This is a genomic window from Bacillus sp. MC1252 (assembly GCF_056838025.1).
In genome coordinates, this window is sequence record NZ_CM166369.1 from 3,332,738 (window position 1) to 3,390,408 (window position 57,671).

The 57,671-nt window shown below is 42.7% G+C and carries 63 protein-coding genes and 2 pseudogenes (2 of these 65 running past the window's edge); 19 read left to right on the forward strand and 46 right to left on the reverse strand.

Going from position 1 to position 57,671, the window contains the following annotated elements:
• The 3 genes from ACYH0L_RS17195 to ACYH0L_RS17205 all read right to left on the reverse strand — a co-directional run.
• Positions 1-491: the 5' portion of a 3-hydroxybutyryl-CoA dehydrogenase gene (locus tag ACYH0L_RS17195; protein WP_249705365.1), read on the reverse strand. The gene continues 373 nt to the left of window position 1, outside the view; only the first 491 of its 864 coding nucleotides appear in the window; it begins with the start codon at positions 489-491; the stop codon falls past the left edge of the window.
• Between the two features lie 19 nt (positions 492-510).
• Entirely contained in the window at positions 511-1,686 is a 1,176-nt protein-coding gene (locus tag ACYH0L_RS17200; protein ID WP_249705366.1) for an acetyl-CoA C-acetyltransferase, read from the reverse strand.
• Positions 1,687-1,788: 102 nt separating this feature from the next.
• On the reverse strand, positions 1,789-3,900 hold the full coding sequence (locus tag ACYH0L_RS17205) for a heterodisulfide reductase-related iron-sulfur binding cluster (protein WP_249705367.1): 2,112 nt from the start codon (positions 3,898-3,900) through the stop codon (positions 1,789-1,791).
• 144 nt (positions 3,901-4,044) lie between these two features.
• Between ACYH0L_RS17205 and cls (ACYH0L_RS17210) the strand changes: the two genes are divergently transcribed.
• From cls (ACYH0L_RS17210) to ACYH0L_RS17220, 3 genes are all read left to right on the forward strand, one after another.
• The gene (gene cls / locus ACYH0L_RS17210; protein ID WP_249705368.1) at positions 4,045-5,241 is read left to right on the forward strand and encodes a cardiolipin synthase; all 1,197 of its coding nucleotides are present in this window, start codon (positions 4,045-4,047) and stop codon (positions 5,239-5,241) included.
• 12 nt (positions 5,242-5,253) lie between these two features.
• Entirely contained in the window at positions 5,254-6,216 is a 963-nt protein-coding gene (gene uvsE / locus ACYH0L_RS17215; RefSeq protein ID WP_249705369.1) for a UV DNA damage repair endonuclease UvsE, read from the forward strand.
• 73 nt (positions 6,217-6,289) lie between these two features.
• The gene (locus ACYH0L_RS17220) at positions 6,290-6,544 is read left to right on the forward strand and encodes a general stress protein (RefSeq protein ID WP_099726532.1); all 255 of its coding nucleotides are present in this window, start codon (positions 6,290-6,292) and stop codon (positions 6,542-6,544) included.
• 276 nt (positions 6,545-6,820) lie between these two features.
• Here the strand turns inward: ACYH0L_RS17220 and ACYH0L_RS17225 are convergent, their stop codons facing one another.
• From ACYH0L_RS17225 to cls (ACYH0L_RS17235), 3 genes are all read right to left on the reverse strand, one after another.
• Positions 6,821-7,063 carry a hypothetical protein gene (locus tag ACYH0L_RS17225; RefSeq protein WP_099726533.1) on the reverse strand — a complete coding sequence of 81 codons (243 nt, stop codon included), beginning with the start codon at positions 7,061-7,063 and terminating at the stop codon, positions 6,821-6,823.
• Between the two features lie 157 nt (positions 7,064-7,220).
• Positions 7,221-8,936: an ABC transporter ATP-binding protein gene (locus ACYH0L_RS17230; RefSeq protein WP_099726565.1), complete on the reverse strand. Its 1,716-nt coding sequence runs from the start codon at positions 8,934-8,936 to the stop codon at positions 7,221-7,223.
• A gap of 105 nt (positions 8,937-9,041) precedes the next feature.
• Complete coding sequence (gene cls / locus ACYH0L_RS17235) at positions 9,042-10,544, reverse strand: cardiolipin synthase (RefSeq protein WP_230030602.1); 1,503 nt, start codon at positions 10,542-10,544, stop codon at positions 9,042-9,044.
• A gap of 157 nt (positions 10,545-10,701) precedes the next feature.
• Here cls (ACYH0L_RS17235) and ACYH0L_RS17240 point away from each other — a divergent pair, with 157 nt between their 5' ends.
• On the forward strand, positions 10,702-11,670 hold the full coding sequence (locus ACYH0L_RS17240; protein ID WP_482354181.1) for a S66 family peptidase: 969 nt from the start codon (positions 10,702-10,704) through the stop codon (positions 11,668-11,670).
• 405 nt (positions 11,671-12,075) lie between these two features.
• Here the strand turns inward: ACYH0L_RS17240 and argS are convergent, their stop codons facing one another.
• From argS to speE, 5 genes are all read right to left on the reverse strand, one after another.
• The gene (gene argS, locus ACYH0L_RS17245) at positions 12,076-13,749 is read right to left on the reverse strand and encodes an arginine--tRNA ligase (protein WP_099726535.1); all 1,674 of its coding nucleotides are present in this window, start codon (positions 13,747-13,749) and stop codon (positions 12,076-12,078) included.
• A complete protein-coding gene (locus tag ACYH0L_RS17250; protein WP_099726536.1) occupies positions 13,746-14,168 on the reverse strand; it encodes a YwiB family protein in 423 nt (140 codons plus the stop codon). The genes argS and ACYH0L_RS17250 overlap by 4 nt, the downstream gene beginning before the upstream one ends.
• Before the next feature lie 119 nt (positions 14,169-14,287).
• Complete coding sequence (locus tag ACYH0L_RS17255) at positions 14,288-14,641, reverse strand: hypothetical protein (RefSeq protein ID WP_099726537.1); 354 nt, start codon at positions 14,639-14,641, stop codon at positions 14,288-14,290.
• Between the two features lie 79 nt (positions 14,642-14,720).
• Positions 14,721-15,593, reverse strand: a complete 873-nt coding sequence (gene speB, locus ACYH0L_RS17260) for an agmatinase (protein ID WP_230030600.1) — start codon at positions 15,591-15,593, stop codon at positions 14,721-14,723.
• Between the two features lie 69 nt (positions 15,594-15,662).
• Complete coding sequence (gene speE / locus ACYH0L_RS17265; RefSeq protein ID WP_099726539.1) at positions 15,663-16,493, reverse strand: spermidine synthase; 831 nt, start codon at positions 16,491-16,493, stop codon at positions 15,663-15,665.
• Between the two features lie 226 nt (positions 16,494-16,719).
• On the opposite strand from speE, the gene ACYH0L_RS17270 reads away from it, so the two are divergent.
• A complete protein-coding gene (locus tag ACYH0L_RS17270; protein ID WP_230030599.1) occupies positions 16,720-18,789 on the forward strand; it encodes a transglycosylase domain-containing protein in 2,070 nt (689 codons plus the stop codon).
• 133 nt (positions 18,790-18,922) lie between these two features.
• Here ACYH0L_RS17270 and ACYH0L_RS17275 read toward each other — a convergent pair whose 3' ends face one another.
• Both ACYH0L_RS17275 and ACYH0L_RS17280 read right to left on the reverse strand, forming a co-directional pair.
• Positions 18,923-19,441, reverse strand: coding sequence for a YwhD family protein (locus tag ACYH0L_RS17275; RefSeq protein WP_099726541.1), 519 nt, complete (start codon positions 19,439-19,441; stop codon positions 18,923-18,925).
• Positions 19,442-19,453: 12 nt separating this feature from the next.
• Positions 19,454-20,110: a site-2 protease family protein gene (locus tag ACYH0L_RS17280; protein ID WP_230030859.1), complete on the reverse strand. Its 657-nt coding sequence runs from the start codon at positions 20,108-20,110 to the stop codon at positions 19,454-19,456.
• 113 nt (positions 20,111-20,223) lie between these two features.
• Between ACYH0L_RS17280 and ACYH0L_RS17285 the strand changes: the two genes are divergently transcribed.
• A complete protein-coding gene (locus tag ACYH0L_RS17285) occupies positions 20,224-20,409 on the forward strand; it encodes a 2-hydroxymuconate tautomerase (protein ID WP_003214939.1) in 186 nt (61 codons plus the stop codon).
• Positions 20,410-20,458: 49 nt separating this feature from the next.
• On the opposite strand, the gene ACYH0L_RS17290 is transcribed toward ACYH0L_RS17285, so the two are convergent.
• The 4 genes from ACYH0L_RS17290 to ACYH0L_RS17305 all read right to left on the reverse strand — a co-directional run bounded on the left by ACYH0L_RS17290 (position 20,459) and on the right by ACYH0L_RS17305 (position 23,720).
• The gene (locus ACYH0L_RS17290) at positions 20,459-21,271 is read right to left on the reverse strand and encodes a zinc-dependent metalloprotease (protein WP_099726543.1); all 813 of its coding nucleotides are present in this window, start codon (positions 21,269-21,271) and stop codon (positions 20,459-20,461) included.
• Between the two features lie 224 nt (positions 21,272-21,495).
• Positions 21,496-21,996 carry a YwgA family protein gene (locus ACYH0L_RS17295; protein ID WP_099726544.1) on the reverse strand — a complete coding sequence of 167 codons (501 nt, stop codon included), beginning with the start codon at positions 21,994-21,996 and terminating at the stop codon, positions 21,496-21,498.
• Between the two features lie 30 nt (positions 21,997-22,026).
• A complete protein-coding gene (locus ACYH0L_RS17300) occupies positions 22,027-23,328 on the reverse strand; it encodes an HD domain-containing protein (RefSeq protein ID WP_099726545.1) in 1,302 nt (433 codons plus the stop codon).
• Positions 23,329-23,498: 170 nt separating this feature from the next.
• Positions 23,499-23,720 (reverse strand): YuzB family protein, encoded by a 222-nt coding sequence (locus tag ACYH0L_RS17305; RefSeq protein WP_230030598.1) that lies wholly within the window; start codon positions 23,718-23,720, stop codon positions 23,499-23,501.
• 242 nt (positions 23,721-23,962) lie between these two features.
• On the opposite strand from ACYH0L_RS17305, the gene ACYH0L_RS17310 reads away from it, so the two are divergent.
• A complete protein-coding gene (locus tag ACYH0L_RS17310; RefSeq protein ID WP_099726547.1) occupies positions 23,963-24,763 on the forward strand; it encodes an RsfA family transcriptional regulator in 801 nt (266 codons plus the stop codon).
• Between the two features lie 34 nt (positions 24,764-24,797).
• Here the strand turns inward: ACYH0L_RS17310 and ACYH0L_RS17315 are convergent, their stop codons facing one another.
• From ACYH0L_RS17315 to ACYH0L_RS17350, 8 genes and pseudogenes are all read right to left on the reverse strand, one after another.
• Positions 24,798-25,031, reverse strand: a complete 234-nt coding sequence (locus ACYH0L_RS17315; protein WP_099726548.1) for a DUF5970 family protein — start codon at positions 25,029-25,031, stop codon at positions 24,798-24,800.
• A gap of 19 nt (positions 25,032-25,050) precedes the next feature.
• Complete coding sequence (gene lipL / locus ACYH0L_RS17320; RefSeq protein WP_249704820.1) at positions 25,051-25,896, reverse strand: octanoyl-[GcvH]:protein N-octanoyltransferase; 846 nt, start codon at positions 25,894-25,896, stop codon at positions 25,051-25,053.
• 236 nt (positions 25,897-26,132) lie between these two features.
• Complete coding sequence (locus ACYH0L_RS17325; RefSeq protein ID WP_099726549.1) at positions 26,133-26,528, reverse strand: SMI1/KNR4 family protein; 396 nt, start codon at positions 26,526-26,528, stop codon at positions 26,133-26,135.
• A gap of 1 nt (position 26,529) precedes the next feature.
• Positions 26,530-26,811 carry a hypothetical protein gene (locus ACYH0L_RS17330; RefSeq protein WP_099726550.1) on the reverse strand — a complete coding sequence of 94 codons (282 nt, stop codon included), beginning with the start codon at positions 26,809-26,811 and terminating at the stop codon, positions 26,530-26,532.
• A 72-nt stretch (positions 26,812-26,883) separates the two neighbouring features.
• Positions 26,884-27,153, reverse strand: coding sequence for a hypothetical protein (locus tag ACYH0L_RS17335; protein WP_099726551.1), 270 nt, complete (start codon positions 27,151-27,153; stop codon positions 26,884-26,886).
• A 174-nt stretch (positions 27,154-27,327) separates the two neighbouring features.
• Positions 27,328-27,690, reverse strand: a complete 363-nt coding sequence (locus ACYH0L_RS17340) for a hypothetical protein (protein WP_099726552.1) — start codon at positions 27,688-27,690, stop codon at positions 27,328-27,330.
• Positions 27,691-27,706: 16 nt separating this feature from the next.
• Positions 27,707-28,831 carry a pre-toxin TG domain-containing protein gene (locus tag ACYH0L_RS17345; RefSeq protein ID WP_371930244.1) on the reverse strand — a complete coding sequence of 375 codons (1,125 nt, stop codon included), beginning with the start codon at positions 28,829-28,831 and terminating at the stop codon, positions 27,707-27,709.
• Positions 28,832-29,337 (reverse strand): annotated as a pseudogene (locus ACYH0L_RS17350) (LXG domain-containing protein); the annotation flags it as partial.
• 56 nt (positions 29,338-29,393) lie between these two features.
• Between ACYH0L_RS17350 and ACYH0L_RS17355 the strand changes: the two are divergent.
• Positions 29,394-29,965, forward strand: a pseudogene (locus ACYH0L_RS17355) (protein rep); the annotation flags it as partial.
• Between the two features lie 45 nt (positions 29,966-30,010).
• On the opposite strand, the gene ACYH0L_RS17360 reads toward ACYH0L_RS17355, so the two are convergent.
• The 4 genes from ACYH0L_RS17360 to pta all read right to left on the reverse strand — a co-directional run bounded on the left by ACYH0L_RS17360 (position 30,011) and on the right by pta (position 32,382).
• Complete coding sequence (locus ACYH0L_RS17360) at positions 30,011-30,643, reverse strand: hypothetical protein (RefSeq protein ID WP_099726553.1); 633 nt, start codon at positions 30,641-30,643, stop codon at positions 30,011-30,013.
• Between the two features lie 25 nt (positions 30,644-30,668).
• Entirely contained in the window at positions 30,669-30,911 is a 243-nt protein-coding gene (locus ACYH0L_RS17365) for a hypothetical protein (protein ID WP_099726554.1), read from the reverse strand.
• A gap of 223 nt (positions 30,912-31,134) precedes the next feature.
• Positions 31,135-31,278, reverse strand: a complete 144-nt coding sequence (locus tag ACYH0L_RS17370) for a hypothetical protein (RefSeq protein ID WP_230030593.1) — start codon at positions 31,276-31,278, stop codon at positions 31,135-31,137.
• Between the two features lie 132 nt (positions 31,279-31,410).
• Positions 31,411-32,382, reverse strand: coding sequence for a phosphate acetyltransferase (pta, locus tag ACYH0L_RS17375; protein ID WP_249704823.1), 972 nt, complete (start codon positions 32,380-32,382; stop codon positions 31,411-31,413).
• 240 nt (positions 32,383-32,622) lie between these two features.
• On the opposite strand from pta, the gene hemQ reads away from it, so the two are divergent.
• Complete coding sequence (hemQ, locus tag ACYH0L_RS17380) at positions 32,623-33,393, forward strand: hydrogen peroxide-dependent heme synthase (protein ID WP_249704824.1); 771 nt, start codon at positions 32,623-32,625, stop codon at positions 33,391-33,393.
• Between the two features lie 194 nt (positions 33,394-33,587).
• Here hemQ and ACYH0L_RS17385 read toward each other — a convergent pair whose 3' ends face one another.
• Both ACYH0L_RS17385 and ACYH0L_RS17390 read right to left on the reverse strand, forming a co-directional pair.
• Positions 33,588-34,556, reverse strand: coding sequence for an alpha/beta hydrolase family protein (locus ACYH0L_RS17385; protein ID WP_249704825.1), 969 nt, complete (start codon positions 34,554-34,556; stop codon positions 33,588-33,590).
• Between the two features lie 229 nt (positions 34,557-34,785).
• Positions 34,786-35,265, reverse strand: a complete 480-nt coding sequence (locus tag ACYH0L_RS17390) for an Lrp/AsnC family transcriptional regulator (RefSeq protein ID WP_256499092.1) — start codon at positions 35,263-35,265, stop codon at positions 34,786-34,788.
• 145 nt (positions 35,266-35,410) lie between these two features.
• On the opposite strand from ACYH0L_RS17390, the gene ACYH0L_RS17395 reads away from it, so the two are divergent.
• The 6 genes from ACYH0L_RS17395 to ACYH0L_RS17420 all read left to right on the forward strand — a co-directional run bounded on the left by ACYH0L_RS17395 (position 35,411) and on the right by ACYH0L_RS17420 (position 41,510).
• Entirely contained in the window at positions 35,411-36,643 is a 1,233-nt protein-coding gene (locus ACYH0L_RS17395; RefSeq protein WP_099727987.1) for an MFS transporter, read from the forward strand.
• 149 nt (positions 36,644-36,792) lie between these two features.
• Positions 36,793-37,395 carry a type 2 periplasmic-binding domain-containing protein gene (locus ACYH0L_RS17400; protein WP_230030588.1) on the forward strand — a complete coding sequence of 201 codons (603 nt, stop codon included), beginning with the start codon at positions 36,793-36,795 and terminating at the stop codon, positions 37,393-37,395.
• A 1-nt stretch (position 37,396) separates the two neighbouring features.
• Positions 37,397-38,104 (forward strand): 3-((4R)-4-hydroxycyclohexa-1,5-dien-1-yl)-2-oxopropanoate isomerase, encoded by a 708-nt coding sequence (gene bacB / locus ACYH0L_RS17405; protein WP_099727989.1) that lies wholly within the window; start codon positions 37,397-37,399, stop codon positions 38,102-38,104.
• On the forward strand, positions 38,101-38,862 hold the full coding sequence (locus tag ACYH0L_RS17410; protein ID WP_230030586.1) for a glucose 1-dehydrogenase: 762 nt from the start codon (positions 38,101-38,103) through the stop codon (positions 38,860-38,862). Before bacB ends, ACYH0L_RS17410 begins: the two co-directional genes overlap by 4 nt.
• Positions 38,863-38,877: 15 nt before the next feature.
• Positions 38,878-40,299: an alanine--anticapsin ligase gene (gene bacD, locus ACYH0L_RS17415; protein ID WP_256499093.1), complete on the forward strand. Its 1,422-nt coding sequence runs from the start codon at positions 38,878-38,880 to the stop codon at positions 40,297-40,299.
• Between the two features lie 17 nt (positions 40,300-40,316).
• Positions 40,317-41,510: an aminotransferase class I/II-fold pyridoxal phosphate-dependent enzyme gene (locus ACYH0L_RS17420; protein WP_180275537.1), complete on the forward strand. Its 1,194-nt coding sequence runs from the start codon at positions 40,317-40,319 to the stop codon at positions 41,508-41,510.
• A 211-nt stretch (positions 41,511-41,721) separates the two neighbouring features.
• Here ACYH0L_RS17420 and ACYH0L_RS17425 read toward each other — a convergent pair whose 3' ends face one another.
• The 12 genes from ACYH0L_RS17425 to ACYH0L_RS17480 form a co-directional block, all read right to left on the reverse strand.
• On the reverse strand, positions 41,722-42,513 hold the full coding sequence (locus ACYH0L_RS17425) for an SDR family oxidoreductase (protein WP_283775095.1): 792 nt from the start codon (positions 42,511-42,513) through the stop codon (positions 41,722-41,724).
• A 103-nt stretch (positions 42,514-42,616) separates the two neighbouring features.
• Entirely contained in the window at positions 42,617-43,072 is a 456-nt protein-coding gene (locus ACYH0L_RS17430) for a dTDP-4-dehydrorhamnose 3,5-epimerase family protein (RefSeq protein WP_230030584.1), read from the reverse strand.
• Positions 43,065-43,919: a dTDP-4-dehydrorhamnose reductase gene (rfbD, locus tag ACYH0L_RS17435; RefSeq protein ID WP_230030583.1), complete on the reverse strand. Its 855-nt coding sequence runs from the start codon at positions 43,917-43,919 to the stop codon at positions 43,065-43,067. Before rfbD ends, ACYH0L_RS17430 begins: the two co-directional genes overlap by 8 nt.
• Positions 43,920-43,922: 3 nt before the next feature.
• A complete protein-coding gene (gene rfbB / locus ACYH0L_RS17440) occupies positions 43,923-44,888 on the reverse strand; it encodes a dTDP-glucose 4,6-dehydratase (RefSeq protein WP_099727995.1) in 966 nt (321 codons plus the stop codon).
• Complete coding sequence (locus ACYH0L_RS17445; protein WP_230030581.1) at positions 44,885-45,625, reverse strand: sugar phosphate nucleotidyltransferase; 741 nt, start codon at positions 45,623-45,625, stop codon at positions 44,885-44,887. The genes rfbB and ACYH0L_RS17445 overlap by 4 nt, the downstream gene beginning before the upstream one ends.
• Before the next feature lie 2 nt (positions 45,626-45,627).
• On the reverse strand, positions 45,628-46,656 hold the full coding sequence (locus ACYH0L_RS17450) for a PseG/SpsG family protein (protein ID WP_249704830.1): 1,029 nt from the start codon (positions 46,654-46,656) through the stop codon (positions 45,628-45,630).
• Positions 46,653-47,393 (reverse strand): cytidylyltransferase domain-containing protein, encoded by a 741-nt coding sequence (locus ACYH0L_RS17455; protein WP_249704831.1) that lies wholly within the window; start codon positions 47,391-47,393, stop codon positions 46,653-46,655. The genes ACYH0L_RS17450 and ACYH0L_RS17455 overlap by 4 nt, the downstream gene beginning before the upstream one ends.
• The gene (locus ACYH0L_RS17460) at positions 47,383-48,507 is read right to left on the reverse strand and encodes an N-acetylneuraminate synthase family protein (protein WP_249704832.1); all 1,125 of its coding nucleotides are present in this window, start codon (positions 48,505-48,507) and stop codon (positions 47,383-47,385) included. Before ACYH0L_RS17460 ends, ACYH0L_RS17455 begins: the two co-directional genes overlap by 11 nt.
• A gap of 1 nt (position 48,508) precedes the next feature.
• Positions 48,509-49,384 carry a GNAT family N-acetyltransferase gene (locus ACYH0L_RS17465; protein WP_482354182.1) on the reverse strand — a complete coding sequence of 292 codons (876 nt, stop codon included), beginning with the start codon at positions 49,382-49,384 and terminating at the stop codon, positions 48,509-48,511.
• On the reverse strand, positions 49,381-50,559 hold the full coding sequence (locus ACYH0L_RS17470; protein WP_230030577.1) for a DegT/DnrJ/EryC1/StrS family aminotransferase: 1,179 nt from the start codon (positions 50,557-50,559) through the stop codon (positions 49,381-49,383). Before ACYH0L_RS17470 ends, ACYH0L_RS17465 begins: the two co-directional genes overlap by 4 nt.
• A 21-nt stretch (positions 50,560-50,580) precedes the next feature.
• Positions 50,581-51,993, reverse strand: coding sequence for a capsular polysaccharide export protein, LipB/KpsS family (locus tag ACYH0L_RS17475; protein WP_099728002.1), 1,413 nt, complete (start codon positions 51,991-51,993; stop codon positions 50,581-50,583).
• A 5-nt stretch (positions 51,994-51,998) separates the two neighbouring features.
• Positions 51,999-52,769, reverse strand: a complete 771-nt coding sequence (locus ACYH0L_RS17480; RefSeq protein WP_099728003.1) for a glycosyltransferase family 2 protein — start codon at positions 52,767-52,769, stop codon at positions 51,999-52,001.
• Positions 52,770-52,947: 178 nt separating this feature from the next.
• Between ACYH0L_RS17480 and ACYH0L_RS17485 the strand changes: the two genes are divergently transcribed.
• From ACYH0L_RS17485 to ACYH0L_RS17495, 3 genes are all read left to right on the forward strand, one after another.
• Positions 52,948-53,622, forward strand: a complete 675-nt coding sequence (locus tag ACYH0L_RS17485) for a YIP1 family protein (RefSeq protein WP_099728004.1) — start codon at positions 52,948-52,950, stop codon at positions 53,620-53,622.
• Between the two features lie 348 nt (positions 53,623-53,970).
• Positions 53,971-54,513, forward strand: coding sequence for a spore coat protein GerQ (gene gerQ / locus ACYH0L_RS17490; protein WP_482354183.1), 543 nt, complete (start codon positions 53,971-53,973; stop codon positions 54,511-54,513).
• A 126-nt stretch (positions 54,514-54,639) separates the two neighbouring features.
• Positions 54,640-55,257 carry a cupin domain-containing protein gene (locus ACYH0L_RS17495; protein ID WP_099728006.1) on the forward strand — a complete coding sequence of 206 codons (618 nt, stop codon included), beginning with the start codon at positions 54,640-54,642 and terminating at the stop codon, positions 55,255-55,257.
• 41 nt (positions 55,258-55,298) lie between these two features.
• Here ACYH0L_RS17495 and ACYH0L_RS17500 read toward each other — a convergent pair whose 3' ends face one another.
• The 3 genes from ACYH0L_RS17500 to ACYH0L_RS17510 all read right to left on the reverse strand — a co-directional run bounded on the left by ACYH0L_RS17500 (position 55,299) and on the right by ACYH0L_RS17510 (position 57,405).
• A complete protein-coding gene (locus ACYH0L_RS17500; protein ID WP_034621882.1) occupies positions 55,299-55,670 on the reverse strand; it encodes a DUF423 domain-containing protein in 372 nt (123 codons plus the stop codon).
• A gap of 70 nt (positions 55,671-55,740) precedes the next feature.
• The gene (locus ACYH0L_RS17505; protein ID WP_099728007.1) at positions 55,741-57,048 is read right to left on the reverse strand and encodes a purine/pyrimidine permease; all 1,308 of its coding nucleotides are present in this window, start codon (positions 57,046-57,048) and stop codon (positions 55,741-55,743) included.
• 33 nt (positions 57,049-57,081) lie between these two features.
• Complete coding sequence (locus tag ACYH0L_RS17510; protein WP_230030573.1) at positions 57,082-57,405, reverse strand: YwdI family protein; 324 nt, start codon at positions 57,403-57,405, stop codon at positions 57,082-57,084.
• 169 nt (positions 57,406-57,574) lie between these two features.
• Between ACYH0L_RS17510 and ACYH0L_RS17515 the strand changes: the two genes are divergently transcribed.
• On the forward strand, positions 57,575-57,671 hold the start of the coding sequence (locus tag ACYH0L_RS17515; protein ID WP_256499097.1) for an aldehyde dehydrogenase. 1,262 nt of this gene lie beyond the right edge of the window; the window shows 97 of its 1,359 coding nt (coding positions 1-97); its start codon is at positions 57,575-57,577; its stop codon lies off the right edge, out of view.

The following is a 57,671-nucleotide window of genomic DNA, read 5'->3' on the forward strand; positions in this document are numbered from 1 at the left end:
GTTTCGTCATTCGTTTGCAGGGCACGGATGACCTCAACCAGTTTCATGACAGGAACCGGATTCATAAAATGCATGCCAATGACCTGCTCTGGCCTTGTCGTAACGGCTGCTAATTCTGTGATCGACAAGGAAGACGTATTTGTCGCAAATATCGTCTTCACCTCTGCAAATTGATCGAGGGTTTTAAAGATTTGCTTCTTAACACTCATTTGTTCAGATGCCGCTTCAACTACCAAATGAGCCTGCTGTACGTCCTTTAAATCTGTTGAGATGGCAAGCCGCTGCGTAATATCACGGACTGCCTGATGTGCCAGCTTTCCTTTTTCCGCTCGTTTCGTCAGTTGTTTGGTCATGGAGGAAATCGCTCGATGAATCTGCTCTTCTTGTGCATCATGGAGCAGGACTGTGTAGCCTGACTGAGCAAATACTTGGGCAATGCCTGATCCCATTTGACCAGCCCCGACGACCATGACGGTCTCTTCTGTACGCATGACAATAAACGCCTCCCTTTTAATCCACCTTGATCATGATGGCATCTCCTTGACCGCCCCCACTGCAAATCGCCGCGATGCCAATGCCGCCGCCTCTTTGTCTGAGTGCATGAATCAAGGTCAGTATGATACGTGTTCCGCTTGCCCCAATCGGGTGACCGAGCGCGACTGCTCCTCCATTGATATTCATTTTCCGCCGATCCAGCCCGAGTATTTTTTCGCAAGCCAGAGCCACTGCTGAAAAAGCCTCATTGATTTCAAACAAATCGATATCCTCTACACGCATTCCTGTTTTCTGTAACATTTTTTCGATCGCAAAGGCTGGTGTTTTTGGAAAGTCCTTTGCCTCTACTGCTACCTGTGTATGTCCAAGCACGACAGCCATTGGCTTTTCGCCATGCTGCTTAGCATATGTGTCTTTCATTAGAAGAAGCGCACTTGCTCCGTCATTGACACCTGGTGCGTTCCCAGCAGTGATGGTACCGGTCTGATCAAAAACCGGCATGAGCTTTGATAACCTTTCATATGACGTATCACGCCGCGGGGATTCATCTTCTGTGATCAGCCGATCCCCTTTTTTCGTCTTGACGGTGACTGGGGTGATTTCATTTATAAAAAAGCCGTTTTTTTGAGCTTCAATGGCTCGTTCATGGCTTCTTAGCGCCCAAAGGTCCTGCTCTTCTCGCGTGATGCCGAGCTCCTTCGCTGCCATGCTTCCATACCCGCCCATATGAACACCTGTAAACGAACAGGTTAATCCATCTAAAATCATCGCATCTTGTACCGCTCCATCTCCCATTTTGTAGCCCCATCGCGCTTTTTTTAGAAGATAAGGGGCATGAGACATGGATTCCATACCGCCCGCCACGATGACCTCCGCATCACCTGCTCGAATGATTTGATCTGCTGTGCTGACACTGCGCATTCCAGAAGCACAGACTTTATTGATGGTTTGCGTCGGAACCGACCATGGAAGATCAGCATATCTAGCTGCTTGCCTAGAAGGGATCTGACCTTGTCCTCCTTGAAGAACACTTCCCATGATGACCTCATCCACCTCATGAGAACTTGAGGCTCTTTCCAGCGCAGCCTTGATCGCCATTCCACCTAATTCTGCGGCAGTTAAACCACTTAAAGATCCGCCCAGTTTTCCAAATGATGTTCTCGCTCCAGATACAATGACTGTCGTGCTCATGTATTTCCCCTCCTGTTTGTTACCGCTTACATATCGTCCAGGCAGCTGATGAACAGCGCCATGCTTAGGCCGATGAACATCATATTCATCGGCCTGCCACTCTTACGAAGCCTGCGTTTTAGCCTCGCCAAACACTGATTTTTCAAGAAGTTCTGCGACGTCAAATGTGCCAACCTGCTCCTCTACTTCTTTCGCTTTTGTTCCGTCTCCCAGCATGGTTAAACAATAAGGACATCCTGAGCTGATGATGGATGGCTGCACCTGTAAGGCCTGCTCCGTTCGTGCTGTGTTAATCCGAGTACCTGTCTCTTCTTCCATCCACATTAAGCCTCCGCCTGCACCGCAGCACATACCGGTTTCACGATTGCGCTCCATTTCTTTCAGCGTCACACCAGGAATGGCTTTTAAAATGTCTCTTGGCGGGTCATACACCTCGTTATATCTGCCCAGGTAGCAAGAATCGTGGAAGGTAATCACCTCGTTCACTTCATGTACAGGTGTTATTTTCCCTTCTTTCACTAGCTCTGCCAGTAATTCTGTATGATGGTATACGTCTGCCTCAAGCCCGAAGTCTGGGTATTCATTTTTAAATAAATTGTAGGCGTGTGGATCAATCGTGACGATCTTTGTCACGCCGTTTTTCTGAAATTCTTCGATGTTCTTTGTGGCAAGCTCTTGGAACAAAAATTCGTTCCCGAGTCTTCTTGGTGTATCGCCTGAGTTCTTCTCTTTATTGCCTAGGATGGCAAAGGAGATACCTGCTTCATTGAGCAGTTTTGCAAAGGCAAGCGCAATCTTTTGACTTCTATTGTCATATGCTCCCATTGAACCAACCCAGAATAAATAATCAAAGGTCTGATCTGCTTTTTTCAGCTCTTTCACTGTCGGCACATGCACATCTTCTCTAAGTTCACGCCAATTTTCTCTTTCTTTCCGGTTCAATCCCCATGGGTTTCCTTGACGCTCAATGCTTGTCATGGCACGCTGTGCATCTGCATCCATTTTTCCTTCTGTCAGTACAAGATATCTGCGCATATCAATAATTTTGTCGACGTGTTCATTCATGACAGGGCATTGATCTTCACAGTTTCGGCAAGTCGTACATGCCCAGATTTCTTCTTCTGTAATGACCTCACCAATGAGAGATGGATGATACATGGTGCTGGCAGCTGATTCTTCCGCTCCAGCTCCTCTCGCTTGCATCGCCAGCTGATTCGCAGTTGTCTGCTTGAAGGCAAGCTGCGGGACCCACGGTGTCTTTGATGTAATAGCAGCCCCTTTATTTGTTAAATGATCCCTTAACCTTAAAATCAAGTCCATTGGAGAAAGCATCTTCCCTGTCCCTGTTGCCGGGCACATATTTGTACAGCGCCCACATTCCACACAGGCGTAAAGATCGATCAGCTGAGACTGACGGAAATCTTCAATTTTCCCAACACCGAAGGTCTCTTGTGTCTCATCTTCAAAATCAATTTTTTGCAGCTTGCCTGGCGGGTCCAATCTGCTGACAAATACATTCACCGGTCCTGCAATCAGATGAGCATGCTTAGACTGTGGAACGTACACTAAGAACGTCAGTAAAATGAGAAGATGCATCCACCATGCGACATAAAAAACAATTGTTGCCGCAAGAGGCGAGAGCCCGCCAAGCAAGAAAGCAATGCCCGAAGCAATTGGCTCAGTTGGTGATAGGGCGTGTCCATGCCAGATGATGTTCATGCCGTTCCCTAATAATACTGTCAGCATCAAGCCGCCAATAAACAGCAGCACAAGACCTGATTTAAAGCCTCTTTTTAAACGGACAAGCTTCTCCACATATCTTCTATGGAAAGCCCAAACAACCGCCACTAAAATCAGAAGTGTGACGACTTCTTGGAAGAACGTAAAGACGCCGTACAGCGGACCTAACGGGAGCCCGCTATCTGGGACAAGTCCCTTCATAATAAAATCAAGGGCTCCGAACTGAACAAGAATAAATCCATAGAAAAACAGCACATGAATGATGCCGCTCTTCTTATCCTTTAACAGCTTCTTTTGCCCAAACACATTGACCCATACACGCTCTAAACGCTTCTTCATGTCCTGTTGAAACTCTTCTTTTTTACCAAGACGAATATACGCCGCTCGTGTTCGAATGAGATAAATAAACAAATACACAGCGTAAGCGGTCACCGCCGCAAATGCGATCAAGTTCATCATTAAAAGGCTATTCATCTTGCTCCCCCTTTCATTCCCCACAACCCACTTTGTTCCGTTTCCATGTTGTACCTCTATCATAAATAATGAATGAGTATTCAGTCAATATTTTTTACACGTTTGGGTACACTATTGAAATATGCAAAAAAAGGAGGAACCTTCATGATCGCATTGATCATCCTACTCGTACTCATCATAATCGTACTACTCGTGATTTTGGACCTTTATATGGCAAAGAAATATTTTTCTACCCATGCTTTCGAACGGACTTTTGACCAGACAAGTGGCGATGCAGTCTTTTATCATGATGGCGAACCAATTTTTGATCAGCTGCTCACTGATATTCAGCAGGCCTCTTCTTCTATTCATATGATGTTCTTTATTGTAAAGAACGACAAGATTGGGCAAAGGATCTTACAAGCACTAAAAGCCAAAGCGGAACAAGGGATTTCGGTCATTTTGCTCACCGATCGATTAGGCTCCTATCCATTTGATCAAAAGTCGATCGACATGCTCAAAAAAAGCGGCATTCAATTTTATTTTTTAAATAAACCTCGTTTTCCTTTTTTGATTTATCGTTTAAACATGAGAAATCACCGCAAGATTACGGTGATTGATGGGAGGATTGGCTATATTGGCGGGTTTAATATCGGCGATGAATATGTAGGGAAAAACGGCAAATTTGGCATTTGGAAGGACTATCACCTGCGAATGACAGGACAGGTTGTCGCAGACCTCCAGCATGTGTTCCTCAATGATTTGTACCGATCATCAGGCATACATCAGCTGCAATACGAGGTTTTCCCTGCATTGGAACCGGGAACATTACAATGCACTACACGTGCGACTGCTGGCTTTTCTTTAGAAGCTTTATTTCTCTATGATATTCAGCAGGCTAGACAGCAGATCACCATCTGTACGCCTTATTTTATTCCATCAGCCCCTCTTCTCAAGGCCTTGCTTGAGGCGCGGAAGCGAGGCGTCACTGTCGAAATCATCATCCCAATGAAGGCTGATCATCCTCTTGTGAAAGAAGCTGGATTTTATTATTTGAAGGATCTGATTGCCTCTGGCTGCCTTGTGTATCGTTTTTATAAAGGGTTTTATCATTCGAAAGCGATTCTCATTGATCACAGTCGGTGCATCATCAGTACGGCGAATTTTGATAAGCGGAGCTTGTTTTTAAACGAGGAAGTAGATGTCGCCATTGATGATGAAGTCTTTACTGCACACGTGGAGGAAAAGATTCGTGAACACATTGAAGTGTCTGAGCTCATGACAGAAGAGAAATTTAAACAGCGCCCACTTTTCACACGGCCGCTTGAGTGGGTAGGCGCCATGTTCTCGTATTTTTTATAAAGGAGATGACATATGCGTTATCGATTTGGTTATGTTTCCAATGCCGTCACCCTGTGGGAAGCTTCTCCTGCCAAGTCGCTGACTTTTGCAAGATACAGCAAGCTCTCAAAGGAAGAAAGAGAAGAGGCTTTACTGCGAACTACGAAGGCCAATCTCGTCAATACGTTAAGAACGCTTTATTTTGCGATTGCTCATGATATTCCGCTTTACCGTTTTTCCAGCTCGATTGTTCCGCTGGCAACCCATCCTGATGTTCGCTGGGATTTTGTGACACCCTTTCGTAAGGAGTTTCTTGAGATTGGCGAGTTGGTCAAACGGCACGGGTTACGCGTGAGCTTTCACCCCAATCAATTTACCTTGTTTACAAGCCCAAAGCCTTCGATCACAGAGAATGCCGTGATCGATATGTCGTATCATTATCAGATGCTTGAGGCGATGACGCTCGAAAAGGAAGGCTATATGAATATTCATGTAGGCGGTGCATATGGAGATAAGGCATCGGCTCTTCACCGCTTTGATGAAAATATAAAACAGCTCCCAGCTCATATTAAGGCGAGAACGACTCTTGAGAATGATGACAAAACGTATACGTCGTTAGAAACACTCGATGTATGCGAAAAGCACGACATTCCGTTTGTTTTTGATTACCATCATCATGTGGCCAACAAAGATGACGATGCCGCGCTTGATGACATCCTGCCAAGAATGTTCGACACTTGGACCAACACTGGCATTCCGCCTAAAATCCATTTGTCCTCACCAAAATCAGAAAAGGCGATACGCAGCCATGCGGATGGAGTGGATATGTCCTTTGTCTTACCGCTTTTTCAAGCATTAAAGCCTTATGGGCGCGATGCAGATTTTATGATTGAGGCGAAGCTAAAGGATCAAGCCCTGCTCCGCCTTGTCGAAGAGCTGTCTGCGATTAGAGGGAATCGGCGAACGGGCGGAGGAACCATCGAGTGGAAATCATAGAGAAAGGTTTATCCCTGTGCAAACAGGGGTAACAAAGCTATTGTGAGAAAGTAATTAACAGGAGGATATGAAGATGTCTCAAATCTATTCAATCCGAATCGCTGCGAAAGCATTGAATTTACATAAGCTTATGTCTCTATATGAAAAGTGCCATCAGGCTCAGCATCGTTTATATGTGTATTCTAAAAAGACAATGTGCAACATTAAAAACATCGTAGAGCTTGAAACCTTCAGGCTCACTCATTTAGAATCAGACTACTTAATTGTTGTAGAAGGAAAACAGGCACAAGACCTCCTTCAACCATTTGAAAAAGAGAAGGTTTCATGAAAAAGAGCAGCCTAGTCAGATTGTTGACAAATGGCTAAAATGATCTTTATTTTAGCCATTTGTCTTCTTTTCAGCGTGATAGAAAACCTTTGAAGTCTAGGAAGGACGAGCACTGGAGCGGAGCGAATTTGACATTCGTGAGCACTGGCACGCAGGACTGACAAAGAATGCGAGGGTTTGTCTACACGCTGAGCCCTTTTTCAAAAGGGCTACTGGATCGTTTATCACTGATGCTTCCTTCAAAGTAAAATATAAAGTGCGCTATAGTGAGAGTCTTCAAAAAAATAGCTTAAAAAATCCAAATGATATGAGAGCAAAACAAATAGTCAACGTCGTAGATATATTTTTTTTACTTAGAGAACTGCCTATTACGTTTACTCCAGTGTTTATGCCAAACAAAATAATACCAATATAAAAAAACACTGGATTGATTCCAGCTGGAATCATCAAAATAAATAAACCAATAAGAGTCACGTAGTGAACGCTTTTCATCATGACTGTTTTTGCCGTTTCACTCAAACAACCCTCTCCTTTTGAATCTAATTGCCTTAAAGTATAACAAAATTCCATTTAAATGGTGAATGAAATATCGATTAAAAATTCCTTAATATTCCTTTTGTATCTTACGTCAAAAATGAGTCCAACTCAATAGCTGGACTCATTAAGGACTTCCTTCTTAATGACCAAACTGCGCTTCATGCAGTCTGCTGTATACGCCGCCCATTTGGATTAAGTCTTGGTGGCGGCCTTGTTCTTGGATGCCTTCCTCCGTCACGACGATGATACGGTCTGCGTGTTTAATCGTCGCAAGCCGGTGAGCGATGACAAGTGTTGTCCGGCCGGCAGCCAGTTCGCTCAGAGCATCCTGTATCGCTTTTTCTGTTTCTGTATCAAGTGCTGACGTCGCTTCATCTAAAATAAGAATGGAAGGATTTTTTAGGAACATCCGTGCAATCGACAAGCGCTGCTTTTGACCGCCTGACAGTTTGACGCCACGTTCGCCAATGACGGTATTTAACCCTTCTGGGAAACGCTGAACGAGTTCCTCTAAATGTGCACGTCGTACGGCCTCCCAAATCTCTGCATCACTCGCTTCTAGATTGCCGTACGCAATGTTTTCACGAATGGTGCCTGAGAATAAAAAGACATCCTGCTGCACAATGCCGATCTGCTGTCTTAAAGAAGACAAGGTCATGGATTTCGTGCTCACTCCATCAATCGTGATCTCACCTTCATCCACATCATAAAAACGAGGCAGCAAACTGCAAATGGTCGATTTTCCTGCTCCTGAAGGCCCTACAAATGCAACGGTTTCTCCTTGCTTGATCTTCAAATTGATATCCTTCAACACTTGACTGTGCTCATCGTAGCCAAACGTCACGTTTCGATATTCAATTTCACCTTGCAGTCCGAACACATCACGTGCTCCTTCTGTATCCTTCACATCCGGCTCTGTTTCAAGTAAATCGACATAGCTTTTAAAACCGGCAATTCCTTTTGGATACATTTCAATCACCGTGTTGATTTTATCTATCGGTCTAAATAAAACGTTTGTGATCAGAACAAAGGCGATAAATCCACCTGCACTCAATTGACCTTGCAGGACAAACCATGTACCTGCCAGAAGGACAAACAGCGTCACAAGCCGAGTTAAAATATAACTAATCGATCCATTGACCGACATGATTTTATAAGAAAGAAGCTTCGCTTTTCGAAAACGGTTGTTGTTTTCAGCAAAGCGTTTTTTCTCAAAATGTTCATTCGCAAAGGCTTGAACAAGACGGATGCCGCCGATGTTGTTTTCAACCCTTGCATGAAAGTCTCCAATATCATTGTTCAGCTGTGTAATGGCCTTTGTCATCTTCTTATTAAAATAAAGCGCAAGCCAGATGATGACAGGCATGATCAGGAAGGTTAAAATGGCAAGCTGCCAGTTAATCATCAGCATGACAGCAAAGGCGCCAAGAATCGTTATAATCGCAATAAACAAATCTTCAGGCCCATGATGCGCCACCTCTCCAATGTACATGAGGTCGTTGGTCATCCGTGACATGAGCTTACCCGTTTTGTTGTTATCAAAGAATTTAAATGACAGACGCTGAAAGTGATCAAATAGCTTCTTCCTCATATCTGTTTCAATATTGATGCCCAGCATGTGCCCCCAGTACGACACAATAAATTGCATCACCGAGCTGAGTGCATAAATGACAAAAAGAGCAAGTGCGGTCCAGCCAATGACCGTCCAGTTCCCTGACGGCAATAATGTATCAATGAAGTAGTTCACGATGAGCGGAAACCCTAGTTCCATTAATCCAACTGCGACAGCACAAAAGAAATCTAAAAAGAACAGACCTCGATAGGGCCTGTAATAGGCGAAAAAGCGTTTTAGCATATGTAAAAGAACCTCATTTCCTCTATAATTGATAATCATTTTCAATTATAGAGGAATCCTCATGAAAATACTAGATGAGGAAATGATTTCTTCCATTGGTAAGCCTCACAGCACACCTGAAAACAACCGGGCAAACGATTCCTTCAAACGCTCTTTTAAGCCTCTTTTATAAAAATGAACGGGTCCCATTTGCTCACATTCCTTCATATCTTCCTCATAATGGGTCATCAATTGCTCGATTGGCTTCTTCGCGGCTGTAAAGACATTGACCTCAAAATTGAGCTGAAAGCTTCTCATATCCACATTGGCGGTACCGACAGAGGCAAGTTCTCCATCTGCGATCATGACCTTTTGATGCATGAAGCCTTTTTGATAATGATACACCTTGATACCCTCTTTCAGAAGCTCAGCAAAATAGGAGCGTGTGGCGTATTGTGTGAGAAAGCCGTCATTTGTCTCCGGTACCATCACACGCACATCCACCCCTCTAGTGGCAGCGATTTTTAACGCTGTGCGGATCGACTCATTTGGCACAAAATACGGTGTAGCAATCCAGACAAATTGTTTCGCATTTGAAATGAGTGCATCATATAAATCACTCATACTTTCCTTCATATCAGGTCCAGTTGGTACAACCTGAATGACATCCTCTCCTGTCACAGGGTGCGGCGTATGATACTTCGGATCATCAATTAACACTTCATCTGATACATACTCCCAGTCCAGCATGAAAACGGAGTGCAGGGTTTGAACAGCTTCACCCTTTAACATCGCATGCGTATCACGCCAAAAGCCGATGCTTTCATCCCGCCCTACATATTCTTTCCCGACATTTAACCCGCCGACAAATCCCGTTTCCCCATCAATAATCACGATTTTCCGGTGATTTCGGAAATTGAATTTTTGATTAAAGAATCCATATTTTAAAGGCAGAAAGGGAGCGATGTTTACACCTGCCTGCTTTAATCGTTTAATATCTTTTCGGGAGAAGCGAATGCTGCCCGCCGCATCATAGATAAAGCGAACCTCTACCCCTTCTTTCACTTTTTCAATGAGAATGTCCATCATTTGGTGACCAAGGAAATCAGATTTAAACATGTAATATTCAATATGAATGAACGTTTTTGCCTTTTTCAACTCTTCAAAAATCCGCGGAAAGGTTTCCTCTCCATTCTTTAAAATGTCCATATCACTATTTGTATTCACATGCATTCCTGTCGCTTTTTCTGTGTAATGAAAAAAAGTACGCTGATTCTCGGTTAAACGTGTTTCATCCGGCTTGCTCTCAAGCTCTGATATTCTGCGTAATTTTTCACGGTTATACATTCTCTTCGATTTGAACAAATGACCTTTTACGTAAAGCTGCCCCGAGAATAAATAAAACATATAGCCAATGATCGGGAAAAAGATCAGCACATATATCCATAACAATGTGTGCTGTGATGTCCGATTCTCTAGCATCAGCGAGACGATACTAAATAAAATAATGGCGACATAAATCGCTGCGTAAAGCTGGATGCTCCATGCTGGCACCGGCCACCAATACACCACATATGCCCCGAATATCATGAAATATAAAAATAAAAATTCCAGTCTCCTCTTTTTCACATTCTCCGCCCTCATTCGTTTCTGTCTTTTTCTCTTCCATACCCTTTGCACAGCTTGTATGAAACGCACGGTCCACTGCTTTCTTCTAGCTTTTACAGACTGGAGCCATTTGATCCGATATAATGGAGAAATATGTGAAGGAAAGGAAGATTTGTTTATGCATACACCATCTCCTTTAAAAAAAGGCGACCATATTCGGGTCATCGCCCCAAGCCGAAGTGCTGGCATCTTATCAGAAGAAGGAATGTCTCAAGCCAAAAAACGTTTAGAGACTTTAGGGTTTACTGTCTCTTTTGGAAAACACGTGTTTGAATGTGATCTTCATTCCTCATCATCCATTGAACACCGCGTATCTGATCTACATGAGGCGTTCTCAAATGATGAAGTCGACGGCATTTTGACTGCAATCGGCGGTTTCAACTGCAATGAGCTTTTGCCTTATATTGATTACGACTTGATCCGTCAGCATCCCAAAGTCCTTTGCGGCTACAGTGATATCACAGCAATCGCCAACGCCATTACCACAAAATGTGATATGGTGACATACTCAGGCCCTCATTTCTCCAGCTTTCAAATGGAGCAGGGACAAGAGGAGCAGACAGTCATGTTTCAAGCCTGCGTGATGAGCGGCGAGCCATTTGATCTTACTCCTTCTACAAAATGGAGTGATGATGCGTGGTATCTTGACCAAGCGAACAGGCAGTTTCATCCGACGAAATGGGGAATATATCACGAAGGAACAGCTGAAGGCACCTTGTATGGCGGAAACCTTTGTACACTGAACTTACTGCAAGGGACCTCGTATATGCCGAAAGTAAAGGATACGATCTTATTTGTTGAGGATGATGACTTGGTGTTTCCTGAAATGTTTGCCAGAGACCTCACCTCCATCTTACAGCATGCAGGATCAATCAAAGGGCTGATCATCGGACGCTTTCAAAAGAAATCTCAGATGACAGAGGAACATTTGAGGTTCATCCTAGACAAGCATCCAATGCTCAAACACATCCCGGTGATCTATGATGTAGATATAGGACATACACAGCCTGTATTCACCTTACCGATTGGCGGAAACGCCCAGCTATCGTGCAAAGACGGAGACGTGAAGCTGCGCATTCATTCATAAATAAAGCCAAAAAAGCACCCGAAAACGAGGTGCTTTTTCCTATTCCATGATCTATTTCAACATTTTTTTAGAAAAAGTGATCCAAACCTTCATCCCCCTCGTTAAGTAGATGTCACAACGAAAAGAGAGGAGGCAAAAACATGTTTTCAGATGTTCTCAGCCAGCTATTCGATTCTATTTCTAACATTATTAATACGCTTGGTTAATCCAATTTTGCACACAGACTAAATGCTTTTTGGAAGGAGGTTACGCTCAATGTTCTCTGATGTACTTAACCAATTATTTGATTCTATTTCTAACATTATTAATACGCTTGGTTAATTTTCAAAACCCGCTTTCTTTAGAAGATAGCGGGTTTTTCATATAAAAAGCCCCGCTTCTAAAGTAGAGCGGGACTTTTATGCATTACATCTTTTCCGGTGCAGATACGCCAATTAGTTTGAATGCGTTGGCTAGCGTAATTTGTGTTGCTTTCATGAGTGATAGACGTGCTATCGTTTTTGTTTCGTTTTCTACATCAATGACCTTCTCTGCATTGTAGAAGCTGTGAAGGGCTGATGCAAGGTCATAAATATAGTTCGTCACACGGTGCGGAATACGTTTTTCAGCGGCTTCTGCTACGACTTCTGGGAAGCTGCCGATGATTTTCAAAAGATCGTATTCTTTTTCCGATTGGATATGAGAGAAGTCTGCTTTTTCAAGGTTCGGCTCATAGCCTTTTTCTTCCCCTTGACGCAGCATACTGCAAATTCTCGCATGCGCATATTGTGCATAATACACAGGGTTTTCGTTCGACGTAGAAATCGCTAAGTCTAGGTCAAAGTCCATATGTGTCGCCGCACTTCTCATCGCAAAGAAATAACGAGTGGCATCTAAGCCTACTTCTTCAATCAGATCACGCATTGTGACTGCTTTTCCTGTACGCTTACTCATCTTCATCTTTTCACCGTTTTTGTATAGGTGAACAAGCTGAATGATTTCTACTTCAAGCTTGTCCGCTGGATATCCAAGGGCTTGGATGGCCGCTTTCATTCGAGGGATATAGCCATGATGGTCTGCTCCCCAAATGTTAATGAGCTGATCAAAGCCTCTATCCAGTTTGTCCTTATGATATGCGATATCTGGAAGCAAGTACGTGAAGCTGCCGTCTTTTTTAATCAGTACACGGTCCTTGTCATCGCCAAAATCAGTTGAACGCAGCCATGTCGCGCCGTCTGCTTCAAAGATATAGCCTTTTTCACGAAGCGTTTCTAGCGCTGGTTCAATTTTGCCGTTTTCATATAAAGATGTTTCAGAATACCATACATCAAATGGGACACGGAAATTCTCCAGGTCTACACGTAATTTTTCTAATTCGTATTTTAATCCGTACTCACGGAAGAACTTCATGCGCTCTTCTTCTGGCTCGTGCACGAAACGGTCACCAAATTCATCAGCAAGCTTTTGACCAATGCCTTTGATGTCTTCTCCTCTGTAGCCGTCCTCTGGCATTTCTTTTTCAAGACCGAGCGCCTCAAAGTAACGTACTTCTACAGATAAAGCGAGGTTATTGATTTGATTCCCTGCATCGTTGATATAGTATTCACGGCTCACGTCGAACCCTGCTTTATCAAGGATGTTGCAAAGAGAATCACCTACAGCTGCTCCGCGGGCATGTCCAAGGTGAAGATCACCTGTTGGGTTTGCTGAAACGAATTCGACTTGTACCTTCTGGCCGCCGCCTGTATTCGTTTCGCCGTATGCCTCTTTTGCCTCAAGGACCGATGGGATGAGCTTTGTTAAATACTGATTGTTCATATAAAAGTTAATGAATCCTGGACCTGCGATATCCAGTTTTTCAATAGACGCTTTCCCTTTGTCAAACGCATTGACAATGTCTTCTGCGATTTGACGAGGTGCTTTTTTCGCAATGCGGGCAAGCTGCATCGCCATGTTGGTGGAGTAATCACCGTGCGTTTTCTCTTTTGGCTCTTCCAAAAGGACATCAGGCACCTGGCTTTCATCAGCAAGTCCTGCTTTGACGACTGCCGCAATGATTTCTTCTTTTAAAGCATCTTTGACCTGTTCTGCGATATTCATGAACGTAAATCCTCCTTATACGAAATCGATAATGTATGTAAATGCTTTTGATCTTCACCTGTGAGCATATCGTACGTAATGTGCAGCAGTCCCTTGTCCACATCGAGATCAATGCCATGTGTGTGAACATCGAGCTGAAGTGTACCGAATGGCATCGTGTAATGTGTGACGGTCGTTTCTCCAATGAGAAAGCGCTGCTTCATTTGAATGGCACCTGATCTCATGACAAAAATTTCTTTATCACTCATTTTCACAACGGTTTTTACTTGACCCATTTCATGTTCTTCATGGTAAGTGAGATACGTTTTGTCATTCTTCTCTTGGTACGTTCCAGTTGTCCGGAATTCGATCGTTTCAGCCGGTTCCGTCTCTGGTTTCATCACTGACTTTACATGAATTGAAATTTGGTTTTGTGTCATTTTGCACTTCCTTTGCTAAGACCCGTTTAACTAAAATAGTATACCATATTCACGATCGCCTATCATACCATCATTTCTCTTCTTCACTAGGATTAAACTTCGTTTTTGATCTTCTAAAATCACTTTAGCAAAAGAGAAAAATGAAATTGACCAAATATAACGAGTCCAGCCTTTAATCCCAAGTCTTTTCGATTTATTAAATAAAAAAGAGCTTGTATGCCTGAACTTGCCAAAAATGCCTGGAAAAAATCAAATGGAACGATATGTGCTTGCTTACATACCACCTGCATGAATAACGCAATGCAAGTGAGATAGAAAAATCCTCGATCCTGAAACAGACCAACCATCTCTTCCTTTGCCTCTTTTTTCGAAGCGAAAACTGGCGGCTCAGATGCGAGCTCTCGTTTCAATGTGAAAAAGCCTGCCGCTAACACACATACAGCGAGTAACACCATCAATATAGAAGAAACCATGAGCTGCCTCCTTTATTTTTTTCCCAATGTAAAAAAAGAGCTTGTCCACATGAGATGACAAGCTCCTCTATTAAAATGTTTATTTCACAAACCCAAGCAGCATTTCGCGTAAAAGCTTGCTCGCTGTATTCGCTGTTTGGTCAGAGTGATCATATACAGGTGCTACCTCGACAAGGTCTGCACCGACTACTTGGACATCAGAGCCTGCAATCGCATGAATGGATGCAAGCAGCTCTTTTGACGTAATGCCGCCAGCATCAACCGTTCCTGTACCAGGTGCATGTGCTGGGTCTAGTACATCAATGTCGATCGTGACATAAACTGGGCGTCCCTTCAGCCTTGGCAATACTTGCTTCAAGGGCTCCAGCACTTCAAATTTAGACATGTGCATGCCCGCTTCTTTTGCCCATTCAAACTCTTCTTTCATCCCAGAACGGATCCCGAAAGAGAACACATTTTCAGGTCCAATGAGTCCTGCTGCTTTACGAATGGGTGTGGAATGAGAGAGCGGCTCTCCCTCATATTCCTCACGAAGATCCGTATGTGCATCCATATGGATGATCGCCAAATCTGGATATTTTTTATGCATTGCACGGAAAACCGGCCAAGACACAAGATGCTCTCCGCCCATTCCTAATGGAAATTTGTCTTTTTCTAAAATGCTGTCGACATACTCTTCAATTAAATCTAAGCTTTTTTGTGCGTTCCCAAAAGGAAGTGGAATGTCACCAGCATCAAAGAATGGCACCTCGTGCAGCTCACGATCTAAATAAGGGCTGTATTCTTCTAAACCAATAGATACTTCACGAATACGGTTCGGACCAAAACGTGAGCCTGGGCGGTAACTGACTGTCCAATCCATCGGCATACCGTATAAAATGACTTTTGCATCTTCCCATGTCGGATGACTTCCAATAAATACTTTTCCTGAATAAGCCTCGTCGAATCTCATGCAAGATTCCTCCTTTTACGCTTCAAAAAATGCGCAAACCGTCATTTGCGCATTTCCATTTCGCATGATTTATTTCATTAAGTCGCTCACAAATTTCGGCAGAACGAATGCCGCTTTGTGCAATTCTTTTGTGTAATATTTTGTTTCAATATCAAAGAAGCGGCTGTCTTCCACAGCAAGTGGATCATATTTCTTAGAACCGATTGTAAATGTCCAAAGACCGCTTGGATACGTTGGGATATTCGCTGTGTAAAGCTTTGTGATCGGGAAAATTTCCTTTACATCACGCTGTACATTTGTAATCAACTCTGGTGTGAACCAAGGGTTGTCCGTTTGTGCAACGAAAATACCGTCTTCTTTGAGTGCTTTTGAAATTCCTGCGTAAAATCCTTTAGAGAACAGGTTCACAGCTGGCCCAACTGGCTCAGTTGAGTCCACCATGATGACGTCATACTCGTTGTCAGCTTCCGCAATGTGCATAAAGCCGTCTCCCACTTTGACATCCACACGAGGATCGTCTAGTTTCCCAGCAATGGAAGGAAGGAATTTCTTCGAGTATTCGATCACCTTGCCGTCAATATCAACAAGCGTAGCCTTTTTCACACTTGGGTGTTTGAGGATTTCACGAATCACACCGCCGTCTCCTCCGCCTACGACAAGAACATTTTCCGGGTTTGGATGAGTGAAAAGAGGAACATGTGCCACCATTTCGTGGTATACAAACTCATCTTTCTCAGATGTCATCACCATGCCGTCTAAAAACAGCATATTGCCAAACTCTTCTGTTTCCACCATTTCTAAATGCTGAAAGTCTGTTTGTTCTGTGTGAAGGGTTTTCTTCACCTTTAATGTAATGCCAAAATTCTTCGTTTGCTTCTCTGTATACCAAAGTTCGCTCATTGTCCATCTTCCTCTCATCCAATAATAAACAAACATCTATTGTTAGCGCCTTTTATCGGCTATGACTATATCGATTGTCCAAGAAAAAAGTATAGTGGATTCATATCAAATTGTAAAGAACCGCATGCGATATCTTCACCTTTCAAGGCACACTCATGCAATCACTTGTTTAAAACGGTTTTCTTTGTTCCATACTGATAAAAAACCGTCAAAATGGGGGCTTTGCATGGACACAATCATGAGTAATAAAAAAATCCGCATGACCGTGAAAACGATTCGAGCCTGCTTTTTTATTGGCTTGCTCGCCTTTCTATTTGCAGGCACTGTCTTTTTGACGATTCTTTTACTTGCAAAGTGGCAAGGTGCCCCTTCTGTTCAAGTTCCCCAATCCACGACCATTTATGCAGCAGATGGCTCAAAACTTGGAGAATCCAGCTTTGGAGAAAAGAGATATTGGGTCCCGTTAAAGGACATGTCCCCTCATATCAGACAGGCAGTTGTAGCTGTTGAGGATAAAACCTTTTATGAGCATCATGGCTTTGATATAAAACGGATGGCGGGAGCTGCGGTGGCCGATATTCGTGCGATGGCAAAGGTGCAAGGTGCCAGCACAATCACCCAGCAATATGCACGAAATCTTTATTTAGATCATGATAAAACGTGGAAGCGGAAGTGGAATGAAGCCTATTACACGATCCGCTTAGAGCAAAACTATACAAAAGATGAGATTTTAGAAGGATACTTGAACACCATTTATTATGGTCACGGAGCGTACGGTGTGGAGGCGGCGTCCCGCCTTTATTTCGGGAAAAAGGCGAAGGACTTGACCCTATCCGAATCTGCCCTGCTTGCTGGTATCCCAAAGGGACCTTCCCTCTATTCTCCTTATGTGAATGAGGAGAAAGCCGAGGCAAGAAAAGCCATGATTCTAAGTCAGATGCAAGAGGATGGCATGATTTCAAAAAAAGCAGCCGCTGATGCCGCAAAAGAAAAGCTGTCCTATCGTCCGCTGCAGCAGAAGCAGCTGCAAGCAAAGCAAGCCCCGTATTTTTATGATGATGTGATTAGAGAATTGAAACAAACCTTGGGGTTAACTGAGGAACAGATCGAAACCTATGGACTTCATATACAAACGACCTTACATCCAGAGTTACAAAAAATCGCTGAAAAGACGCTGAAAAAAACGATGAATTCTCATTCAGACATCCAAGTCGGCTTTACCGCCATCCATCCCCAAACAGGACATGTGCTTGCCCTCGTTGGGGGACGAGATTATGAGAAAAGCCCATTCAATCGAGTGACACAGGCCAAAAGACAGCCCGGTTCAACAATGAAACCCCTTCTCTATTACATTGCCTTGCAAAATGGTTTTACACCAGCAACTGTCATGCGCAGTGAGGAAACGGTTTTTGAGCTGGATGATCAAGGGAGCGGTGCTGCTTATTCACCAAGTAACTATCACGGCTATTACGCCAATGACGGCATTACGATGCTCCAAGCCCTGGCGCTGTCTGATAATATTTATGCCGTCAAAACCCATCTGTTTTTAGGCATGGAGCAGCTTGTACGTGCAGGTAAGACATTTGGTATCAACGAGAAACTAGATCAAGTGCCCTCACTTGCCCTAGGCACGTCTCCTGTCAAACCAATTGAAATGACCAATGCTTACGCTATGCTTGTCAATGGCGGCAAACGCGTCAAGCCAACCTTTATTACGAAAGTAACAGACGCAAAAGGCAACGTGCTCTTTGAGGAGAAACAAAAACGAGAGCAAGCCCTAGATGAAAAAGCAGCATTTGTTACCACCGACATGATGTCAGGGATGTTCAATGATCAACTAAATGGATATACAAGTGTCACTGGACGTACCATTATGAAGGAACTCACACGAACATATGGCGGAAAATCGGGGACGACAGGAGCAGACAGCTGGATGATCGGCTTCTCACCCCAGCTCGTCACAGGTGTGTGGACCGGCTATGATAAAGGGCGCACCATTGACTCGGTCGAAGAAACCGCCTATGCGAAAAAAATATGGGCCTCCTTTATGGAATCAGCCCTCATGCAGCAGCCAGCCTCCTCCTTTAAGCCGCCAGACGGCGTAAAAGGCGTGTATATCAATCCAAAAACCGGCGACCTTGCTGGTCCAGGATGTGAATCAAAGGTATTTACCTATTTTATAGAAGGAACTGAGCCGACAGGAGTCTGCTATGGTGCTGAGGAGAAATCCTCTGAGCAAGACCCAGTTCAGGATCAAAAGCCAAAGAAATGGTGGGAAAAGTGGCTGAAACGGTAAAGAAATCAAAAAAGACATGAAAAACCCCGAGATACACATCTCGGGATTCTCCATGTCCTAGCTTTAACACCAGTTTACTCAAAAAACGGCTGGAATTGGTGGCCCTCAGCCATTCTTCACAAAAAATTCACAATTACTCAGGGACAGCCAATCCTTCTTTTAATTCATCTGTGGATGCTTCCCATAATGCTTCATTATGACTCTTCAAAAAATCAGCAAGCACCTTTTTCGATACGTCATCCATATGATTGACGACAATTTTGCGCTTCATGGATTTATCCATAAAATTCACATGCTCTGGAAGTGACTTATATCCGCGGCGAATCGAACGGTCGACGGTCATTTCACAGGCCGTCACCCCTGCATAATAAGGTCCATCTTCTCTGCGGTCAATGGTCACCCATACGAGCCAATACGGCTTTCCGTTTGGTACCTCTTCTTTTGTTTTCAAAAATTTAATCCCTTTTTCTACTGCACTTCTTGCATGCATGGCACCAATATCAATGACAGCTTCCTTTTCCTCTACATCAATGATGACTGGCGAGATATTATCAAGACTGAGGGCGCCTGCCCCAAAACCTCCATGACCGTCAGTTGCATCTGTTTTTTTAATGATATTAAAACCAATCGGTTTCTTCTTTTTACCTTCCATTTGTTAGACCTCCTAAAGCAGCGGTTTCAAAATTAAATTAAACCAGTAAATAATTTGATCTCTCATACTGATCAACGGACCAAAAACAAACTGACCTAGCGGCGTAATGACCAATATGAGGAAAATGATAATCCCATATTGCTCAAATTGCGTCATCTTCGCGCGGATGCCAGGACTGACGACGTCCTCAATAATGCGATACCCGTCTAGAGGTGGGATCGGCAACAAGTTAAATAGGAACAAAATGACGTTCAAGTTAATAAAAATCTTGAAGAAATAATCGACCCCCGGCTCAAAGCGCATGATCCACTCTCCACCGAATTTCTGAAGAAGCACATACACAAAAAAGCCCAAAAACGCTAAGATCAAGTTGCTTAAAGGTCCAGCGATCGACACACAAATCCCTGCTAAACGCGGGTTCTTAAAATGGTACCGGTTTACCGGTACAGGTCTCGCCCAGCCAAACCCAGCCACAAAGATCAAGATCGTCCCGAATATATCGAGATGCTTTAGTGGATTTAGCGTGAGTCTCCCTTGATTTTTAGCTGTCGGGTCTCCAAAACGATACGCAACATATGCATGCGCCAGCTCGTGCATCGTGAATGCAACGACAAGCGTAATGGCGACATATGGAATAAGTTCTAATGGATAAACAAGAAATTGGTTCAAAGGCATGAATCCCTCTTTCTTTCTATACAATGATTTACTTCATTCAGTATACTATAAGAAGTCCCTTAAACTAAAGGGAAGCGTAGCACTAAAGGAAAAAGGAGGTTTTTGCATTGCCGATTGTCACCGTTCAAATGCTTGAAGGAAGAACAGACGAGCAGAAAAGAGCTCTTGTGGAGAAAGTCACTGATGCCGTTGTCGAAACAACAGGCGCAGGTGCAGAAAAAGTCTCTGTCATTATTGAAGAAATGAAAAAAGAACACTATGCCGTAGCAGGAAAGCGAATGAGCGACCTGTAAGCATAAAAAAGGACAAGCACATAAGGTGTTTGTCCTTTTGTCTCTTATCTTATCTGTACCACGCTTTATTACGGTTCACTTGACTTTTATGAGCCGCATCGAAGTAATCGACTGTGTAGGAATAATCATAATTCATTAAGCAGACAATTCCGCTGCCTTGAGGGTCATGCGGCAAGCCAAAGTTATGACCGTATTCATGCGTAGCGGCTTTTGCTGTATTCGCTGTTCCTTGGTCAAGGTTGACAGCGAATGCACTTCCGCTCGGTGCACGATTGTAAACATAAGCAATTCCGCCAGCATCAAAGTTTGGATTTGCTGTAAATCCTGTGACAAAGTCGTACCCTCTGCCATCAAAGCTGCGCTGAAGGTTTGATAGAATTTGCTCTGCATTTGATCCAGAAGACGTCCAAGATCCTACTGCTTGCACCACAAAGTCCACATCATGGTCGCGGTTAAATGTGACGTCCGCTTGCTCGATGATGCTGGCAATCCGCGTCTGCCAATCACTATATTTCGCGCGATACTGCGCATCAGCAACTGCATAGACTGTCACTTTCTGACTGCCTGTACTTGCTTTTGTTGAAATAGAATCTCCTGTATTGGCCTTAAAGGTTCTGGAGCCTACCTGCTTACCAGACTCATCTAATACCTTTGTTGTGACATCTCGTTCAATTGGAGGTGCTGTCATCAAATCTTTAAAATCATTTGCCTTTGGCAACCCCTCACTAATATGTGTTTCGAACGGCGCATGACCATGATCATGCCCATGACCTGCACTCGCTACTGGCGCTGAAGCTGAACTTACCCCCGGTAACAAACTACCTACCAATAAAAATGACAAAAAGACTGAACGCTTTTTCATCCCTATCCCTCCTTTGTTTTTTCACAAGGTTATATATTCACTGAAAATTCGATATTTTCCTTCTATTCAGTCAAAAACAGGGAATTAGATACACAGGAAGAAAGTCGAATCACGTCATATTCACTAATTTTTCGGATATTCCGGCACACATTTTATCGAAAAATAGCGCTTTGGTCTGGGTCTTCCAAAACAAAAAGAGCCCAAAAAGTCGGGCTCTTGTCAAATTAGTTCAGTTCGTTCAACTGATCGATATAAGCTAGGGCAGCCTCAAATTCTTCGTCCGTATAGCGCTGCTTGCTTTTAATGGTGAAGACCTTTTCCTTCACCTCATGTTGAGGCAGGTCATCAAAGTATAAAATCGTTGAGACGAGCTCAAGGAAACGAGACGATTGCTCGTTCATCTGCTTCGTCAGCACTTTGAGGTCAGGCATGTCCACTTCACACTGATCGAGAAACTCTTTCCCATTGTCCGTCAGCGAATAGCGATATTGATAGTATCCGCCCTTTTTTTCCTTCATTTCGTCCAAGAATCCAAGGTTGCACAGCTCTTCAATTCTGAGCGTCAACTCCTCTGAATAGGGGCCATAAAAATGAAAATCGTATTTCTCGTAAAAAGGCAAATCTAGCTTTTTTGCTATGTAAATCATTTTTTGCAGCTTTTTCCGTCCAACGATTTCCCCTGATTCAGAGAACACCTTCATCAACTTTGCATGCTCTTTCAACAAATTCCCGACATCTCCTTTTTCAGTACTTCCTTATCCCAATCCAAGCAGCTTCATGATCGCCTTCTTTTCTTCAGCTTTTTCCGACATATCTACAATTAAGTCCATCGGGAAATAAAGTTTATGATCGGTTCTTCGTTTACCGGAAATGGCGTCAACAATATCTGACTGTCTCGACAGTTCTTTAATATGACCACTTTGCGTTAAGAGGTGAATAGGCAGCCTCTCTTCTTCCTCCCCCGGTCTGTAGAAGTCATAGGGCAAGTCAGAGGAAGAGTCGACCACTAAATAATAGTCAGGATCAATGCCTGCCTCCTTGAACAAGGCGGTCAGCTTGAAATATTTCGTCATTTCTTCATTTGGATTAAACTCTGTATATTGGAACAATCGGCGGTTCATAAAACGGCGGCACAAATCAGCCAGCACATGATCTTCTTCGTCTTCCCACGCCTGAAAATAAAATAAGACAATGGATTCATCCAGCTTAATATAATCCTCTGTGGTGACATTCCCTTCAAAAATCGAATAAAAATGAACAGGGGCATGTGTAAACATATAGCCGGTTTCATGCAGCTCTTTGGCTCGATGGAGGATTTTCGTTAAAATGACTTCCGCACTGCGTGTCACTGGGTGGAAATAAACCTGCCAGTACATTTGATAGCGGCTCATAATATAATCCTCTACGGCATGCATCCCGCTCTGCTTCATCACAATCTGATCTTCTCTCGGACGCATCACTCGCAAAATACGCTCCATATCAAAGTGGCCATAGCTGACGCCTGTATAGTAGGCATCACGCTGCAAGTAGTCCATTCGGTCGGCATCAATTTGACTTGAGATCAAACTGACAACCTGTTTGTTTTGATAGGTTTTGGCAATGACTTCCGCCACATGCTTCGGGAAATCATCACTGACCCGGCGAAGCACTTCATTTACTTCCGTTTTCCCTAAAATAATATCTCTTGTAAACAATTCATGATCTAAGTGGAAGACCTTTTCAAAGGAATGAGAAAATGGACCATGACCGAGGTCATGAAGCAAGGCGGCACTGAGTACAAGCTCACGCTCCCCTTCATCCCATTCAGGTCGACCTTTAAACACATCATCGACAATTCGTCTCACAATCTCGTATACACCGAGTGAATGATTGAATCGGCTGTGTTCTGCACCATGAAACGTCAAGTAAGTGGTTCCTAGCTGTTTAATTCGTCGCAGGCGCTGAAATTCTCTAGTTCCTATTAAATCCCATATTAATGCGTCCCGTACGTGAATATACCGGTGCACAGGATCTTTAAATACCTTTTCTTCAGATAATTTCCCTTTTGGATACGCCATCGTTTCGTCCCTCTTTTTTAAGACGTGTTTCTATTATATCGGGTAACTTTTCCCGAAAACATCCTTGAATTTGCTGGTGAATGTGTTCTCAAAGATTACACGGACGTAAAAAGCCCGACCTGACAGGGACGGACCTCTTTTTTAGGTCGACTGAACACATTCAGTGACATTTATTTGACTTTTTTTTGAACCTTTTCGATTAACTCATCTTCTGTTGGTGCGGATAATGGGCGATTGTTCACAAACGCAAAAGCCTTTTTTCGTCCTGGACCACAATAGGATTGACAGCCAATCTCAATTTTTGCATCAGGGTCAACCGATTTGAGTCGAGGCAATAACGTCTTCAGGTTCGTCGCATCACAATCGTCACATACGCGAAACTCATTAGCCATGGTCTTACGCTTCCTTTCAATGATGAAACTTCATTCTATATGAAACAGTTGGACAACCAAGAGTGAATAATATACCACCCAACATTGTACATCGAAGCGGCTGGACTTGCAAGATGCATTGTAACCGCCGATACGTGTTCATATAAAAGCTAGTATTTTCCACTATCCTTTTAGCAAACTTGTATAAACCTTCTTCAACTTGGCTAATCTAATACCATCAAATCATATGGGGGTTTAAACACATGTCAAAACAAAGACAAGATGCTTGGTCAGAGGAAGATGATCTCCTTCTGGCAGAAACCGTCTTACGCCATGTCAGAGAGGGCAGCACACAGCTGAACGCGTTTGAAGAAGTAGGAGACAAACTGAACCGCACCTCAGCGGCATGCGGTTTTAGATGGAATGCTGTCGTGAGGCATCAATATGAAAAAGCCTTGGCACTTGCCAAAAAACAGCGAAAGCAACGAATGCGTGCACTCGGCAATGGCCAGCCTGCGAAAAAACGATTACTCTATCAGCCGCAAGTAGAAGAAACGATCATACAGGAGGAATTTTCTGAGGAGCTGGAACCAGCAAAGGAAGAAACGTTTGCACCAGCAGCTGAAACAGCTGAACAGCTTCAGTTTGTCGATAAAAGCTACAATGAAGAGTTAGCTAGTTTATCACATTTATTGTCACAGGCTTCCCACGGTGTCGAGAAAAAACCAGAAGCCAATCCGTTTAGGCAGCGTCAGGAATTAACCATCGAAGATATCATTGATTTCTTACGCCGCTATGAAGGCGATGGACAGCAATCCTCTGCCTTACGTATGGAAAACAGCCGGTTAAAACGAGAAAATAACGAACTATCACATAAAGTCTCGCAGCTAGAGGCTGAAGTGAAAAAGCTTGAAAAGGATCAGCTCACGATTCAAGAAGATTATGAAACACTCGTCAAAATCATGAACCGTGCAAGAAAACTAGTTTTGTTTGAAGATGACGACAATGCCGCACCAACCTTTAAAATGGACCGGAACGGCAACCTTGAAAAAATGGCAGAATAACAAAAAGTGCTCCCCACCTGCGGGAAGCACTTTTTTATATATCCAAAAATAGCATCACACTAAAAAGGACATTGATCAAAAACACGAACATAAAGATATACCTGACCTGTCTCACCTGAAAATCACCAAAAATAAAAATAAAAAGCCCTGCGATGCCAAGTGTCAATACAGGCTGAAGAAACGGCACGAAAAGCGAAATGCCGTAGCCGGCTCCTATGATGACAGGAAGCCATAGTAAATAGAGGTAACTGCCGTTTTTTGATTTCACCGGAATCCTCCCTTTCTTTTTACGAAAACACCTTCTCATTCCGCTCAATCATCCGCGTCATGTTTTTTTCAAATTCCAGCTGTTCTTCTGCGTTCAGTCCTGATGCTGTCAGTTGATCACTCAGCTTTTGAAGCTCTTCTAGTAAAAGACGCATGAGAAGCGTACAATCGATTGGTTCACCAATTAACTCTGATAAAGATGCCATCGTATCAGGCTGTATATCGGGAAACACTGCCTTCACTTCTTGTCGTTTATCCTTTAAGGCGGCGTTATAAAAACGACGGATCAAATCGGCACGCTCACGCCCGCTTCCATCTGCACACAAATAGATTTGCACAGCGACCCCTCCGCGTAATCTGCGCTGAGAAATGCCTGCAAATTTCTTTCCATTGATGCTTAAATCATAGCTGCCTGGACAGTAAGAGCCGACAATTTCATAGGCTTCAATCTCCGCCTCATACATTGCCAGCATCCGGCGGATCAATTCGACCATCGCATCATATCCTCGGTCAATATCAATGCCCTTCTTTTGTTCCGCAAAGATTAAAGACACATTCAGTACGCCTTCATCCAGCACAACAGCAAGACCGCCTGAATTGCGCACAATGACGCGATATCCCTCTTCCTCAAGAAGCTTTACACCATCTTGGAGAAATGGAAGCCTTGTATCCTGAATCCCAAGAACGATCGTATTGTGGTGCACCCAAGAACGTGCTGTGGCTGGTGAGAGTCCTTTCCCAACCGACGCACAAAGCGTATCGTCCATTGCAAAGGATTGCTTCGGGTCCACATAAAGACCAAGGCTCGATTGATCTATGATTCGCCATGTCGGCTGCGTCAGTAACTCAATAGGTTCATTTTTCATGTCCTGCATATCCTCTCGTTCATAAACTGTGTTTATTATAACATGGAGGGAGAATGAGAGAGAAAAAAGCTCTATGACAAGGAACGTCACAGAGCTTTTCAACTGGATGCTTTGGTTTTTTTGTTCTTCCTTTTCGCGATGAAATAAACAGCTGTAATTAAAATGACAGGAACCCCAACCACGAGGCATGCAGCGATCAATGTGTTCCACGGCAAATCGATCATCTCCTTAATAGACTAAACTTCTATGAAACAGCCCTCATTTACCCAGCTCAACAAGTCTTCAGCCACCAATTCCGCATGCTGAGGATCCATCACACCAGCATCGACGATCCACACTTTTTTCTCCTCTTCAGCCTGCCGCATGAGAAGTACTCGCCCGCCGCCATCGTCACCAATGGCTACATAGCCGCTGGCATAATGATGGACTTCCCACGTTGCATTGCGTTCCACTATGTCCTCAGTTCCGTATAAAAGCAGGTCGCCTTCAATGGAACATCCATTTGTCTGTTTTAGCAATGCTTTATATGCATGGGGCAGCACCATGTTTAGCTGGGATTCTGCCTTTTTGATGTGTATGTCACTTGCTGGTTTATTCACGTGAAGATTTGGGTTTTGAGGTAAATTGAGCATTTTAAGAGCCTCCTCTAGCAGTTGATTTTTTCATCACCCTTTTATACAAACGGAGGAGCATTTTTAAAAGAAAATAGTAAATGACCACATTGAGTATAAAACCCCACAATAGAAATTCAAAAGTATGATGTCCGTGCAGAACTAGCCAATCAATAGGGAAACCGCGATAATCAGCATCTGAGTAAGAAACTCCTCTAATCAAAGCTGTTCCTATAACAATAAGAATACTGATACTTAATAGCCAGTTGGATGTTTTTTTATTTTTGTTTTGTTTATGTTCCATAGGCATTCCTTTCTCTGTTTTACTGCCCAATACAAGACTTGATTCCAGTACTACAGACAACCGTCCTATCTATTACAGCATTTCTTTAAGTAAACTCTCTGCTTTATGTAATTCATCTAGAAAGGGGTTTAGATAGTCATTATAACTATCCAAATAAGCTCTTACCCCGCCAATGATCACAATCTTTTGGAGATCTTCATTGTTCTGAATGATCCTTTGTGCATTTTTATATCTTTTGTATATTAATTGGAGAACACCTTGATTGATTTCTTGTGAATATTCTTTTTCTAGGATGTTGATGATCGTTTGGATTTGTTTCGTTAGTTGTTGTTTTTTGTTCATTTAATGCTCCTAAAGAATCTGCATTTTTTATTCTCTTATCAATTTAACAAGCCATCCCTGAGTGTATCTGATCATTATCGTTCTTCAGCAGGTATACCGATTCAACTATTATTATATTTCAAATAACCCTTAAAAGTTTATAGACTTTCAAGGGTTTAAAGACATCATTTCATACTAATAAATATCAAGTCGTTGACAATTAAAACTTATAAAATCGCCTTCATTTATATCTCCCGGTATATTGTAATCCAATTCTAATAAGAGTCCGCCCACTCTCACTTTTTCATCACGCTTATCAATTAATTGTCCTAAGAAACTATAGCTAAAATTATCATCTAATTTTTCAATTCTATACTCTGATATTTCAGCTTTCACTAGGTCTGACACATCTAAACAATAAATAGGCTCTAATAGTTCATTTTCTTCAAGGTAATTTAATGGTTGAGCAAAACACATTATTTCCAGTTCACCATCTGTTACAATCACTTCAGCTTCTGAAGCTTCTTGTGAAATCCAGTTTATTTTTTTTATTTTCAATACGATCACCCTTTTTTTACTTCTTTGTTTTTATCCCTAAACTTGGTGCTTTTTTAGAAAGTTCTTTAACGGATTTTATATGAAATGTGGTGATATTTCCTGTTTTTCTATCGAGCCCAACAAATCCGTATTTTGCACTTCCCTTTCCACCAACAATTCTCACATATCCATTCAGTTCTGGTACATATTGGCCCTTCTGAACGAGGTGATTTGCATCTTCAAGATAATTTTTGATATTGTATTTGTTTTTGCCCATTGCCCCCATTATCTCTTTACTATGCTTTTCGAAATGAATAATAGCTTCATCACCTTTGAATTTAATCAGTTCACCCGTACCCTTTCTTGTCTTCTCAACCCTCTTCACCACATTCTTCCATTGATCAATCTTAAAGACATACTTCCCGCCTTTAATGATTTTCATAAATGGGATGATAGAGGCTGCGGATAGGGCTTGGTCGGTGCTGCTGATGTTTTTGCTGGTTTCAGGGTCTTTGCCTGTGACGGCTCGGTATCCGTCGTAGATGCCGCTGTATTCTAGGATGATGTTTTCGGCAGTTGAGACGTTTTCACCGTCTAGTATGCGTTTGGCATTTCCGTGGCTGCGGCTTTCTGGGATGTTGTCGACTTCTTCTATTCTTACTTCGCCGTTTGCGATATACGTTCGAATGATTTGTTTATTGACGTAAACGGTGTATCTCCCGCCTATAAAATCAATGTCCGACGGATCTGTGACTACTTCATCGGCGATGTCGAATTCTTTTAGCTTTTCAATGCCTTTTACGTTATATAGTGTACCATTTACGACCCTGATGTCTCTATGAATCTTATATTTCCCGCTTACCGCTTCCCTTTGTAATATCATAAGCGATGGATCGTTTGCTTTGATTTGCTTGTTGATGTTTTTATGGGTGTCACCCCGAACAACCGTATCCACATTCGCCTGTTCTTTCTCTCTCAATTTCTTCAGCATGATCATCATCGGATTGTCTTTCGGGTTGTCTATTTTGTCATTCAATCCTCTGATTGTGCTGCTTCCTTTTTCTTCTTTTGTGTCTTTGAAAATAGATCCCTTTTGATAGCTGGTGATCTCGATTTTTGGGCCGGTGAACATGGTGCTTAAGGTGTTTATGTATTGCTTCATTGTTTGCAATGCACTTGCTGTTTCATTCATAGCACTTGTTTGTTCTCTGTCAAAGGCATGAAGCAGTCCAATGGTTCTGGAGGTCTCAAGCCATGCTTTTTGATAGCTTTGTTGAAAGGCAGACTCGTCTACATGAGGCAAATGAACGATATGACTGACCCTGCCAATCGCGTGGCTTACATCTGTTTCGATGTCAGAAATCGCTCGCTCCGCTTTTTTCAAACCTTGATCAAGTTCGTGTTCGATAAATGTTTGTGAAATAAAACCGTGCTGATTTGATTCAAGGGCATAAAGTGCCTGCTTTGTTTTTTTAAGCGCAGAGCTGTATTCCTCAATGACGACCTGAAAGAATTGCAAAAAGGAATATGACATTCTGTATAAAACGCTCGGATGGCTTGTCCTGCCTCTCCCTTTAGTGCATCATAAAGTGAGATGATGTTTTGTGATTGCTGCTTTAATGTATTCAGCGTTTTGTTGAGTTCTATGATTTGTTCTTTTTTATGGATATGTCTGCCTTTAACGAATAAAAAGCTGTTGTAAAACCGATGATAGCTCCAGACATCCTATGTGTGCGTGGCGAAGGTCATTGAAAATTGCTTATTACAACAAATTGACCGTTGTAGAAGCCAATCGGCAATATAAGCCCGCATGGATGCTTCTCACGTTAACAGAAAAAAACGTTGAGGGCGATGATCTGCAGACCATTTCGGATATGATGAAAGGCTTTAATAGATTGATGAAATATAAAAAAGTTAATTCTGCGGTGCGTCGGTATTTCAGAGCTTTAGAGATTACGAAAAATCATGAAGAAAATACATATCATCCGCATTTTCATGTGTTAATGCCTGTTCGTACTAATTACTTTGGTAAGAACTATATTAATCAAACAGAATGGACATGCCTTTGGAAGCATGCCATGAAATTGGATTATACACCAATCGTACACGTGCAGCAGGTTAAAGGAAAAAAGGAATCGATGCGGAAGCGATTGAAAAAGAAGTCTGCAAGGAAATGGAAGAATAGAAAGCCATTTTAGAGATTTCTAAGTATCCAGTGGATGATGAAGTAGCCAATGAGACGTTTGAAGTCATGGCACATTGGTATGTTGGTATTAAAAATTACATAATTAAGTAGAAAAGCAGGCTAGAAGATAGCCTGCTTTTCTATGTTGTTTCATATTTATTTTTTTGCTACACAAGATACAGTTCCTAAAGGCATATATATTGATCCTACGAATTCTCCTTTAAGATAAACTCCTTTTTTATATTTATTGCAAAGATTAAGACCACTTATCCCTAGAGTAGCAACTGCTATAATTAACAATGATAAGGCAGTTGGGTTTAATCCCAGTTTCATTCTAATTAAGCCTGAAGCCACTCCGAATATGCCACCACTAAAATTTGTAACATCGTTTATTCTTTGTATTTGTTTTTGAGAAATGTAAATACCACTTGCTTTTTTAGCTAAAGTTGAGATTTCTCCGTTATCTATGATTCTTGAGTTTAATGAATTATTTTTTTGGTTTTCAGGATTTTCAATATAGGCTTTGTAATCTTGGTATACTTTTTTTTCTTCAGTTGTAAGAGATGCGATTTTTTTGTTGCTATTATTTTTTAAGTCTTGAAAATCAATCCCTTTAGAAACCATTTTTTCTAGTGTAACTATTAATTTGTTAAATTCTTTTTCAAATTTTACTACATCTGTTTGTGTTTTGTTTGATACTTGTGCATGTGCGTTGGTAGGTGAAATTGATAATGATAGTGTTGCGCATAGGAACACTAAACTTAAAAATAAAATCCCGTATTTTTTCATAATATACTCCCCGATCCTTTTAAGTTTATTTTATACTTCGATGATTTTTATCATTTTTCGTGTTTTTTGTTTTTCTGAATAAGAAGTCACTCATGAAAAATATGATTAAACCAACCATCAAGATCATAAAATATAAATTAAATCCTGTTTCCTTAAAAAATGAATATAAAGAACTTATAGATAATGCAATTAGATAGAATACAAATGCTATTCCTGCTGCTTTATCTGTGTACTTTCTTTCTTCTTCTGTCAATTTTTTAAAAAACAATGTCATTACCCCCTTAATAATTACACAATAGTTAATTTATAGAAATAGATATCTTGTATATTTAAGGTTATTTTAAACAAAATGATTTTCTTAGAATACTTTATACAGTTTTGGCGAATATCGTTAGATTTTATCATACTCACATGTGAGTGTATAAGTGGACTATTGTCATGAATGTCTTATTTCCAAAATTTCCACCACTTTCTTTGTTGAGCTGCAGCAATCATTTTTTTGTTTCAATGGATTCTTTCAAAGCGAGCATGAGATTTTCATCTCGCTTTTTTTGTTGTTCTTCAAATTGTTCGAGTCGTTTTAGGATGGCCCGGTTGAATTCTTCTTGTCTTTTAATGAGATCGGCGTCAAACACCCTTATTCCTCAAATAGCCCTCCGTTATTTTACCATTTCCTAGCACGAGAGGCATATGATTGAAAACGAATTGAATTCACATAAAAAAGCTAGCTTCGTTTTAACACGAAGCTAGCCTCTTGGATGATTATATTATAGTGCTTGAGCTGCTGTAATAAGCGCAAGGTTGTAAACGTCTTCGGCATTACAGCCTCTTGAAAGATCGTTTACTGGCTGGTTTAGACCTTGCAGGATTGGACCTACAGCTTCAAAGTTACCTAAGCGCTGGGCAATTTTGTAGCCGATGTTTCCAGCTTCGAGGCTAGGGAAAACAAATACGCTAGCATCGCCTTTGATGACGGAATCTGGTGCTTTTTTCGCTGCCACTGAAGGAACGAAAGCTGCATCGAATTGGAACTCCCCATCAAGAACAAGCTCAGGTGCTTTTTCTTTTGCAATGCGAACCGCTTCAGATACTTTGTCTGTTTCGTCTGATTTTGCTGAGCCTTTTGTTGAGAAGCTAAGCATCGCTACACGTGGTTCAATGTCAAACATTTTTGCTGTGTTCGCACTTTCGATTGCGATTTCAGCTAAATCTTGGCTGTCTGGTGCAATGTTGATGGCACAATCAGCAAACACATATTGCTCTTCGCCGCGAGCCATGATGAAGACGCCAGATGTTTTCTTTACGCCTTCTTTTGTTTTAATGATTTGAAGTGCTGGGCGCACTGTGTCAGCAGTTGAGTGTGCCGCACCGCTTACAAGGCCGTCTGCAAGACCTTTATACACGAGCATTGTACCGAAATAGTTTTCATCCAGTAATGCTTTTCTTGCTTGCTCTTCTGTTGCTTTGCCTTTACGTCTTTCTACGAAAGCTTGTACAAGCTCTTCAAAACCTTCATATGTATGAGGATCATACACGTCAACACCGTCAAGTGTAAGACCTAATTCTTTTGCTTTTGCTTCAACTTCTTGTTTTTTACCTACAACAATCGGCTGCAATACTTTGCCATCTGCTAATTTTTGAACGGCTTCTAGAATGCGTTCGTCCATTCCCTCAGGAAAAACGATCTTTACGCCTTTACCTGCAACCTTTTCCTGAACTGTTGAAAAAATATCTGCCACTTCAATACCCTCCTTGATTTTACAAAAAAAGCGTTCTCTTTTAAGCATACTCTTCTTCTACATAAATTCAAACTACCAACTTACATTATAGCGCTTACAAATTAAATTCTTATTTTTCAAACTAATTAAATCAATTTCCATAAAAGCTGTTTTCTTCGTTCAAGTTTTGATCACATCTTCATGTGGACAAACTATGTTATAGTTGGAACAGATGGAAAACTGTAAATAGGAGTGAAGGAAATGAGCGAACAACATACAACAAATGAAGCAGCTCAAACACTAGACGGCTGGTATGCGCTGCATGATTTTAGAACAATTGACTGGACAGCTTGGAAGATGCTCACAAGCGATGAGCGTCAAGCCATTATTCATGAGTTTACAGGTCTAATGGAAAAATGGAAAACAGCTGAGCACGATAAGGCTGGAAGCCAAACAATCTATAGTATTGTCGGCCAAAAAGCAGATATTATGCTCATGATTTTACGTCCAACAATGGAAGAACTGAATGAAATCGAACTTGAATTCAACAAGTCACGACTAGCAGAATTTACGATTCCAGCCTATTCGTACGTGTCAGTTGTTGAACTCAGCAACTACTTAGCAGGAGGCGGCGATGGCGGGGATCCTTACGAAAACCCACATGTACGCGCGCGTCTATACCCAGAGCTTCCTTCTTCTAAATACGTGTGCTTCTATCCAATGGATAAAAGACGCTCTGGCAATGACAACTGGTACATGCTCTCAATGGATGAGCGTAAATCTCTCATGAGAAGTCACGGTTTAATTGGGAGAAGCTATGCTGGGAAAGTAAAACAGATCATTACCGGGTCAGTCGGTTTTGATGATTATGAGTGGGGCGTCACCCTTTTCTCTGACGATGTTCTTCAATTCAAAAAACTGGTTTATGAAATGCGATTTGATGAAGTCAGTGCACGCTACGGCGAATTCGGTTCCTTCTTTGTTGGAAACCGATTGGCAAACGATCAGCTGGCGTCATATTTTCATGTATGATAAACTCCTAAGGCTTCGGATCTCTCCGAAGCCTTTTGATGAACCATCCAAGTATACGACAAAATTACACTTAAACCACCAAAGCCACCAAAAAATCCAATAAAGCTGCCCCATCTTGTTCTTCATTTTCAGGATAAGTAAGAAACAAAACTAAACTCATGGCCCACAACAATGCAGGTAGGATGAACATCATTTTATTTCTTTAGCCTACTTTCAATAAATTGAAGTGTGTCGGCTGCTATTTTATTTCTAGATAGTACAATTCCAGCATGCCCACAACGGTATACGTGCCTTTTAGGTTGATTCCAACTATTCCACAGCGTATCAGCATCGTTTATGTCGATATACATGTCATATTTTCCTGATATTAAGAGTACATTTTCTTTGTCTACGAGAAGTTTTGCTTTACTAGGGTTCATAATATCCCAAGCTTTGTCGAGTTCTTCATACTTTGTTCCATGTTCCTCCAGATCTCTTCGTATATACTTCCCAGGAAGAGTGTTCCAGATGGAATGCGCAATATTATTCGCATAAAAAGCTGATACAACAATATTCACGTCTTTCTCGACTGTTGCTAATAAGTTTGTTAGCCACCCTCCTAAACTAATACCAACTACGATTATTTCCCCACCTTCATTTTCCTTGATCCATTTAATCAGCCCTCTAAGTTCAACAATAGCTTGCTGGGAGGATTGCACTGTTCGACTGATATTGGCGCTAATCATCTGTTCACCAGAATATGTTGAATTTTGTGGTTCCCTATCGAAATGATAAGGCAGCGTGTAGTAATACATATTCCAATCATCATTTTTAACGATCTTATCGTGATAAATCTTCTTGATTCTGTCGTATGAATCCATTCGCCATCCATGTACGAAGATTACATTGGGCTTGTGCTTTGACTCTTTTCGTAAAAACACTTCCCCAGAAACCTTGTCATTCTTATCTTCACCAGATTTGATGCTTGAATTAAAAGAAAATATTCCACTTTTTAAGTTTGCTGTATGGTTGTTGATGTGAAATTCTAAATCAATTGGCTGAGCACTAAAAAAACGATCCCTATTACCTACGTCAATAGGCAAATGATTATAGTGACTTTCTTTGCTTCTTGTTCTGTGCATATCCATTAATGCTGCGTAATCTATTACTTTTAAAAGCTTCAAAAGAATTAACTCCTTTAATCTCAAATTATTACTATACGAATATTTCTCCATTCTGCCTTTAATATGGGAATGCCGGCGGTGCAGCGCTTGGCGGTCTTGCTATCGAAATCACACATTTACAGCTTGTTCCGTTATTTGCTGCAGGCGTGACATTCATTGGTCTCATCATAACGATCATGAGCTATCAGTCAGATAAACGAGTAAAAAGGACCTGAGATGGGTCCTTTTTTTATTTCATCACTGTCATTTCTGGTCCTTCTATTTGTTTCACACGTTCCTGTACTGGATGAGAAAAGGCGTGCTCTGACAAGACAATATGGGATACGGTTTTTGTAAATCCAGACACTTCTTGAATAAAGGCTTCAATCTCTTCAAGGGACGCGACAGACAGCTTAATGAAAAAGCAAGACTGTCCTGCCACTCGATAAGCAAAGAACGCACGTGGATGCTGATTCATAAATGTCACAAAACGCTGATATTCCCCGTTTAATACCGTGACTTCCAGCAGGCAGTCAATCAGAAGCCCTAATTTTTTATAGTTGACCTGCACAGAATACCCCTCGATAATCCCTGCATCTTCTAATTTCCGCACTCTTTCTGCTACCGCAGGCGCCGATAAATTGACTCGTTTGGACAATTCCCTCATAGATAAGCGGGCATCTTCTCTCAATTCGTTTAAAATATGCACATCTACATCGGTGATTTTCATTCGTACCTCTCCTATCCCAAAATCGTTCCATTTGAAAAGTATTTTATGATGATACTTATGATATGAAATGTAAAATAAAACTAAATAATGGTAGAATTTATTTTAACGGAATTGAATGAAAAAGCAAGTATGGAGGGATCACCTGATGAAAGAATCTTTAGACAGCCGGGCTTCTAAAACGTTTCCCATCACACTTGCCATTGCGCTGACACTTGGCGTCTTTGCGGCGGGATCGGAAGAACTGGTGATTTCACCACTGCTGCCTGATTTATCTAACTCCTTTCAGCACTCTCTTGATATTCTCGCCCTTTCCATCAGTATTTATGGGTTAGCTGTGCTGGTTGGAGCCCCGCTGCTCGTTCCTTTAGGGGACCGGTATTCAAGAGAACTCTGTTTGATCATCGGGCTTTCTTTCTTCCTGATCGGAACAGTGATGTGTGCTGCTGCACCGAATCTGGCGGTGTTTTTTGCTGGCCGTGCCATTTCTGGGCTGGCCACTGGTGTATTTGTGCCAACGGCCTATGCTCTTGTGGGCGACCGGGTTCCTTACGAATATCGAGGCAAAGTGATGGGACTCATTGTGTCAAGCTGGTCTCTTTCTCTTGTCCTTGGTGTACCGATCGGAGCCTTTATCGGTCAAAGTTTGAACTGGCGCTGGACATTTTGGATCTTCGCTATGCTGAGTCTCATTGTATTGCTGCTCGTCATCCTTGAATCTCGAAAACAAGTCGCAACAGCTGACACGAAGGCACCTCAAGCTAGTGAGAAAGCCGGCTCTTTATGGGGGGCTTTGAAAATCGATCGTGTCCCTGCCTATTTGACCGTGACATTTTGTAATATGCTTGGATTTTATGGCATGTACTCTTTTTTAGGAGCTTATCTGCAAAGTCTATTCGCTGGAGGACAATCCACGGCTGGACTTTTGATCATGGCTTATGGAGTTGGCTTTTCCATGAGTGTATTTACCGGGAAATTAGCAGACTGGTTCGGTAAAACGCGTTCTCTCTTCTTTGTGCTAGGTGGAATTACGCTCGTTCTAGCCTTACTTCCTTATGCGCCGTTCTCATGGACATTGCTGATTTTTGCACTATTTATTTGGGGTGCGATGCAAAGTTTATCCGTCACGCTTCTCAGCACCGTTCTGAGCGACTGCTCCCAAACCCATCGAGGGAAAGTGATGGCTTTTTACAGTCTTGCTTCCAATCTTGCCGTTATGCTCGGTTCCGCTCTTATGGGACCCGTGTATGTCCATCTCGGCTATCATACAGTAGGGCTTGTATGTGCATTGATTACTCTTGTTGGTTGTATCATCAGCTTCGTCAGCTATAAACGTGAACGTGCCTTACAGCAGGAACATAAAAATACTTTTGAAACGTAAGCTCATTTCACTGCACATCTTGATATGTGCAGTTTTTTAGATCAATTTTTAATATCATTATAAAATACATTTTTTATAAATTTTGTTGACAATTGCCAATACTATTTTTTATAATCTAGTAAAATTTGAATAAAGATTGGATGGTAAACATGATCTTAAAGAATGATGTTTTTCATTTCAAAGAAGAGCCCATCGTTTCACCTAAGATGTTTACAGTCAATACACTAGGTCCTAAGGGGACAAGCAGTGAATATGCAGCAAAACATTTCATCTCTCATTCCACCACTACACTCGGCACCCATACGAAACTATCCCTTTACGACACATTCGAAACCTGCATTGAACACACTCTCTCTAACGCACTTCAATACACTCTCGTTCCACACGCATACGAAGGAATCAAACACTTCTACATGAGACCTGACCTACAGCTTTTACAAATTTTCAGATGTGACACGCCCATGTATGGTTTGGCTGTCAGACCAGATTTCCCATTTCAAGAACAAATGCTCCACCATTTAAAAATTGTCTCTCATCCTGCACCTGTCAATTTGATTCAATATTTCATCCATCAAAATGCTGAATTTGAACTTGTCAATTCTACAAGTACTGCCGCCCAAAAAGTAAGAGACGGCGAATTTGATTTCGCCTTAACCAACGAGGTTGCCAGAGCCACATACGGCCTCACCTTCATTCGAACGTTTAAAAGCATACCCATGAGCTGGTCCATATTTGGAAAAGGAGAGATTTAATATGCAAACTGAACAAAAGACGCAAGAACGATATTTTCCTCAAGCGAAAAAAATAGAATGGGATAATGGCGTCACCCAATATTCCACTGTACGAGGCGATACTGAAGTATTAATTTCATACGTCCCTCCTCACACAATCATAGAACCTCACGAGCATTCCGAAGCCCAAATCGGAATTGTATTAAAAGGCGAGCTTCAAATGACGGTCGGCCAATCTATCCAATTGCTCACCCCATTAGAATCAGCCTATATTGCACCACCGTTTGTTCCTCACGGCGCATCTAATCTGACAGATGAAGAAGTGATAGCAATCGATATTAAGAGATTAAAGGCTGGCGAAGAATATACGGCTCCTCCCACTTATTTCTTAGACATTTTCAAAACACGGGATTTACTCCCTGGCATGGAAGTGACCTTTTTTGTTGAGGATTGGATGGAGCTCATGATTGCCAACATTCCTGGGAATGGCGGAGAAATGCCTTTTCATAAGCACCGAAATGAACAAATCGGCATTTGCATCAGCGGGGGCTATGATATGACCATTGAAGGCTTTACAGAAAAAATGGAATTTGGCACCACCTATTTCTGTGATCCAAAGGAAGATCACGGTGCGATTAATCCAAAGCCGGAAGCATCAAAATCTATTAATCTCTTCTTCCCTCCCCGTTATAATCGCTTGAAGCCAAAAGCGTCTAAGGTGAAGAAATGAACATTGCCGGTAAAGTCGTCCTGATTACAGGAGGTGCATCAGGAATTGGACTTGCCGCCGTTAAGCTCTTCCTTGAGCACGGGGCAAAAGTAGCAGTGGCTGACATCAATGAGCAAAGCGGCAAACAACTCGTCGAATCATTGCCGCATGAGCATCTTGCATTTTTCAAAACGGATATAACAAATGAGTCTGACTGTCATCAAACCGTGCAGGCCGTGCTCAGCCGCTTCGGGACAATTGATGTTTTGATTAACAATGCAGGCATCGAAATTGTCTCTCCCATTCACGAGATGACATTAGAGGATTGGAACCATATTCTACAGGTCAACCTGACTGGCGTATTTCTCATGAGTAAGCATACATTGCCGCACATGCTTGAAAAGAAAAGCGGTAGCATTATTAATACCGGATCTGTCGGTGGTCTCGTTGGATGGCCTGATATTCCTGCATACAACGCAACAAAGGGCGGCGTCATCCAACTAACCAAATCAATGGCAATTGACTATGCCGCTCATCAAATCAGGGTAAATTGTATTGCCCCAGGAATCATTGATACACCGTTAAATGAAAAATCCTTTATAGACAATCACTCAGAAAGCCTCGAGATTGTCAAAAAGGAAAAAGCAAAGGTGAACCCATTGTTGCGTCTTGGAAAACCCGAAGAAATTGCTGGCGTGATGCTGTTTCTCGCCTCTGACCTATCCAGCTATATGACTGGGAGTGTTGTCACAGCAGACGGCGGTTACACCGCTAGATAAAAAGGAGTGCTTTCATTGAGTAAAAAAACCGTACTTGTCATCGCTGACCTAGGAGGATGCCCGCCCCATATGTTTTATGAAAGCGTGGCTGCATCGTACCATATCGTTTCGTATATCCCAAGACCCTTTGCCATTACAAAAGGACACGCTGAGCTAATAGAAAAGTACTCCATTGCGGTCATAAAAGATCGTGATTATTTTGAAACACATCCCTCTTTTGAACATCCTGATTCTATTTACTGGGCACAGGATGATTATCCGAAATCAGAAGAAGAGGTTGTGGGAGACCTGGTCCGAGTGGCTTCCTTTTTCAAAGCAGATGCGATGACCACCAATAATGAATTATTCATTGCACCAATGGCGAAAGCCGCTGAACGTCTTGGACTGCGCGGTGCCGGGGTAAAGGCCGCTGAAATGGCGCGTGATAAAAGTCAAATGAGGGCTGCATTCAACGCCGCTGAGGTCAAAGCGGTGAAAACTCAGCCTGTCACCACTTTATCTGATTTCCAAAAAGCCATTGAGCATATCGGTACACCGCTTATTTTAAAGCCTACATATTTAGCAAGCTCGATTGGCGTTACCCTTTTTCATGACCGAGCCGGCAGTGATGATCTGTTTTTAAACGTACAATCCTATTTGCAAACCATTCCAGTCCCAAACGCTGTGACATATGAAGCACCATTTGTCGCTGAAACGTATTTAGAGGGTGCTTACGAGGATTGGTATCAAGAAGAAGGATATGCTGATTATGTCAGTGTTGAAGGGCTGGTTGTCGAGGGTGAATATATCCCTTTTGTCATTCATGATAAGACCCCTCAAATCGGTTTTACAGAAACGGCTCATATCACTCCGTCGATCCTAGACAATAAAGCCCAGCAAATCATCATTGAGGCAGCAAGGAAGGCAAATGAAGGGTTAGGTCTTGAAAACTGTGCAACCCATACAGAGATTAAGCTCATGAAAAATCGAGAAACCGGACTCATTGAATCAGCGGCTAGATTTGCCGGCTGGAATATGATTCCGAATATCAAAAAGGTCTTTGGGGTGGATATGGCCAAGCTGCTGATCGATGTATTAGTCGATGGAAAAAAGGCTGAGCTGCCAAAACAGCTGCTTTCTGGACACACGTATTATATGGCAGACTGCCATTTATACCCTCAGCATTTCAAAGAGAGCGGACACATACCGCCAGAGGTCACGCATATCACCATTGATCATGTTCATATTCCGCAGGACGCTCTAGTTGGTGATACAGTGATCGTCAGTAAATCAGTCCCATCCAAAGGCACCTTTGTGGATCTTTCTTTATTTGAAGCCTTTAATGGGATCGTGTCTCTTGAATTAAAAGGATCATCCTCACAAGATGTTGCCTCGTCCATCCGCAACATTCAGAAGCAGGCAACCATTCAGTTGATGGATGAATTAGTGAAGGGATAGAAAGAGAGGCTGATGTGGTGAAGATGTTACCATCTAACATGATTGAACGGCTGCCTGAACAGAAATTTGGAACCGTATTTGAGAAAATTGCGCATAAAACACAAAACGGAGCGAACATCATAAACCTTGGTCAAGGAAATCCCGATCTTCCTACTCCTGCACATATCGTGAGCGCCCTTCAAGAAGCAGCGGGCACTTTGCAATTCCAGCAATATGCGCCCTTTAGAGGCTTTGACTTTTTCAAGCAAGCCATTGCAGATTTTTATAAAAAGGAATTCGATGCTGAGATTGACCCCCAGAAGGAAATCGCCCTTTTCAATGGTGGGAAAACAGGTCTTTATGTCATGAGTCAATGTCTGCTTGATCCAGGGGATATCGCACTCGTCCCCGATCCAGGTTATCCAGAATATCATTCAGGGATTTTGATGGCTGATGCAAAGCCATACTGTATCAAACTCGATGAGAAAAATGGCTATTTACCGAACCTTTCCTCAATTGATCCGGACGTGTTAAAAAAGGCAAAGGTCCTTTTCTTGAATTATCCGAATAACCCAACTGGTGCTGTCGCAAATGATGCATTTTTTAAAGAAGCTGCTGCCTTTGCGGCCGCTCACGGACTGCATGTGATTCATGATTTTGCCTATGGTTCATTTCATTATGAACAAACACCGGTAAGCTTCATGAATGCTCCTCTTGGAAAAAGCGTAGGAGTGGAATTATATTCTCTATCAAAGACATTTAATATGGCGGGATGGAGAGTCGCTTTTGCTGTCGGGAATGAGGAAATCATTAATGCCATCAACGCCTTCCAAGACCATGTGTTTGTCAGTATGTATGGCGGGTTTCAACAGGCTGCCACCATTGCTTTGCAAAGTGATGATGGTCATCTTCAATCATTGAAAGAGGTATACCTTGAACGAATGAATTTCTTCATCCGTCAAGCAGCGAAACAGCTTGGCTGGACCATTGAACGCCCCGCCGGCGCCTTTTATTTGTGGGCTCCTATCCCTGATGATTTCGAGGATTCTCATGCATTTGCTGACTATTTACTCGAACATGCAGATGTCGTTGTAACGCCTGGGGGTGTGTTTGGCGGGCACGGAAGCCGTCATGTAAGGATTTCAATGGTTGCCCCAATTGACCAGCTTGCACTGTTTATCGACCGGCTTCACATACTCCCGATTCGCTTTCATCAAAAAACCCGCATGTAGCGGGTTTTCAGATTGTTGACAAAGGGCTAAAATGACCTTTATTTTAGCCCTTTGTCTTCTTTTCAGCGTGATAGAAAACCTTTGCAGTCTAGGAAGGACGAGTACAGGAGCAGAGCGAATTTGACATTCGTGAGCACCGGCACGCAGGACTGACACCGAATGCGAGGGTTTGTCTACACGCTGAAAACCCGCATGTAGCGGGTTTTTTATGTTATATACTCTTCATCGAACCACCGTCGACAGATATTTGTTGTCCTGTGAGATAGGAGGCTTCCTCTGATGCGATAAAAGCTGCCAGCGAAGCCATTTCACTCGCTGCGCCCACTCTTTGCATCGGGATACCTGAAGCGACAGCCTGTACAGCTTCTTCCCGCGATAATGCCTGTTTACGCATCATGTTCCCGATAAATTGTTCATACCGATCTGTAGCAATAAACCCTGGGTTTAAACAGTTCACCGTAATCCCAGAAGGTGCTAGCTGTGTGGCTGCATTTTTACTTGCATTGATAATCGCTGCATTCATCATACTGTTCGTAAACATTTGGTCACCAGGTTCCTTCCAAAGGTTCCCGACAATTTGAATGATACGTCCATATTCATGTCTTTTCATCATGGCTGCCGCACGCTTCATCGTATCAACGTACGCAATGGCTTTTTGTGAAAAAGCTGCCAGCATCTGCCCACTTTCACATGAATCAAATGTATCTGGCTTCCCTCCTGGAATGTTATTGATTAACACATCCAGTCTGCCAAACTCTTTTTCTATTGCCGCAAAGGCCTCCGCCCTCACTGCTTCATGCGACATGTCACCACAGAAAAGAGCCACCGGCTCCTTTGTTTCGGTCATGTCTTGAATATGCTGCTGCGTTTGTTCTAGTGAGGATATATTTCTCGAATTGATAATCACCTTTACATCGTCTTGAGCGGCAAGCTTTATGGCAATTGCCTTTCCAATCCCTGTACTTGCCCCTGTTACAAATGCAATTCTTTTAGACAAACTCATCCACATCCCTTTTCTGTTTAACTTCATAATTATACATAAAATGACACATACAGAATGTATTTCAACAAAAAAAGACCTTTCTCCTGCGAAAGGCCTCTGTTCTCTATTTAAACGTTGTTTTCCAATCAAATCCGATCGCCTCATCATTCCAAGCGATTCTCTTTTCATCTGGGTTTTTCGGGTCATAGGATTCTGTTGTAAAATAAACAATTTGCAGCGGCTTCTCACCTAGTACACGGTAGCCATGCGCGACACCTTTCGGAATAAGAAGCAGCATCGGATTATCTTCTCCCATATAATACACATCGGTTTGGCCGTTTGTCGGAGAATCCTCTCTCAAATCGTATAAAACGACCTGTGCATGACCTGCTGGAAAAAACCAAACGTCATCTTGTTTTTCATGGTAATGAAAGGCTTTGATCACTCCAGGAAAGCTTTTCGACCACGACGCCTGCCCAAAGCGCTTTAGCATCGGTTCATCATCTCGAATGAGCTCTGCAAAAAAACCACGATCATCACAATGTTTCATGAGTTTTTTCGTTTGTACACCATCAATCATGCTGATGCCATCTCCCTTCTTTCTGCAAATATTCGTGAAGTGCATCCTTCCAATGTCTTGGCTGCCAGCCTGTGGCTTCAATCGCTTGAAGGTCTAAAACAGAATAGGCTGGACGAGGTGTTTGGAAGCCGTACTCTTCCGTAGAAATCGGCTCAATGGTGGTAGACAGGCCGCTTTTTGCCACAATTTCTGACGCAAAATCAAACCAGGAACAACTCTCTCGGTTACTGACATGATAAACGCCTGCCTTCTGATCAAATAAATGAATCAAGGCCTCTGCTACATCCTTTGTATAAGTAGGAGAGCCTATTTGATCATTCACAATGCGCAAATGATCCTTCGTTTCAGCGAGCCGAAGAATGGTATTCACAAAATTATGTCCCTCATGTCCATAGAGCCACGATGTACGGATGATTTTCACTTCATCTGACACAAGGTGAATCAATTCCTCACCAAGCTTTTTACTCTTTCCATAAATGGTTTGAGGATCCGCTTGGGCATCGACCTGATAAGGGGTCTCCGCTTGCCCGTCAAACACATAATCTGTACTGACATGTAACACATCTGCCCCTACGTTCTTTGCTTCCAGCGCTGTATAATAGGCGCCAATGCCATTCACAAGATAGGCCTTTTCCGTTTCTATTTCACATTGATCAACAGATGTATATGCGGCCGCACTGACAACAATATCAGGCCGGAAGTGTCTCATCGCGTGTCTGACTGCCTGTTGATCTGCGATATTGAGCATGCTCCTTGTTAAGGCAATGACGCTGATGTTTTTTTCCTTGAGCTGTTTGCTCAATTCTTTCCCTAATTGACCGCCTGCACCGGTGATTAAAACTTTCATCCGTCACCCTTCTTCTCTCTGATCATATTTGGCACGATACCAATTGATCGTTTTTTCAATACCTTCTTCAAATGAAGTCTCCTGCGCCCAGCCGAGCTCTTCTTTTAGCTTACTGGCATCAATGGCATATCGTCTGTCATGCCCTTTTCGGTCTTGAATAAACGCAATTTGGTCATGACTGATGCCAAGTTGTGTGAGAATGGTTTTGGTTAAATCGAGATTCGTTTTCTCATTGCCGCCGCCAATATTGTACACCTGCCCGGCTGTCCCGCTCTCCACCACCTGCTTCACAGCTCTCGCATGATCCTCTACATACAGCCAATCACGAATCTGCTGGCCGTCTCCATAAATCGGGATCTTTTCGCCATTGACCGCTTTTCTGATAATGGTCGGTATTAATTTTTCCTCATGCTGATAGGGTCCATAGTTATTGCTGCATCGTGTGATCATTGCGGGTAATTGGTGGGTGTGGATATAGGATTTCACAAGCAGGTCTGAACTCGCCTTACTTGCTGAATAAGGATTATTCGGTGAGAGTGGTGTTTGTTCTGTGAAAGCAGGATCATCCAATTCCAAATCTCCATATACTTCATCTGTTGAAATATGAATGAGTTTTTTCGCCTTTCCCTTTAAGACAGCTTCCAGCATACGATAGGTACCGAGGACGTTTGTTTGAATAAAAGGTTCTGCCGACTCAATACTGCGATCGACATGCGATTCTGCTGCAAAATGAATGATGCCATCATAGGCTTCATCAAATACTTGATCCAGCTCATGCTGCTGGGTGATATCTCCTTGAATAAAACGGAAATGAGGCAGCTTTGATAATTCATCCATTTCCTCTGGATGACTGGCATACGTTAATTTATCAAATACGGTGAGCCGGACATCTGATTCCTGAAGCAGCAGTTTCACAAAATTCAGTCCGATAAATCCCGCTCCGCCTGTAATTAAATAAGACTTCGTCATTCGTATCCCTCTTTTTTCTTCATCGTTTCAAACATTTTCGTAGATGCTTGGTGAAGAGATTCATGTGTTCCGGCATCAATCCACCACCCTTCTAACATATCATAGGTCAGCTGGCTATTTGAGATATAGAGATTATTCACATCTGTAATCTCTAATTCACCTCGATCTGACGGCGAGATTTTCTCAATATATTCAAAGACTTCTTGATCATAAAAATAGATACCCGTGACACAGTAGGATGAAAGCGGATGCTCTGGCTTTTCTTCTATTGATAAAATCCGGTGGTGTGCGGCATCAATTTCTGCAATGCCAAACCGCTTCGGATCTGTCACTTCTTTCAAAAGGACCTTGGCTCCGCTTTCTTGCTGCTGAAAGGCTTCAACAAAAGGGCTTAACGCATCCTCAAATACATTATCACCAAGCATGAGCACAAACTTCTCCCCTTTTACAAAGGGCTTTGCATAGGATAAACCGTCTGAAATGCCAGAAGCCTCTGGCTGTACTTGATAAACAATGTTCATCCCAAGTCCCTGATCGCCCTCAAGCAATTTTTGAAACAGCGGGATTTGTTCTTCTTGTGAAATCAGCATCACATCTAAAATACCTGCTTCTTTCAGTTTGAACAATGACCAATAAATCATCGGATATGGACCAACCGGCAATAAATGTTTGTTGAAAAGCTTAGTTAATGGGGCCAGTCGCGATCCTTTACCTCCTGCTAAAATAACTCCCTTCACATCTACACATCCTTATGTTCTTTTTGATGATCGTTCATGAGGTGTATAAGAATGTTTTTCACTCGTTCGGTTCCTTTTCCATCAATAAGTGTCCGTCCATTGAGATGGATGCTCCTGCGGAGAAAGTAGCTGCCGGACAGCCTTTCAACAGCACGCAATAGATCTTTTTCATCCACATGATCACCTAATCCAAGGTGTAGACAGGCTCCCTTTTGCGCGAAATTACTGGCTGTAACTGCTTGATGGTCTACTTGCGAAAGTACAATGCTGGGCACCCCGATACAAACCGCCTCATATAACGTCATGCCTCCTGCAACAATAGCCAAATCAGCTTCCCATAGACGGGCAGGTAATTGATCAGTATGGCGAATGAATTGAATATGCTCAGCCTCTACTTGCTCTTTGATGTGAGAGGCTTTTCCTGTCACCGCTAGAATGTGTAAATGATTTGCTTGTAGAAGTGCTGATACAGCCTTTGATAACAATCCGCGCGGATCACTGCCCCCAAGGCTGATGACCACCCTTTTGCAATCTTTTCGAACCACATATGTGTCTTTTAATTTGCCAATCTCATGATCTAACAATAAATAAGGTGTTCCATGAAAATATGCTGTCCCATTTACTTGTATGTGCTTCCCGTCCAGACCTCCATAAATACCGTTCACGACTGCATCCGCAAGCTGACAGGCTTCATCCCTTTTTTCCTCGAATAAGACCAGCCTTGCAGAGCCGCAGGAATCCTTGATCGTTCGAAGGAACTGCAGGTCACAATCAAGGACATCAATCAGTAGAAGATCTGGCTTCAGCTCTTTCATGTCCTGCTGCAACTGAAGGAGCGCATTCGACTCCTGCACCATGTGGACGTGCCACGCTGGATGCGATAGCATTTCTACACAAATCCGCTCATTTGTATAGAAAAATAGGTCATTATCTTCCTGAAGCAGCTCCCTTGCTAACTGTTTCATTCTGACGACATGCCCCATCCCTCTTAAAAAACCACCAAAGACAACAATCAAAATTTTTTTGTTCATTCAGCATCCTTCTGTCTCACAAATTGATTCAACTGAACAATGTCTGGATCTTGTTCACAGATGGATATGAGTTCAGCCGTTGGCACAGCAATGGAACCACCAGCTTTCTCAAGTAACCGGGTAGCAAACACGTAATCTTCTTCTGTATCAATCGTGAATCGATAAGCAGGATATGCAAGTTCTTTGGGCGGTGTGAATAATTGAAGGTGAAATTGCTCTGGATGCTTTCTGATATACAGCGTGACATGCTCACGCTCTGGCTGCGAGAGGGGAAAATTGTCGATTTCACTTAAAATAGGTGCGTCAATCATTTCCCCGGAAATACCGAGTGGTGTTCCGTTCGTATACGTGTAATCAGCCTTCTCCTGTCTATGTTTTTCAAGCATTTTCGACAAAAGTGCCGGATCTATGAATGGATTATCTCCCGTTAAACGTACAACAGTTTGCGGTTCAAATTGTCGGACAATCTGCGCAAATCGCTGAAGCACATCCGTCTCACTGCCACGAAACACCTTATAGCCCTTTGATAAACAATAATGAGCCAGCAGATCATCTTCTGCCTCAACCGTTGTGGCGATCATGAGGTTTTGTGTTTTGTGATTGTAATGGTTTGATTGCTTTACCCGTTCAACAATCACATCGATCAGCGCCATCCCCCCGATCGGTTTCATTACCTTTTTTGGCAGCCTTGTCGAACCCATCCTAGCCTGAATGACAAAGAGCACATCATTGATCATTGTGGGACTCCTGCGTGAGCACATCTTTCCACGAAACGCCTGTATGGGCTGGGATGTCGCTCACAGCCTTTGCGCCAAGTAAAAGCTCCATGTATCGCGGATGCAGGCCCTGACTTTTTTGTCCTGGACGCAGCACGGCTAGATTTTCTGAAGTTAAGGTCTCGCCCTTTGCAATGCCTCTTGTCGTAAAAATCCCTCGATACGCAAATTCACGAATCTGACCTTCAATGGCTGTTGTCGTTTTATAAGAACTGCCAAGAAGCTCCTCTGGCACAGAATGAGCTTCTTCTTCTGTTTGATTTCGCTGCTTTTCTGCTGCTCGAATATGCTGAACCATTTCCTTTAATTCTTCAGGATCAAGGGCAAAAGAATGATCCGCCCCAGGTAACGTTTTATCCACTGTAAAATGCTTTTCAATCATGGCTGCCCCAAGCTTCACAGCGGCAACAGGCGCTTCAGTTGGGTGCTCACTATGATCCGAAAAGCCAATGACTGCCTCAGGAAAAGCTGAGGTTAAGGTTTGCAGCACACGAAGATTCGTGAATGCTCTAGGTGCAGGATACTTTGCCACACAATGCATGATGGCGATTTGCTTATTTTGCTGGCTTGTAATGGCCTCATATGCTTCATGAACATCGGCAATGGTTGCCCCAGCTGTTGAAAAAATGATCGGCTTTTGAAAAGAAGCGGTGTGACGTAAAAGAGGTAAATGATTGATTTCATAGGATGCCAGTTTAAAAGCAGGCGGATCGGTTTGATTCAATAAATCCGCAGATTCCTCGTCACACACTGTGCTTAAAAAAATCAGTCCCTTTTCCTCACAACGTGTTAATAAAGCCGGCAGCCATTCTGGCGGCAGCTCCATTTGTTCTACTAACGAAAAAATGGACACTTCTTCTCCTTTGGCCGTTTCGTACAAACCCGGTTCCTTTTGATACATCCGATCAGCTTGAAACATCTGAAACTTCACCGCATCGGCACCTGCTTCTTTTGCCACATCAATTAAAGCAAGGGCCTGATCCAGCTTTCCATCATGGTTAATGCCTGCCTCTGCAATGATAAAGACAGGCGCACCATCCCCCACTTTGCGATCTCCAATATAGAAATGCGCCATCTTATCTCTCTCCTTTTCTCGGCCACACATGGTAATACAGAAAAGTATTCATTGTCCTAAATCCCATCTTCTCGTACAGCTGGATCGCAGGAATGTTATGCAACTGCGTTCCAGCTGAGATGAAGCTATATTGTCTGTCATGAGATACTTTCATCATCTCTACAAACAGCCTTTTTCCGATCCCTTTTCCCTGAATATCTGACCTAATGGCAAAAAGCTCAATCCCTATTTTATTAGCTATGGCCTTTCCTTGAATCAAGCCAACCACTTCATCGTTCAGCTTTGCTACGAGATTGATATCTGCACGCCCATACAAATTATTTCTCATCCATTCCTGATAGAAATGCCGGACGACACGCTGGTCTAAATATGGATCAAGTGCATATCGGCTTTTCAAAAAAGCCTGACCACCGAGTGAAACCGCCTCATCGTAATCCTTTTCATCCGGCAGACTAATCACCACATCTTGACCTGATAATGGCATCTCCATTTGAGCAGGCGGTGCCTCAAGCCTAGTGAGACCGCCGACATAGTAGACATGTGATAGCTTTTGGACAATACGGTTTTTTTCAAGATCAGCCGCTTCAAGGCGTAAAAAGAAGAAATCGCATTTTTCGGTTCTCATCCAAATGATGAATCGCTCCATCAATTCTTGAAAAGCAAGTGCTGATTCAGCTTCCACAAACTTCACATGAAAAATATGCTGATTAAAAATACCGCTCTCCCATTTGGACCAATCGTATAACAACACCGCTTTAAGCTGGGCTCCGCTGACAAGGGCAAATTGTTTGAAACTGTTCATGTGTTCCGCCCGGTGATCATATTTCTCCAGCCAAGCGGCAAGCACCTGATCGTCTATTGCATGAACAACCTTCATGAAGATGCCTTCTTATCTTTTAAAATAGACAACACTGCGGTGATAACATCCTGCACATCTTCATCTGTCATACTTGGATAAAGCGGGAGTGAGAGAGTTCGTTTGTAATAAGTGAGTGATTCAGGGAAGTCCTCTGGTGAATAGTTGTAGGTTTGCTCGTAATATGGATGCAAATGAACAGGAATAAAGTGAACGCTCGTGCCAATTTTATACTCCTTTTGCAGCTGATCAATCATGTCATCACGTGTGATGACTGCTTTTTCTGGATCAACTTGCAGCACATACAAATGCCACGCATGTCTTCCCTTTTGGTGGACAGGCGGTAAGATCAGACCTGCTTCTTTTTGAAAAGCCTGGTTGTATGCCTTCGCAATCTGTTCTCTGCGCGTCTGCATGTTTTCCAGCCGGCTTAGCTGAACGAGCCCTAACGATGCTTGCACGTCAAACATGTTCATTTTATAGCCAGGTTCCTCGACCTCGTAATACCACGTTCCCTTTTCTCCATAACGATTCCACGCTCCCTTGCTCATCCCGTGGAGCGCTAGTCTTCTGATTCGAGCTGCAAGTGCATCATCATTTGTCGTTAGCATGCCGCCTTCTCCGGTCGCTATGTTTTTCGTTGCATAAAAACTAAAAGCGGTCGCATCACCAATTGATCCAATGAGCTGATCGTGAAACGTCGTATAGAGGGCATGGGCGGCATCCTCAAGCACAAACAAATCATACTTTTTGGCAATCGCTAAAATCCGGTCCATATCGCACGATTGACCAGCAAAATGAACAGGTACAATCGCTTTTGTATGTGGTGTGATGGCCGCTTCTACTTTCTCCGCATCCAGATTGAGTGTCGCCGGATCAATATCCACGAAAATAGGTGCTGCCCCCGTATGGATGATCGTATTGGCTGTTGCGCAGAACGTCAGGGGCGTTGTGATCACTTCATCACCAGCCCCAATGCCTCTCGCCTTTAACGCTAAAAATAGAGCAGCTGTACATGAATTGACAGCTATCGCGTGTTTTGCACCTGTCAGCTGCCGAAATTCTTCTTCAAACTGCCTGACTTTTGGTCCGGTTGACAGCCAGCCGGACTTTAATGTTCCAATGACTTCATCAATTTCTTCCTGTTCAATCAAAGGCAGTGCATAAGGAAGAAATTGTGTTCTCTTTTGTTCCATATCACTTGCCCCCTCCTCTTCTTATCTCTTAAAATCCACACCTGTTTTTGTTTTGAGCAGAGCAAGCAGAACATCGGTCGATCGCGCATGTGGGTAATTTTCTTTGACAAAAAGGGCACCTTGCTGTTTCGCCAGCTTCATCTCTCGTTCGTCCGACAAAGTAAGAACCGCTTTCTCAGCAAGTTTAATAGGGTTTTCCATATGATAGCTGCCAAGCGACTCGTAATAAGGATATCTTCTGCCTTGTGACATCTTCCCAATTAGCACACTTTTTTCAAAAAGCATCGCTTCAAGACCGACTGTTGATGTGAGCGTAATGACCATATCCATATATGGCAGCAGATCATACAAGTCGATTTCCTTTTTAATCAATCTCACATGGCTCATTGCTCGTTCAATCGCCTCATAATCATGCACGAGATTTTTGATAATTTCCAAAGGATGCGGCTTGATGATCAGCTGAATATCTTTCCGTTTCGAAAGCGTTTTAAGGATATCACCATAAAAAGCTTCTGAAAACGGCTGCGTCGCCACAAGTACTGTCTTTTTGGCTGGGCTGAAATTCAATTTACGAAACAGCAAATCCTGTTGAAGCGGCTTTCGTTCATGCACCAAATCAAACCTTGGATGACCTGTCATCTCCACCTGTTCAGGCTGACAGCCTTTGGCTTCATACCAATCCTTTTCATACTTCCCAAACACCCCATGAAGTGTTGTGAAAATCGGTAAAAAGGCTTCATCACCCATAAGTGCACCATGCTGAAGACAAATACTAGTGATTTGACGCTTCACTGTTTGCAGAGCCAGCACGCGGCTGTAAACATCCTCCGTCGTACCGACAATGACGGCTGCAATTGGATGCTTGTGAAATAATGCCTCTGTCTGGTCAATCACATCAATAAATTGCACAATGTCCTTCTGAAGTTTTTCTTTAAAAAAAGCATTGCCAAAGACAGGATGCTGTGCGTAAGGTTTCAGTAGAGCGTTTGCTTTTTTAATATATTTAGCATGGGCTTTTTTATTAACCTCTCCTACTAAATCCGGCTTGCTGATCACCGGTAATCCAAAATAATCAGCCTTTTTCCAGCGGGCCAACACCACCGTTTTGTTCGGATGAAATCGTTTATAATTGTTTTCAGTAAAGCGTAGGTGGTCAATGTGTAGCAATACCTTTCCCTTTTCTGAACGATAAGAGGTACGCTTCATTTTTTGTTTGTGCTGATCAAAAAATGGCTGAATCTCTTGCGGCAACGGGCAAGTTGTGGCCAGTTTGTGGCCAAACGCTTTATCTTCCATACTTTCTCTAACCTCTGGGCTAATGTATTGATAAAAATTGCTGATTAACCCAAGAGGAATTTGACGGTAAGACAAGTCTTTCATTAAATTCACATACTCAAAGTATACCTGCCAATAATGATGAATATAATGCGACATTCAGGTTACCTCCCATATCTCTTTTTTAATACACGACGGAGCTCCCAGCAGCTAGACTGCGGGGGAAGTGCTTTAATAAAGTCGCTTTTTGCTTTATCTGCTAATTGATAATGAATTGACTGTTCTGTGATGTAATTCGTATCCAGTACTTCGTTATAGGGGTAGAACGGATAGAAATGATTTAATCTAAAAAAGAACCTCGCATCTCCTATACAATAGTACCGTGGATTCTCATCCCAGTAAGATCCATATTCAGTATGAATTCTTTTTAAAATGGATGCACGATGAACAATTGAGCAATGATCAATGGCACACGGTGCATTCCATTGCACAATTTGCGCAGGCCGTATGATTTCCTTCACAGTCTCTTTTTTGCTATTTAAATAGATCACTTTAGAACCAGAATAGACAATATTTGCTCTCGGACTGGCATCCAAATAACCCGTGAGCTTTTCCAAGCGATCTGGCGCATACACATTGTCATCTGTCGCATAAGAAATATATTCACCCTTCGCCTGTTCTAGCGCTTGATTAATGAGTACGGCATAGCGGGTTTTCGCTGTTCGCTCTTTCAGCGTTTTGACACCGCTTTGGATATAATGGACGCGCGGATCTTTGCGAAAAGGCTCAATAGCAGCCAGGGTTTTTCCGTTTGATCCATCATCCATGATAAAAAGTTCAAGGTCTGACAAAGTCTGGTTTAATATCGCTTCAATCGATCTGCCAACGTAATCCGCCTTGTTGTAGCTCGTCATAATGACAGTTACTTTCGTCAAAATTTTTTCACCTCGGTCTCTTTTAAAATATGGTTTATCATATGTGTCTCCATCTCAAAAGACTGTAGAATGACCTATTTTTTATAAAATTGTACTTTTTTATTGATCTATCTTTGAAAAACGTGAAATTTTTGGTAATATAAGTAATCATTTGTGTGTATTAAAGGAGTAAAAAACATTGAAAGCTATGAAGAGTGATCTCTCCCAAGAAGAGGAAGCAAAAGGATTTTTTCGATTTTTTAAAATTTTCGTCGCGACAAAAACGATTATTCGCTCATACCAACACTCCTCTATTCCAATCTGGCTGATGATACTCCTTGCAAGTATCGCTGGGACGAGCTGGATCTACGAAGGGTATTTTAGCGAGTATATGGGCAATCATATTCCATTCCCTTTTATTCTGTTACATGGGGCGGGTTTTGGTATTTTAGCAGGCAATCTCATTCTATTTTTCGGTGCACTCATTTTACAGTGGTTAGGACGGCTCTTTTTTGGCAATAAAACGCCTTATCGAGATGTGCTCAAGGCCTGCACGCTGACGGTCTTTTTTCCTTCTGCTTTATTTGCCCTTACTTGGGTTTTCACTGTGGGGATGCTTGGTCCGTATACATTTGTTAAGATCTCTCCCTATTTAGATCAGCATTATGAAGTATGGTATTATCTCGATCTTTGGACACTTACTGAAGCATATGCCAAGACATGGATATTGGGGATGGCTGTGTTAGGCATTGTCGCTGTGATGAAGCTAAGAGTATGGCAAGCCTTCATTGTCGTCATCACACCGCTGGCCGCATTTTTTCTCATTATGACACTTGTATTTGATGTCCAGCGGGCTGTCAACTGGATGATGTAAAAGGAACTGCTCCAAGCAGTTCCTCAGATTGTTGACAAAGGGCTAAAATGATCTTTATTTTAGCCCTTTGTCTTCTTTTCAGCGTGATTGAAAACCTTTGAAGTCTAGGAAGGACGAGCACCGGAGCGCAGCGAATTTGACATTCGTGAGCACCGGCGCACAGGACTGACACCGAATGCGAGGGTTTGTCTACACGCTGGGGAACTGCGCCAAGCTGTTCCTTTTTTTCGTTCAATGTACATATTCTCCCCTCCTGTCTCATAGTGTGAAAGAGAGAAAGAATGCTATGGAAACAACAGGCTTAAACGCCTTCTGTTTAGAACACCATGAGGAAAGAGGAGGAACGTTATGAAATTGAAAAATCAATTTGGGCAAGGTTCGGGTTTCGAAGGTCAAGATTTTCGCCAGCAACAATATGGAGCAAATCCGTATCCTGCGCAGCAGATGGGTTATTCAGTCCCTCCCCAAACGCAGGGTCAAATGCAGGGTCAAATGCAGCAAGGTTATTCGCCAATTCCATCTACTGGTACTTCACAAGGAGGCCAAGGCGCGCAGAGCGGCGGACAGCCATATCAAATTCCTTCTGGGCCAATATATCAGCAGAATGTCACAGGTCAGCTGCCAATTGAGCAGTCCTATATTGAAAATATTTTACGATTGAACCGCGGCAAGGTCGCCACGATTTATATGACGTTTGAAGCGAGTAAGGAATGGAATTCGAAGATTTTTAGAGGGGTCATTGAAGCTGCAGGACGTGACCACATTATCATTAGTGATAACAAGACAGGGACACGATACTTACTGTTAACGATCTACCTTGATTACATTACGTTTGATGGGGAAATTCAATATGACTATCCATACTCTATGTCAACGTATTCTCCAAGATAACTTCAAGCAAAAAGCAAGGTGCAGACGCCCTTGCTTTTTTTCTTTTGACTAGGTTTTTGACACACTTTTTGGGCGCCGCTCATAAGATGCCTAGTAGTTTTTATCAAAAGCCTAGAGGTGACATCAATGACTGTTGAGCTGGATTATACTTCACCAAATGTCAAATATTCATACGATCTGAATCAAAGCCCCCTCGTCAAATATGATCAACATAACCTGATAAATGTTTTAGGAAAAAAACAATTAAACTCGTTGGATCAAGTATCCCTGCTTGATATATATTTGAGTAAAAGTAAAGTAGTAGAGCCTCATTATCACCAAAATGCCGCAGAGCTTGTTTACTGTATAACCGGTTCTGCTGCTGTATCCATGCTGAATCCATTTACAAAAAAGCTGCACACCTATACCATCACCCCTGGGCAGGTGGCAAACGTGCCTCAAGGCTGGTGGCACTATGAGATCGCCCTCCAGGACAGAACTCATTTGTTAGCCATTTTTAATGCATCTACGCCAGAAGTGATCCTAGGCTCAGACCTTCTCACCCTTACCCCATCTCACATCATGGCACATACGTATTGCATGAACGAAACGCAGTGGAAGAAGGCGACACAGCCTGTGAAACCAAGTGTGTTTATCGGACCGTTCTGTCACCAAGAGGAAGAGGCCCAAACGCACCCTGTCCCTCCTTCTCACTACGTCCCTTATTATCAAGCACCGCCCAACTACACCCCTTACTGGAGTTAAGAAAAAACCGATGCCCCCCATCAGAGCATCGGTTTTTTGACTTATAAATTTTTTGCTGCTGCAATGACAAGCATGATCCAAGAAGCGATAAACGCCACTCCGCCAATTGGGGTAATGGCACCAAGAATCTTCACCTGAGTCAATGCCAGCACATAAAGGCTTCCTGAGAAGAAAAGGATACCTGCAAGCATTACCCAGCCAGCGGCCGGTACTAAAGAGACACCTGACAGCTTATCTGCAAGAAAGGCCACTATAAATAGTCCAATCGCATGGAACATCTGATATTGAACACCTTTATTCCATATCTCAATATACTTTTCAGGGATTTTCCCTTCCAGTCCATGTGCACCGAAGGCTCCAAGCCCAACGGCAAGCATGGCGTTAATGGCACCTAATATGAAAAATAGTTTCATTCATCATTCTCCTTATCTCGTTCATTATGTTTATCATAGCGCGGGTTACATCCGACATTCAACTTTCCTTTTACGCTGACACGAGATTGTCGGATTTCTTCTTCTTTCTTAACAAGACTTGGTCAACAACGATCGCAATGAGTGTGCCGAGAACAAGACCATTGCTTAATAATGAAATGAGCACAGGGTGCATGCCTTTCAAGGCTCCCTGCGGCACAAACATTGCCCCCACGCCTGCTAAAACGGCAATCCCAAGAACAAAGCGAATCCGTGGAACCTCTTCCTTTTCATATTGATCAAATTCAGACATGGCGATCCCAATCATAGAGGAGAACACCACAAAGTTCACAGCAAGCCCCACAGGTGACGGCAATGCGGAGAAAAAGCTCATCAATAATGGAAATAAACTAATGAGGACAATGAGCAGACTTCCTATGAAAAATGGCTTTCTCGATGGAATTTTCGTTGTCTGGATAAATCCTGCTGCTCCGGAAATAGGTACAGGCGCAATGGCACCGATCAATCCGCTCAGTAAGTGACCAAATGCTGCGACAAAACCAGCAGGCCGAGCTCTCTTCCGCTCACGCAGTTCACCAAATGCCTTCACTGAACTTTCCACAATTCGAATACTTGCCAGCATGTTCACAATGAGTAAGATCGTAATGAAAAAGGACGTGACAAGTAGTCCACTGTCAAAGACCGGCATGCCGAATGGGAACAGCTTCGGAAACTCGATGATATGCTCAGGAATACGAACTGGCTTCGCCAATCCGAGTAAAGCGAATAACAGCCACCCGCCTGCAAGTGCGAATAACACAGAAAACTGTCTTAAGTAATGCCATTTTGAGCGGCTGATCATGAAGGTGAGGACAATAATCAAGATCGATAAACAAAAGACAAGCCCGTCCACCTGATTTCCCCGATAGCCGATGCCCATTAGCCCTTTCATGATTGGCTGACTTAACTGCACAACAAGTAAAAGCAGGTAAATGCCAGTGACGACTGGCGTAAATAAAGATGCGAGCCAATTAATGATTTTAAATAAACTAAAAATAAAAAAGAAAGCAGCACTAAAAATTAAAGCCCCTTGTAATGCTTGCAGAGTTTCAGGATACGTCGCAAAGATCGTCCCTGTCATACCTGCATAAAGGGTATACACACCCCACCACAGCCCTGCTGGACTTTCATTGATCGGCAGCATATGACCGCATAAACACTGCACCATCGCCACAAGTCCAAGTGAAAAGAATGTACTCTGAATCAGCTCTGCCGATTGCACTTGATTCAATTCAAACGCTTGTGCAATTGCAATCGGTACTGCAATAGAAGCTGCGATAAAAAATGCCATCCACTGAATGGCGCCCAAAAATAATTTCAACCCAATCACCTTCCCTTTGTCGTGACAAGACCACTAAAAATCAAAAATAGAGTCGCCGTTCCCGTCCTTCTCTTTTTGCTCCTCTTCTTTATGCTGCAACTTTTTTGCACCACTCGTGCCCATCAGCTTCTCAAGCATGGCTTGATCCGGAGACCCAGATGGTGTAGATATGGATGGAGGTGGTGAAATGACCGAAGACTGTGGCATTTGCACCTGTGACGGCGCGTCAAGAATGACATCACATAGTGAAGAAATCGCCGCCACTTGACGTTTCACCTCTTCATCATTTCCACTTTGTTTCGCTTTTTGAATCGCTTCCTCCATTTTTTGAAGCAGGCTTGATATATGGATATTCAAGGGTTGACCCTCCAATCATAAAAATTCGTTTTCAACTTTATTTTACCAAATGAACAAACCAAATGGGTTCATTTTTTCAAAGCAGTGCGCTTATGTACCTCTTATTTGACCAGTACCGGTGATTCACACATAATAAAAGGAACAAAATCGTCTATGAAAGGATTGAATAATGGACAAGCTCACTGCTCTTTTTAACAAACAAAAAGTCTTTCACAAGCCGGCGGTCCAAGAACGTATCCGCATCCTTAAAGACTTGAAAGCAGAAA

Coding starts and splice junctions, on each gene's coding strand:
- ACYH0L_RS17200 (WP_249705366.1), bottom strand. CDS start 1,686: ATGAGCACGACAGTCATTGTATCTGGAGCGAGAACATCATTTGGAAAA.
- ACYH0L_RS17205 (WP_249705367.1), bottom strand. CDS start 3,900: ATGAATAGCCTTTTAATGATGAACTTGATCGCATTTGCGGCGGTGACC.
- cls (WP_249705368.1), top strand. CDS start 4,045: ATGATCGCATTGATCATCCTACTCGTACTCATCATAATCGTACTACTC.
- uvsE (WP_249705369.1), top strand. CDS start 5,254: ATGCGTTATCGATTTGGTTATGTTTCCAATGCCGTCACCCTGTGGGAA.
- ACYH0L_RS17220 (WP_099726532.1), top strand. CDS start 6,290: ATGTCTCAAATCTATTCAATCCGAATCGCTGCGAAAGCATTGAATTTA.
- ACYH0L_RS17230 (WP_099726565.1), bottom strand. CDS start 8,936: ATGCTAAAACGCTTTTTCGCCTATTACAGGCCCTATCGAGGTCTGTTC.
- ACYH0L_RS17240 (WP_482354181.1), top strand. CDS start 10,702: ATGCATACACCATCTCCTTTAAAAAAAGGCGACCATATTCGGGTCATC.
- argS (WP_099726535.1), bottom strand. CDS start 13,749: ATGAATATCGCAGAACAGGTCAAAGATGCTTTAAAAGAAGAAATCATT.
- ACYH0L_RS17250 (WP_099726536.1), bottom strand. CDS start 14,168: ATGACACAAAACCAAATTTCAATTCATGTAAAGTCAGTGATGAAACCA.
- ACYH0L_RS17255 (WP_099726537.1), bottom strand. CDS start 14,641: ATGGTTTCTTCTATATTGATGGTGTTACTCGCTGTATGTGTGTTAGCG.
- speB (WP_230030600.1), bottom strand. CDS start 15,593: ATGAGATTCGACGAGGCTTATTCAGGAAAAGTATTTATTGGAAGTCAT.
- speE (WP_099726539.1), bottom strand. CDS start 16,493: ATGAGCGAACTTTGGTATACAGAGAAGCAAACGAAGAATTTTGGCATT.
- ACYH0L_RS17270 (WP_230030599.1), top strand. CDS start 16,720: ATGGACACAATCATGAGTAATAAAAAAATCCGCATGACCGTGAAAACG.
- ACYH0L_RS17275 (WP_099726541.1), bottom strand. CDS start 19,441: ATGGAAGGTAAAAAGAAGAAACCGATTGGTTTTAATATCATTAAAAAA.
- ACYH0L_RS17290 (WP_099726543.1), bottom strand. CDS start 21,271: ATGAAAAAGCGTTCAGTCTTTTTGTCATTTTTATTGGTAGGTAGTTTG.
- ACYH0L_RS17300 (WP_099726545.1), bottom strand. CDS start 23,328: ATGGCGTATCCAAAAGGGAAATTATCTGAAGAAAAGGTATTTAAAGAT.
- ACYH0L_RS17305 (WP_230030598.1), bottom strand. CDS start 23,720: ATGGCTAATGAGTTTCGCGTATGTGACGATTGTGATGCGACGAACCTG.
- ACYH0L_RS17310 (WP_099726547.1), top strand. CDS start 23,963: ATGTCAAAACAAAGACAAGATGCTTGGTCAGAGGAAGATGATCTCCTT.
- lipL (WP_249704820.1), bottom strand. CDS start 25,896: ATGAAAAATGAACCTATTGAGTTACTGACGCAGCCGACATGGCGAATC.
- ACYH0L_RS17325 (WP_099726549.1), bottom strand. CDS start 26,528: ATGCTCAATTTACCTCAAAACCCAAATCTTCACGTGAATAAACCAGCA.
- ACYH0L_RS17330 (WP_099726550.1), bottom strand. CDS start 26,811: ATGGAACATAAACAAAACAAAAATAAAAAAACATCCAACTGGCTATTA.
- ACYH0L_RS17335 (WP_099726551.1), bottom strand. CDS start 27,153: ATGAACAAAAAACAACAACTAACGAAACAAATCCAAACGATCATCAAC.
- ACYH0L_RS17345 (WP_371930244.1), bottom strand. CDS start 28,831: ATGAAGCAATACATAAACACCTTAAGCACCATGTTCACCGGCCCAAAA.
- ACYH0L_RS17360 (WP_099726553.1), bottom strand. CDS start 30,643: ATGAAAAAATACGGGATTTTATTTTTAAGTTTAGTGTTCCTATGCGCA.
- hemQ (WP_249704824.1), top strand. CDS start 32,623: ATGAGCGAACAACATACAACAAATGAAGCAGCTCAAACACTAGACGGC.
- ACYH0L_RS17390 (WP_256499092.1), bottom strand. CDS start 35,265: ATGAAAATCACCGATGTAGATGTGCATATTTTAAACGAATTGAGAGAA.
- ACYH0L_RS17395 (WP_099727987.1), top strand. CDS start 35,411: ATGAAAGAATCTTTAGACAGCCGGGCTTCTAAAACGTTTCCCATCACA.
- ACYH0L_RS17400 (WP_230030588.1), top strand. CDS start 36,793: ATGATCTTAAAGAATGATGTTTTTCATTTCAAAGAAGAGCCCATCGTT.
- bacB (WP_099727989.1), top strand. CDS start 37,397: ATGCAAACTGAACAAAAGACGCAAGAACGATATTTTCCTCAAGCGAAA.
- ACYH0L_RS17410 (WP_230030586.1), top strand. CDS start 38,101: ATGAACATTGCCGGTAAAGTCGTCCTGATTACAGGAGGTGCATCAGGA.
- ACYH0L_RS17425 (WP_283775095.1), bottom strand. CDS start 42,513: ATGAGTTTGTCTAAAAGAATTGCATTTGTAACAGGGGCAAGTACAGGG.
- ACYH0L_RS17430 (WP_230030584.1), bottom strand. CDS start 43,072: ATGATTGATGGTGTACAAACGAAAAAACTCATGAAACATTGTGATGAT.
- rfbD (WP_230030583.1), bottom strand. CDS start 43,919: ATGAAAGTTTTAATCACCGGTGCAGGCGGTCAATTAGGGAAAGAATTG.
- rfbB (WP_099727995.1), bottom strand. CDS start 44,888: ATGACGAAGTCTTATTTAATTACAGGCGGAGCGGGATTTATCGGACTG.
- ACYH0L_RS17450 (WP_249704830.1), bottom strand. CDS start 46,656: ATGAACAAAAAAATTTTGATTGTTGTCTTTGGTGGTTTTTTAAGAGGG.
- ACYH0L_RS17455 (WP_249704831.1), bottom strand. CDS start 47,393: ATGATCAATGATGTGCTCTTTGTCATTCAGGCTAGGATGGGTTCGACA.
- ACYH0L_RS17460 (WP_249704832.1), bottom strand. CDS start 48,507: ATGGCGCATTTCTATATTGGAGATCGCAAAGTGGGGGATGGTGCGCCT.
- ACYH0L_RS17465 (WP_482354182.1), bottom strand. CDS start 49,384: ATGAAGGTTGTTCATGCAATAGACGATCAGGTGCTTGCCGCTTGGCTG.
- ACYH0L_RS17470 (WP_230030577.1), bottom strand. CDS start 50,559: ATGGAACAAAAGAGAACACAATTTCTTCCTTATGCACTGCCTTTGATT.
- ACYH0L_RS17475 (WP_099728002.1), bottom strand. CDS start 51,993: ATGTCGCATTATATTCATCATTATTGGCAGGTATACTTTGAGTATGTG.
- gerQ (WP_482354183.1), top strand. CDS start 53,971: ATGAAATTGAAAAATCAATTTGGGCAAGGTTCGGGTTTCGAAGGTCAA.
- ACYH0L_RS17495 (WP_099728006.1), top strand. CDS start 54,640: ATGACTGTTGAGCTGGATTATACTTCACCAAATGTCAAATATTCATAC.
- ACYH0L_RS17500 (WP_034621882.1), bottom strand. CDS start 55,670: ATGAAACTATTTTTCATATTAGGTGCCATTAACGCCATGCTTGCCGTT.